Annotated in this window: 48 protein-coding genes and 2 pseudogenes (1 of these 50 running past the window's edge); 20 read left to right on the forward strand and 30 right to left on the reverse strand. The window is 50.9% G+C overall.

The genetic code is table 11. From position 1 onward, the window contains the following. The 3 genes and pseudogenes from B153_RS0124860 to B153_RS0124870 all read left to right on the forward strand — a co-directional run. A pseudogene (locus B153_RS0124860) lies at positions 1-278 on the forward strand (IS5 family transposase); the annotation flags it as partial. Beyond that, positions 275-505, forward strand: a complete 231-nt coding sequence (locus B153_RS0124865) for a DUF4386 family protein (protein WP_020599457.1) — start codon at positions 275-277, stop codon at positions 503-505. The pseudogene B153_RS0124860 and the gene B153_RS0124865, both read left to right, overlap by 4 nt. Before the next feature lie 100 nt (positions 506-605). After that, complete coding sequence (locus B153_RS0124870) at positions 606-902, forward strand: YtxH domain-containing protein (protein WP_020599458.1); 297 nt, start codon at positions 606-608, stop codon at positions 900-902. A 148-nt stretch (positions 903-1,050) separates the two neighbouring features. Here the strand turns inward: B153_RS0124870 and katG are convergent, their stop codons facing one another. Next, positions 1,051-3,345: a catalase/peroxidase HPI gene (gene katG / locus B153_RS0124875; protein WP_020599459.1), complete on the reverse strand. Its 2,295-nt coding sequence runs from the start codon at positions 3,343-3,345 to the stop codon at positions 1,051-1,053. Positions 3,346-3,499: 154 nt separating this feature from the next. Beyond that, the gene (locus B153_RS0124880; protein ID WP_020599460.1) at positions 3,500-4,213 is read right to left on the reverse strand and encodes a lysoplasmalogenase; all 714 of its coding nucleotides are present in this window, start codon (positions 4,211-4,213) and stop codon (positions 3,500-3,502) included. A gap of 146 nt (positions 4,214-4,359) precedes the next feature. On the opposite strand from B153_RS0124880, the gene B153_RS0124885 reads away from it, so the two are divergent. The 3 genes from B153_RS0124885 to B153_RS0124895 all read left to right on the forward strand — a co-directional run bounded on the left by B153_RS0124885 (position 4,360) and on the right by B153_RS0124895 (position 6,518). Further along, the gene (locus B153_RS0124885) at positions 4,360-4,806 is read left to right on the forward strand and encodes a phage tail protein (RefSeq protein WP_020599461.1); all 447 of its coding nucleotides are present in this window, start codon (positions 4,360-4,362) and stop codon (positions 4,804-4,806) included. 110 nt (positions 4,807-4,916) lie between these two features. Next, positions 4,917-5,219 (forward strand): hypothetical protein, encoded by a 303-nt coding sequence (locus tag B153_RS0124890; RefSeq protein ID WP_020599462.1) that lies wholly within the window; start codon positions 4,917-4,919, stop codon positions 5,217-5,219. 174 nt (positions 5,220-5,393) lie between these two features. Beyond that, entirely contained in the window at positions 5,394-6,518 is a 1,125-nt protein-coding gene (locus B153_RS0124895) for an alpha/beta hydrolase-fold protein (RefSeq protein ID WP_020599463.1), read from the forward strand. Between the two features lie 62 nt (positions 6,519-6,580). Here the strand turns inward: B153_RS0124895 and B153_RS0124900 are convergent, their stop codons facing one another. From B153_RS0124900 to B153_RS0124915, 4 genes are all read right to left on the reverse strand, one after another. Further along, positions 6,581-6,895, reverse strand: coding sequence for a DUF3817 domain-containing protein (locus B153_RS0124900; RefSeq protein ID WP_020599464.1), 315 nt, complete (start codon positions 6,893-6,895; stop codon positions 6,581-6,583). Positions 6,896-6,975: 80 nt separating this feature from the next. Further along, positions 6,976-7,443 carry a hypothetical protein gene (locus tag B153_RS0124905; protein WP_020599465.1) on the reverse strand — a complete coding sequence of 156 codons (468 nt, stop codon included), beginning with the start codon at positions 7,441-7,443 and terminating at the stop codon, positions 6,976-6,978. Between the two features lie 104 nt (positions 7,444-7,547). Next, positions 7,548-8,450: a helix-turn-helix domain-containing protein gene (locus B153_RS0124910; protein ID WP_020599466.1), complete on the reverse strand. Its 903-nt coding sequence runs from the start codon at positions 8,448-8,450 to the stop codon at positions 7,548-7,550. Continuing rightward, positions 8,447-11,011 carry a M1 family aminopeptidase gene (locus B153_RS0124915; RefSeq protein ID WP_020599467.1) on the reverse strand — a complete coding sequence of 855 codons (2,565 nt, stop codon included), beginning with the start codon at positions 11,009-11,011 and terminating at the stop codon, positions 8,447-8,449. The genes B153_RS0124910 and B153_RS0124915 overlap by 4 nt, the downstream gene beginning before the upstream one ends. Positions 11,012-11,153: 142 nt before the next feature. On the opposite strand from B153_RS0124915, the gene B153_RS0124920 reads away from it, so the two are divergent. Further along, positions 11,154-12,422, forward strand: a complete 1,269-nt coding sequence (locus B153_RS0124920) for a hypothetical protein (protein WP_020599468.1) — start codon at positions 11,154-11,156, stop codon at positions 12,420-12,422. A gap of 34 nt (positions 12,423-12,456) precedes the next feature. Here B153_RS0124920 and B153_RS0124925 read toward each other — a convergent pair whose 3' ends face one another. The 3 genes from B153_RS0124925 to B153_RS0124935 all read right to left on the reverse strand — a co-directional run bounded on the left by B153_RS0124925 (position 12,457) and on the right by B153_RS0124935 (position 15,693). After that, on the reverse strand, positions 12,457-12,753 hold the full coding sequence (locus B153_RS0124925) for an amidohydrolase family protein (RefSeq protein WP_020599469.1): 297 nt from the start codon (positions 12,751-12,753) through the stop codon (positions 12,457-12,459). A 48-nt stretch (positions 12,754-12,801) separates the two neighbouring features. Continuing rightward, the gene (locus B153_RS36905; RefSeq protein ID WP_020599470.1) at positions 12,802-14,223 is read right to left on the reverse strand and encodes a carboxylesterase family protein; all 1,422 of its coding nucleotides are present in this window, start codon (positions 14,221-14,223) and stop codon (positions 12,802-12,804) included. Between the two features lie 81 nt (positions 14,224-14,304). Next, positions 14,305-15,693, reverse strand: a complete 1,389-nt coding sequence (locus tag B153_RS0124935; RefSeq protein WP_020599471.1) for a glycoside hydrolase family 140 protein — start codon at positions 15,691-15,693, stop codon at positions 14,305-14,307. Positions 15,694-15,804: 111 nt separating this feature from the next. Here B153_RS0124935 and B153_RS0124940 point away from each other — a divergent pair, with 111 nt between their 5' ends. The 4 genes from B153_RS0124940 (at position 15,805) to gnd (ending at position 20,125) form a co-directional block, all read left to right on the forward strand. Then, on the forward strand, positions 15,805-17,349 hold the full coding sequence (locus tag B153_RS0124940; protein WP_026262432.1) for a D-apionate lactonase family protein: 1,545 nt from the start codon (positions 15,805-15,807) through the stop codon (positions 17,347-17,349). Positions 17,350-17,556: 207 nt separating this feature from the next. Further along, positions 17,557-18,036, forward strand: coding sequence for a glutathione peroxidase (locus B153_RS0124945; RefSeq protein WP_020599473.1), 480 nt, complete (start codon positions 17,557-17,559; stop codon positions 18,034-18,036). Next, entirely contained in the window at positions 18,037-18,468 is a 432-nt protein-coding gene (locus tag B153_RS0124950; protein ID WP_020599474.1) for a MarR family winged helix-turn-helix transcriptional regulator, read from the forward strand. It abuts the gene before it with no gap. 202 nt (positions 18,469-18,670) lie between these two features. Then, complete coding sequence (gene gnd, locus B153_RS0124955) at positions 18,671-20,125, forward strand: decarboxylating NADP(+)-dependent phosphogluconate dehydrogenase (RefSeq protein ID WP_020599475.1); 1,455 nt, start codon at positions 18,671-18,673, stop codon at positions 20,123-20,125. A 70-nt stretch (positions 20,126-20,195) separates the two neighbouring features. Here gnd and B153_RS0124960 read toward each other — a convergent pair whose 3' ends face one another. The 3 genes from B153_RS0124960 to B153_RS35855 are packed head-to-tail and all read right to left on the reverse strand — an operon-like array spanning position 20,196 to position 24,643. After that, positions 20,196-21,074, reverse strand: a complete 879-nt coding sequence (locus tag B153_RS0124960; RefSeq protein WP_020599476.1) for a DUF6671 family protein — start codon at positions 21,072-21,074, stop codon at positions 20,196-20,198. Beyond that, positions 21,056-23,290 carry a DUF2309 domain-containing protein gene (locus B153_RS0124965; RefSeq protein WP_020599477.1) on the reverse strand — a complete coding sequence of 745 codons (2,235 nt, stop codon included), beginning with the start codon at positions 23,288-23,290 and terminating at the stop codon, positions 21,056-21,058. The genes B153_RS0124960 and B153_RS0124965 overlap by 19 nt, the downstream gene beginning before the upstream one ends. A gap of 9 nt (positions 23,291-23,299) precedes the next feature. After that, positions 23,300-24,643 (reverse strand): proton-conducting transporter transmembrane domain-containing protein, encoded by a 1,344-nt coding sequence (locus B153_RS35855; RefSeq protein ID WP_020599478.1) that lies wholly within the window; start codon positions 24,641-24,643, stop codon positions 23,300-23,302. Between the two features lie 104 nt (positions 24,644-24,747). Here B153_RS35855 and B153_RS0124975 point away from each other — a divergent pair, with 104 nt between their 5' ends. Continuing rightward, positions 24,748-25,590, forward strand: a complete 843-nt coding sequence (locus B153_RS0124975) for a LysR substrate-binding domain-containing protein (protein ID WP_020599479.1) — start codon at positions 24,748-24,750, stop codon at positions 25,588-25,590. 62 nt (positions 25,591-25,652) lie between these two features. On the opposite strand, the gene B153_RS0124980 is transcribed toward B153_RS0124975, so the two are convergent. From B153_RS0124980 to B153_RS0124990, 3 genes are all read right to left on the reverse strand, one after another. Then, complete coding sequence (locus tag B153_RS0124980) at positions 25,653-26,915, reverse strand: FG-GAP repeat domain-containing protein (protein ID WP_020599480.1); 1,263 nt, start codon at positions 26,913-26,915, stop codon at positions 25,653-25,655. Between the two features lie 259 nt (positions 26,916-27,174). Beyond that, positions 27,175-30,048, reverse strand: a complete 2,874-nt coding sequence (locus B153_RS0124985) for a PVC-type heme-binding CxxCH protein (RefSeq protein ID WP_020599481.1) — start codon at positions 30,046-30,048, stop codon at positions 27,175-27,177. A gap of 19 nt (positions 30,049-30,067) precedes the next feature. Next, positions 30,068-30,757, reverse strand: a complete 690-nt coding sequence (locus B153_RS0124990; protein ID WP_020599482.1) for a 3-keto-disaccharide hydrolase — start codon at positions 30,755-30,757, stop codon at positions 30,068-30,070. 303 nt (positions 30,758-31,060) lie between these two features. On the opposite strand from B153_RS0124990, the pseudogene B153_RS35860 reads away from it, so the two are divergent. Beyond that, positions 31,061-32,724: pseudogene (locus tag B153_RS35860) on the forward strand (arylsulfatase). A gap of 118 nt (positions 32,725-32,842) precedes the next feature. On the opposite strand, the gene B153_RS0125000 reads toward B153_RS35860, so the two are convergent. Then, complete coding sequence (locus B153_RS0125000) at positions 32,843-33,643, reverse strand: ferritin-like domain-containing protein (RefSeq protein WP_020599483.1); 801 nt, start codon at positions 33,641-33,643, stop codon at positions 32,843-32,845. Positions 33,644-33,657: 14 nt separating this feature from the next. Then, positions 33,658-34,374 carry a ferritin-like domain-containing protein gene (locus B153_RS0125005; protein ID WP_342664820.1) on the reverse strand — a complete coding sequence of 239 codons (717 nt, stop codon included), beginning with the start codon at positions 34,372-34,374 and terminating at the stop codon, positions 33,658-33,660. Between the two features lie 318 nt (positions 34,375-34,692). Between B153_RS0125005 and B153_RS0125010 the strand changes: the two genes are divergently transcribed. Together B153_RS0125010 and B153_RS0125015 are read left to right on the forward strand one after the other, a co-directional pair. Next, positions 34,693-35,151, forward strand: a complete 459-nt coding sequence (locus B153_RS0125010) for a response regulator (RefSeq protein ID WP_020599485.1) — start codon at positions 34,693-34,695, stop codon at positions 35,149-35,151. A gap of 167 nt (positions 35,152-35,318) precedes the next feature. After that, positions 35,319-36,830 (forward strand): amidase, encoded by a 1,512-nt coding sequence (locus tag B153_RS0125015; protein ID WP_020599486.1) that lies wholly within the window; start codon positions 35,319-35,321, stop codon positions 36,828-36,830. A gap of 68 nt (positions 36,831-36,898) precedes the next feature. Here the strand turns inward: B153_RS0125015 and B153_RS0125020 are convergent, their stop codons facing one another. From B153_RS0125020 to B153_RS0125035, 4 genes are all read right to left on the reverse strand, one after another. Next, the gene (locus B153_RS0125020) at positions 36,899-37,762 is read right to left on the reverse strand and encodes a hypothetical protein (protein ID WP_157634845.1); all 864 of its coding nucleotides are present in this window, start codon (positions 37,760-37,762) and stop codon (positions 36,899-36,901) included. 197 nt (positions 37,763-37,959) lie between these two features. Next, on the reverse strand, positions 37,960-39,201 hold the full coding sequence (locus B153_RS0125025; protein ID WP_020599488.1) for an MFS transporter: 1,242 nt from the start codon (positions 39,199-39,201) through the stop codon (positions 37,960-37,962). A gap of 115 nt (positions 39,202-39,316) precedes the next feature. Continuing rightward, complete coding sequence (locus tag B153_RS0125030) at positions 39,317-42,094, reverse strand: outer membrane beta-barrel protein (protein ID WP_026262435.1); 2,778 nt, start codon at positions 42,092-42,094, stop codon at positions 39,317-39,319. A gap of 87 nt (positions 42,095-42,181) precedes the next feature. After that, positions 42,182-42,979: a hypothetical protein gene (locus B153_RS0125035; protein ID WP_020599490.1), complete on the reverse strand. Its 798-nt coding sequence runs from the start codon at positions 42,977-42,979 to the stop codon at positions 42,182-42,184. A gap of 118 nt (positions 42,980-43,097) precedes the next feature. Between B153_RS0125035 and B153_RS0125040 the strand changes: the two genes are divergently transcribed. Together B153_RS0125040 and B153_RS0125045 are read left to right on the forward strand one after the other, a co-directional pair. Further along, positions 43,098-44,579 carry a sensor histidine kinase gene (locus tag B153_RS0125040; protein ID WP_020599491.1) on the forward strand — a complete coding sequence of 494 codons (1,482 nt, stop codon included), beginning with the start codon at positions 43,098-43,100 and terminating at the stop codon, positions 44,577-44,579. 12 nt (positions 44,580-44,591) lie between these two features. Further along, positions 44,592-45,275, forward strand: a complete 684-nt coding sequence (locus tag B153_RS0125045) for a response regulator transcription factor (RefSeq protein ID WP_020599492.1) — start codon at positions 44,592-44,594, stop codon at positions 45,273-45,275. A 72-nt stretch (positions 45,276-45,347) separates the two neighbouring features. Here the strand turns inward: B153_RS0125045 and B153_RS0125050 are convergent, their stop codons facing one another. The 6 genes from B153_RS0125050 to B153_RS0125075 all read right to left on the reverse strand — a co-directional run bounded on the left by B153_RS0125050 (position 45,348) and on the right by B153_RS0125075 (position 50,805). After that, complete coding sequence (locus B153_RS0125050; RefSeq protein ID WP_020599493.1) at positions 45,348-45,809, reverse strand: hypothetical protein; 462 nt, start codon at positions 45,807-45,809, stop codon at positions 45,348-45,350. A gap of 154 nt (positions 45,810-45,963) precedes the next feature. Next, on the reverse strand, positions 45,964-46,527 hold the full coding sequence (locus B153_RS0125055; protein ID WP_020599494.1) for a Crp/Fnr family transcriptional regulator: 564 nt from the start codon (positions 46,525-46,527) through the stop codon (positions 45,964-45,966). Positions 46,528-46,717: 190 nt separating this feature from the next. Beyond that, entirely contained in the window at positions 46,718-48,415 is a 1,698-nt protein-coding gene (locus tag B153_RS0125060) for a sodium:solute symporter family transporter (RefSeq protein ID WP_020599495.1), read from the reverse strand. 179 nt (positions 48,416-48,594) lie between these two features. Beyond that, on the reverse strand, positions 48,595-49,560 hold the full coding sequence (locus B153_RS0125065; protein ID WP_020599496.1) for a YihY/virulence factor BrkB family protein: 966 nt from the start codon (positions 49,558-49,560) through the stop codon (positions 48,595-48,597). 191 nt (positions 49,561-49,751) lie between these two features. Further along, positions 49,752-50,252 (reverse strand): hypothetical protein, encoded by a 501-nt coding sequence (locus B153_RS0125070; protein WP_020599497.1) that lies wholly within the window; start codon positions 50,250-50,252, stop codon positions 49,752-49,754. Between the two features lies 1 nt (position 50,253). Then, positions 50,254-50,805, reverse strand: coding sequence for a DUF4468 domain-containing protein (locus B153_RS0125075; RefSeq protein WP_020599498.1), 552 nt, complete (start codon positions 50,803-50,805; stop codon positions 50,254-50,256). Positions 50,806-51,100: 295 nt separating this feature from the next. Here B153_RS0125075 and B153_RS0125080 point away from each other — a divergent pair, with 295 nt between their 5' ends. The 3 genes from B153_RS0125080 (at position 51,101) to B153_RS0125090 (ending at position 53,519) form a co-directional block, all read left to right on the forward strand. Further along, positions 51,101-51,754: a hypothetical protein gene (locus tag B153_RS0125080; RefSeq protein ID WP_020599499.1), complete on the forward strand. Its 654-nt coding sequence runs from the start codon at positions 51,101-51,103 to the stop codon at positions 51,752-51,754. A 119-nt stretch (positions 51,755-51,873) separates the two neighbouring features. Then, positions 51,874-52,764: an alpha/beta hydrolase gene (locus B153_RS0125085; protein WP_020599500.1), complete on the forward strand. Its 891-nt coding sequence runs from the start codon at positions 51,874-51,876 to the stop codon at positions 52,762-52,764. A 167-nt stretch (positions 52,765-52,931) separates the two neighbouring features. Next, positions 52,932-53,519, forward strand: a complete 588-nt coding sequence (locus B153_RS0125090; RefSeq protein WP_020599501.1) for a Crp/Fnr family transcriptional regulator — start codon at positions 52,932-52,934, stop codon at positions 53,517-53,519. A gap of 58 nt (positions 53,520-53,577) precedes the next feature. Here B153_RS0125090 and B153_RS0125095 read toward each other — a convergent pair whose 3' ends face one another. The 3 genes from B153_RS0125095 to B153_RS0125105 form a co-directional block, all read right to left on the reverse strand. Continuing rightward, entirely contained in the window at positions 53,578-55,164 is a 1,587-nt protein-coding gene (locus B153_RS0125095; protein WP_020599502.1) for an FAD-dependent oxidoreductase, read from the reverse strand. A 93-nt stretch (positions 55,165-55,257) separates the two neighbouring features. Continuing rightward, positions 55,258-56,694: a RagB/SusD family nutrient uptake outer membrane protein gene (locus tag B153_RS0125100; RefSeq protein ID WP_026262437.1), complete on the reverse strand. Its 1,437-nt coding sequence runs from the start codon at positions 56,692-56,694 to the stop codon at positions 55,258-55,260. A 46-nt stretch (positions 56,695-56,740) separates the two neighbouring features. Then, positions 56,741-57,671, reverse strand: the final stretch of a protein-coding gene (locus tag B153_RS0125105) for a TonB-dependent receptor (protein WP_020599504.1). Its footprint extends 2,465 nt past the window's final position; the window shows 931 of its 3,396 coding nt (coding positions 2,466-3,396); its start codon lies beyond the right edge, outside the window — the gene reads right to left on this strand; its stop codon occupies positions 56,741-56,743.

Raw genomic sequence — 57,671 nt, forward strand, 5'->3', positions numbered from 1 at the left:
TGGAGAAGATGTTCGGCGATCAAGCCTACAACGGCGTGTTTGCTCAAGAGCTTGACCGTTGGAGTATCGATTTTGAGAAAGCGTCGCGGCCTGAATCAGCCCAAGGTTTTGTACCGGTGGCCAAACGATGGGTAGTGGAACGAAGCATTGCCTGGACGAACTATTTTCGGAGAATCGTCAAAGACTATGAGCATACAGCATCTTCTTCGGTCAGTTGGCTGTATCTGGCCAATAGCCAGATCATGTTACAACGAATCGAGACTTATTGCCAAAGATGATTTCCCAACATACTCTAAACATAACTTCGCGCTGGGTAAGTTACCTGGGTTTGTTAGCTTCAGTTATTTATCTGTTGGCTCAGGGCGATCTGTTTGCCACCGTAATGCCGGGTTTTCCAACCTGGGAACTCGCTGGTTTAGTGGGTAGTACGCTTTGGCTGGTCTGGCTGCTGATTCTTGGGGTTCAGTTTCGTCGGCTAAACGAGATTGCCGTTCAGAAAGCCTAATTTACCTTCCAACGAGGGGAAGCCGCTTGTGATGTAATTTAATGGGGCCGCCTATCAACTTTTGAGTAGGTTTCACAGGTCATTAAACCAGATAGAACCTATGCCAGTTAACGCCAAACATTTAGCCACGTTTATTTTGGGAGCAGCCGCCGGGGTGGCGCTCAATAAATACGCACAAACCGAAGACGGTCAGAAACTGATGGCCGATCTGAAAGAAAAAGGGCTGCAACTCAAATCCGAGGCCGAAGGAGCCATCGATAACGCACCGGAATATTTTGAAAAACTGAAAACGCAATTGGCTGATGTACTGAAAGCCAACTTCCCGGATGCTGAAGCCACCATAAATGATGTACTCGGGAAAAAACCGGATACGCCTGATACGGCAAGCCAAAGCTGAAATGCTCATTTTGGCCACGCTTCCTGCATCAGTATGAAAAAGCGTGTGTATTCAGTTCGTGAGAATTTCTGGGCTAGAACTAAAAAAACAACGCCGGACGATCTTGTCCGGCGTGTTTGATTTAGAGAAAGCTAGAAATTGACGTTGATTAAGCTAGTTCAAAGCGATCGAGGTTCATTACTTTGGCCCAGGCAGCCACAAAATCCTTCACAAATTTTGCCTGTGCATCCGAGCTTGCGTACACTTCGGCCAGGGCGCGAAGTTCGGAGTTCGAACCAAAAATAAGATCGGCCCGAGTGGCGCTCCATTTCAGGTCGCCCGACTTGCGGTCGCGCCCTTCAAATACTTCTTTATGATCCGAAACGGCTTTCCAGGCGGTGCTCATGTCGAGCAGGTTGACGAAGAAGTCGTTGGTAAGTACGCCGGGCTGAGTGGTGAATACACCGTGTTTAGCCCCATCGTAGTTGGTATTCAGTACGCGCAGGCCACCGATCAGAACGGTTAATTCAGGTGCTGTAAGCGTTAATAACTGCGCTTTGTCGATCAATAACTCTTCCGTTGAGATCGTGAATTTAGCTTTGAGGTAGTTGCGGAAGCCATCAGCAATAGGTTCCAGCACCGCAAACGATTCAACATCGGTTTCTTCCTGCGAAGCATCCATGCGGCCGGGCGTAAAGGGAACCGTAACAGAATGGCCCGCATCTTGGGCCGCTTTTTCGACCGCAGCACTACCCGCCAGCACAATCAGGTCGGCCAGCGACACCTTTTTGCCGTTCGTCTGTGTACTGTTGAATTCTTCCTGGATGCTTTCCAGAATACCGAGCACTTTCGCCAGTTGACTTGGGTTGTTGACTGCCCAGTCTTTTTGAGGGGCCAGACGGATGCGGGCTCCATTGGCACCACCTCGTTTGTCGGAACCCCGGAAAGTAGACGCCGAAGCCCAGGCTGTCGATACCAGTTCGGATACGGTCAGGCCCGAAGCGAGTATATTTGCTTTCAGGGCAGCAACGTCGGATTCGTCGATCAGAGCGTGATCAACGGCCGGGATCGGGTCTTGCCAGATTAAGACTTCTTCGGGTACGTCGGGGCCTAAGTACCGGGCGCGTGGACCCATATCGCGGTGCGTCAGTTTGAACCAGGCACGGGCGAACGCATCGGCAAAGGCATCAGGATTTTCGAGGAAACGTCGTGAAATTTTTTCGTAAGCCGGATCGAACCGAAGGGCTAGGTCAGTCGTCAGCATCCGTGGTTCATGGCTTTTCGACGGATCGTGCGCGTCGGGAATGGTACCAGCGCCAGCGCCATTTTTGGGTTTCCACTGATGCGCCCCGGCTGGGCTTTTGGTCAGTTCCCAATCGAATCCGAACAGGTTTTCGAAGAAGCCATTCCCCCATTTTGTAGGTGTGCTGGTCCAGGTTACTTCCAGGCCGCTGGTGATGGTATCGCCCCCTTTGCCCGTACCGAAGCTGTTGCTCCAGCCAAAACCCTGCTGCTCAATATCGGCGGCTTCGGGCTCAGGTCCTACATGCGAAGCCGGAGCGGCCCCGTGGGTTTTACCAAAGGTATGTCCACCCGCAATCAGGGCAACGGTTTCTTCATCGTTCATGGCCATCCGGCCGAAGGTATCCCGAATGTCTTTGGCGGCTTTCACGGGGTCAGGATTCCCGTCTGGTCCTTCGGGGTTTACATAGATCAGGCCCATTTGCACGGCCGCCAGCGGATTTTCCAGATTCCGCGAGTGGATATCGCCATCAGCATCGTCGTCCGATACCAGTACACCATGATCTTCGACTACCCCATCGGAACCATGTGCATACCGGATGTCGCCACCCAGCCAGGTTTTTTCCGCACCCCAGTACACATCCTGTTCAGGTTCCCAGACATCAGGACGACCACCGGCAAAACCGAACGTTTTAAAGCCCATCGATTCCAGAGCTACGTTGCCCGTCAGAACCATTAGATCGGCCCAGGAGATTTTGCGGCCATATTTCTGTTTGATTGGCCACAACAATCGGCGGGCTTTGTCAAGGCTTACGTTGTCGGGCCAACTGTTCAGGGGAGCAAACCGCTGTTGACCAGCGCCGGCACCACCCCGTCCGTCGCCCGTCCGGTAGGTTCCTGCACTGTGCCAGGCCATACGGATAAACAGTGGGCCGTAATGCCCAAAATCGGCTGGCCACCAATCCTGTGAATCGGTCATCAGAGCATGAAGGTCCTGCTTCACAGCCTCCAGATCCAGACTCTTAAACTCTTCGGCATAGTTAAACGTATCACCCATCGGATTTGACAGGGACGAATGCTGACGAAGAATAGTCAACTGTAACTGGTTGGGCCACCAGTCGCGGTTTTGGGTTCCGTTACCGGCTACACTGATTTTTTCAGCCGTGTGCATGGTCCCGTTATGAAATGGGCACTTGCTGATATCACCTGACATAGTATCCATCTTATGCTAAAGATTTGGTTTAAGCGTGAACGTGGTCTGTCCGTTGTTGTCAATTTGTTTTACAAGGCAATACTAACAGGAAGTTACTTATCAATCAAATTGATTTAATTTATTATAGTATCGACAATATTTATAATGACGAGCTGGCCGCTTATCACGTTTCAGGTACTTGACTGGCTACCTGCTGCATCATTCCGATCATAATCAGGTATTGGGCCATTGCATAGGTGGTCATAACCACCCAGGTCGAACCGGCAAATGGATGGAGAAATTTATTGACAGCAATGGCGGAGTCGGACAGGATAAATAACAACGCTCCCAGTACCACCTGATTATAGCCCGGCAATCCCAGCCGCTGGGTGGCTAAGATCCCCATCGTGTTCAGGCAGATGGCGTAGAGGACGACCGGCCACCAGAGTATTTCTAAAGTTGGTTTGCCCGCGAAAGCGGGGCGAAGTAAAACGAGGAAAATGACCAGATACAAGCCAAAGAAAATAGCGCTTTTAGCGAACCAGCGGCCCATAATTTTTTGTCCAGCAGTCTGGATCGATTTCAGAAAGGCAACGCTGTAGCAAAGCTGCATGAGCAGAAAGGCCCCCAACCCAGGTGTAAATAAGTCGACCTCCCGGATCATCAGAAGTACGTCGCCAAGCAGGGCAAACGCCATGCCCATGAAAAGCCATCGTGTATACGAAACAAAGCCGATTGCGCGGCAAAATTGCCAGACATAGAGCATTAACAGAGCCATAATAAGCGGTTTGCATCCGTAATGCAATACGCGGATATGAAACGAATCGCCAAGCATTTCGAGCAGCGTAATGGCTATAAACGTAAGGGTGAACGGCCGGGTGGGTTTGATGGTCATCATAAAGTTAATACATTGACCAGAAGGAGAATAGATTTAAAATCTGGTATATTTCGACTCGTACTGCGCAAGCCGCAACGGGTTGCGAATTTGTCGTTGCCATTAATAAAATCTAAACCCGATCATTCTACTTATTAACCGATACCGATATGGCTGGAGACAATCAGGCCGCCGAAGGGCCTTCATCTACTTATTCGTATAAAGTAAAGTTTGGACAGAGTTTGGAAGGGTCTTTTCAGGAACTGACGGGAATGGATACCCCAACTCCGACGGCCTATCGCTCAGGCGACAGCCAGGGACGTTTGTTAACCAAAATGCCGGGTCAGCCCAAAGCCACATTGACTTTAAAAAAGGGTGTATGTAGCAACGATACCAGATTCTGGGACTGGTACAACCAAGTCAGGATGAATACGGCCCCACGCGATAGGGTCGAGATCTATTTACAGGATCAAACGGGGCGTACCCAAATGAACTGGCTGGTAAAAAATGGACTGGTAACCAACCTACAGGTTCCTGATTTGAACGCCAAGGGAAACAACATAGCGATTGAATCGCTCGAACTGACGTATGAAGGGCTGGAAATCAAATCGGTCTGAGTATACGGGTCGGGCCGAGCTTACCAAAAGGTTGGAAAATAAACGGACTGTAGCAAACCATTTTCGGTTTACTGAGTTCTATAACCAATACTCAACAAAATAGAAACATTATGGATAAGGCACAGAAGTTTGAACTGATGAACAAAGTGGTTCGTGAACTGGAAGATTTGCAAAACAGCCAGACGGCCCTCATTACCAAAATCAGTCAGATCGAAGTGGACAATATGAATGGTCTGAACGATTCGACGCTGGAAAAAAATCTTAGCGACATGCATTCGAAAATTGCCGAGAATGTCGACTCGATCAATGATATTTTTTCGTATTTCGAAAGCAAACGAGACGATTACGGCGAGAAAAATAGCGCGGCCATCGCTGCTGCTGAAGCTGCTGCGGCTGCCGAAGCGGTTAAATAGATTAAAAAATACGATCATTCGAAAAGTCGGGCACTATGTCCGACTTTTCGCGTTTCTGATCCATTTGATAGGAGTAAAGCAGCCCCGTTAAAAGTCTTATTGTAAAAAGTACGTAATGATGAAAAAGTGCAGTAGATTCGTAGCGATTTGTTGAACCCTTGCCTTACAAAATCTATGACTCTACGAAATTGGCTACTGCTTTTTTATTGTATACTGTTCCCGGCCGCAGTGCTCCTGGCTCAGGTTCCCCGAATGCCCCCCGTTAAATCGCCGGAAGTGACTGAGGGTGGCTTGATCTTCCGGTTGCGGGCGCCCAATGCCAAAGAGGTAATTCTCGACATCGAAGGTATTTCGCGGGAAACGATGACCAAAGACGAACAGGGCGTCTGGAGTTTTACCAAAAAGCTTGAACCGGATGTATACGACTACGCGTTTGTGGTCGATGGACTGCGCATTCCTGATCCGGCTAATCCGGTCGCCAAGCCGTGCTACCAATGCAACGGGCAGAGCCTGGCACACATGCCGGGACCTGCTTCGCTGAGTTGGGAGATCAAGGACGTACCCCGTGGCCTTATCAACCACCATGTCTATCGGTCGGCGGTGATGGGCGAAGATCGGGACTATTATGTCTATCTACCACCGAATTACGATCCCAAACGCAAGGAGCCTTATCCGGTGTTTTTCCTGCTGCACGGTGCTACGGGTACAGCTCTCTCCTGGATTGTCAATGCGCAGGCCAATATCATTCTGGATAACCTGATTGCCGAAGGCAAAGCCAAACCCATGATTATGGTCAATACACTGGGCTATGGTGGCAATGAGAAATACACGGCCGAAGTGCTTCAGGAAATCATACCCCAACTGGAGAAAACATACAATGCCGCCAAAGACCGAACCCAGCGAGCTATTGTCGGCTTATCGATGGGGGGCGGTACAGCGTTTTATACGGGTCTGAACAACCTCGATCATTTTGCTTATGTAGGTGGATTCAGTAGTGCAGTAGGCTTTGGTGGAGGACCTCGCCCTGCAACAACGGCTTCTCCTGAGGAGCAGACCAAAGCGATGATGGAAAGCTTTGCCAAAAGCTACCCGAAGCTGGACGAGAGCGCCAATAAACAGCTAAAGCTATTATGGATTTCCTGCGGGGCTGACGACTTTCTACTTCAGAATAACAAGAACTTTAAAGACTATCTGACGTCAAAAAATGTAAAATTCAAAGAGGTGAATACACCGGGTGGACACACATTCATGGTCTGGCGCAGAAACCTGACCGATATTGCTCCTTTGCTGTTTCGGTAAAGAATGTAGTTGTCAAGGAGTCGATCGGGCTTTGTTACCACTAGTAACAAAGCCCGAATCATTTAGACATCTTCTGCCGCTGGTAAAAGCCGAAATACCTTATGATCGGCATAGAACGTTCCGCCTGGTAGGATCGATGCCAGTAATGCCAGCCCCGTTTTACCAACTGACCAGCCATATTCGGTCTTTGCCTGAATAACCACCAGTACGTACCAGACAAACAGCAGACCATGAATCGGACCCAGTATCTGAACCGCTTCAGGATGGCCACCAATTCGTTTTAACGGCACGGCAATGAACAAAAGCAGCAAGTACGAAATCCCTTCGGCAAAGCTCACTACGCGAAGCCGGATTTTGAGTGAATTGAAAAAGTGCATATAGGTGTACTAGTCAAGTATGGTCAGGAATGGTCAGGAGCTGTCTTATGTGACTTTATAAGTCAATAAGTGAAATTCTATTAAAAACTACGAATCCAGGGCCGGGTTGCTAATGGCGAAAAGGGCCAGGGAATCGCGATCAGGATTAGCAGCAGGGTAATGGTAAAATAAATAGCTGTTGTCCTGAACGTCTGCTGGGCCGTGGGCTGGCGCTTTGCTTTGCTCGAACCAATGGTCATAACCACCACTGCCGTAACCATCAATCCCATATGAATCAGGCTGAAAAATCGGAATTCGGATGATTGGCTGGTATCGGGCGAAAACTTCCAGTAATAGCTTACAATTGGACTTTGGGTATATAAATAAAACCCGACCAGCAACTGCGTATGGGCAATCGATGTGGCGATTATGCGTAGCAGCTGGTCTAAAGAGCGATACGGTCGCGCTAGAAACCAGCCTGAATAACTCGTGCCCAGTGCGATCAGTAAACTCCCCAGCACCAGCCACCGCAGGGCATTGTGAGCGGCCAGAAGAATAGGATAAACCATGGCATTGACGAAACGTGAATACAACGGCAAAGGTCCTATAGCTTTCTGAAACGCATTTAGACCGGAACCGGGTAATCTTGGTCAAAATCAATCCTTTTGGATGCCTATACAAACTGACTTCTGAACTGAGTGGGCGTTAGATCGGTGTATTTTCGAAAGAGTTTTCCAAAGCTCGATTGATCGGGGAAGCCCATTTCATACGCGATTTGCGCTACAGTCAACTCTGTCTGGACAAGCAGGACTTTCGCTTCCAGCACCACCCGTTCATCAATCCAGACAGAAGGCGATTTATCGGTTCGATTTTTCACGACCTTGTTTAGATGGTTCGGACTGACGGCCAGCCAGTCGGCATACTGACTGGTGAGTCGGGTTTCTCGAATACGCGTCGTCAGTAAGTCCATAAAGCGTTGGACCAGCCGTTCGCCCACATCTGTATGAATCGCCATGGGGCCCACATACGCCCGGTCGATCTCTGCAAACAGTGCCAGCAAATACGGCCGGATCAATTCAGGTTTTGTTGCTCCGTTTTCCTGGTATTCAACAGCGAGTCGGTTCAGAAGGGCATTGACAAACTGCACTTGCCGATCCGATAAAGGTATATACGGATTGCCCGTCAATTTCAGAAAATCGAAATCGCTATTGTTACCTGCGCCCAACAATAGCTCCTGACTGATAAACGATATGAATCCTACCGAATCGGGCCAGATGCTGTGTAAGGTAAATATTTGGAGCGCAGGCACAATCACCAGATCGTTCGGGCGGAGCGTATAGGCCTGATGCCCAATGGTAATGTCGACCTGCCCACGTTCAACCATAAACAGTGCATGATTGCTGGTGCGGGAGGGGGGCAGCGGCAGCTTGATAATCGGCCAGCTATATTCCAGGGGCGCAATGATGAACTGGTTGAAATTTTCCTTAAATCGGTCGCCCCACGAAGCATCCCTGATCAGAAAAAGCTCGCGGGCCATGGCCGGACTAATAGCTGGAAAGAGAGCACTGGGCGTCATAGATGATACAGCAACTTACTCGCCCGGAACGGCCCATCGGCAGCCTGTAAGAGTTTGGCCCGCAAGCGTGGGTTGTAGGTCGGACGGTCGGCCAGAAATTTGCGGACCAGTTGTACGGTTTCGGGTGTCTGATAACTCGACAAGGTCGATCGGAGCCACGATTCGGGGAAGAAAATGTCGCCCGTTCGCTGAATTTCTTCGAGTAGTTCCAGGCTCTTGGGTAAATATTTAGCGGAGGTCTCAGCCCGCAACGGATGATGCAGATACCCCAGCGCAGCCGTTACCCAGGCTTCGTGTTCGCGGTTGGCTTCACTGGTCAGCGAGGCAAAAAACTGATCCCGCTCAGCCACGTTCGACGATAGGGCTGGCATCATGAATTCGAGCCGTTTCTTCCGGTCCGGGTTTTTGATACGAGCCAGTTGCTTCGTCAGAATTCCTTCGGCCGGGTAGTCGCGAACAGCCAGCGCCAGCGCCAGACTGGTGTAATCGTCTTCAGTGAGGGTTACGCCCGCTGGTGCTTTCTGATCGCGCCAGATGGCATACAGGCGGTCACGGGCTTCGGTACTCAGGGCAATGTTCTGGTACAGGCGAAACAGAAGCTTTTTTTTGCCGGAACTAGTTTCCTGTTCCATAGCCTGCCACGCGGCCTGTTCGACTGAAGCCGCCAGAGCGGGGCGTTGTTCGGGTCGGGTAAAGTTCCAGACAATATCCGAAAGCTGGTTCGTAATCAGGCGCAGATTCAGCTCTTCCGACTCTCTGCTTAACCTATTCTGGTAGCCAAAGGCCAGTTGAGCCGGGGAAATTCCCTGACCCGATACCATGTTTTCGTACAAATTAATGTAGGTAGCGGCTCGTGTCACTGGATTTTTGGTGTTATCCAGATAAACGGTGGTGGCTGTATCGACTGGAAAGATGCCATAGCCCTGCCCCGACGAATTGAAGGTGACAAATAGGGGCGTCCGTTTGCCAATGGCTTCGTGCAGTACAACCTGCGGCTTGTCCATATGTACGGTCAACTCTTCCTGATGGTCGTTATACACAAACGTTATTTCAAAACTCTGGGGCCAGAATCGGCTGGAGCCGTCTTCACCCTGCTGCGAAATCACAAACTGTTTGATGGTGCCTCCTTTGCCATCCCATTGGTACGAAAATTTTGGACGCCCGGTTTCATTCACCCATACCTTGTTCCAGGCTTGCAGATCGGCAGGAGTGTGGGTATCCAGAATCGAAATCAGGTCGTTCCAGGTGGCATTACCAAACGAGTACTTTTTCAGGTATTCGCGGAGCCCGTCGCGTAGGGCGGTTTTGCCCATCAGCCGTTCCAACTGACGCATCATGATCGGTGCTTTGTGGTAAATAATGCCTCCGTAAAGCGTTCCGGCTTCCTGTAGGTTGGTTAGTGGCTGCCCAATCGGATTGGCGCCTTCGGTTCGGTCGACGGCGTAGGCAGCGGGAAAATGATCGACCACAAACTGAAGGTCGTAATTAGCCTCCGGCGATGATACTTCCGTGATCTTATCGGCCATAAAGTTGGCAAATACCTCTTTCAGCCACACATCGTTGAACCAGCGCATGGTCACCAGATCGCCAAACCACATGTGTGCCGTTTCGTGCGAAATCAGCGTAGCCCGTGAGAGCTTCTGGTCGCGGGTGGCACCGTTGTCGAGAAACAGGCTGGATAGTCGGTAATCGATGGCCCCAACGTGTTCCATGCCGCCATACTGGAAATCGGGTACGGCCACAAAATCGAACTTTTGAAATGGATACGGAATCTGCGTGTAGTCTTCCAGAAACCTGAGCGCATCGGCATGAAGCGAAAAGATCGGGTCGAGGCTCAGCCGGATTTTGGTGGTATCGGTTTCGCGGTGCAGGAGGGTCATCGAACGCCCGGCGAGGGTTCGGCTAACGGGGGTGAACGTCCCCGCCACAAACGAAAACAGATAGGTCGGGATTACCTCCGACTGACGGAAATGGATGGTTTTGCGATCACCAGCCGTAGTTGAGTCGTTGACGGCTGCGTTGGTCATGGCCTGCCAGTGGCTTGGAATCGTGAGCGATAGCTGAAATTTCGCCTTCAGGTCGGGCTGATCGAAGCAGGGAAATACCGTTCGGGCGCGGTCGGGAACGAGCAGGGTGTATATATACTCATCGTTTCGGTTGAGGGATAAATTACCCGCCGTAAACTGAATCGAAATGATGTTCTTTCCAGGCTTCAGAAAAGCAGTAGAAATCAGCAAATGTTCGCTCTCAAAGACAATGGGGATGGCCTTTTCATTGACAGAAATCGTCTGTACCTGAGTACGTTTCTCTTTAAAATCGAGTTGGAGAGGAGCCGCGTTTCTGGCCCAGTAAAACGATATTGATTCAGTGGCTGGAATAGGCTGGTTTTTTTGCGAAGGAATGTCGAACTTTAAAGCATAAGCCACATCGCGGATGGTTTTTTTTCGGGCTTTAGCCAGCATCTGCGACACACCCGTTTCGACAGTTGGCGATTGACTGAGGGCAGATTGTTGACTCCCGAGCATAATGAGTAGAAGAAGTGCAGTAATACCGTAACGCATCATAGAAGTTGTTGGTAGTCAGAAAGGGTTATTCATCGTCAGTAGGTAGTCATTTATTGTACAGAAAATGACCACGAATGACAAACAATGACTAGCTAATGACCATACATGACGATGAATTAGGTCAAAAATAATGCACGCTATGAAACAGCGCTTAACTTTTCTACTGCTATTACTGGCTCTTGTCGGTTGGGCAGTTCCTGCCTGGGCTAATTATGTCCTGATTCCGATGGATGACCGGCAGACCAATCACCTGAAAGCGTATGGGATCGCTTACAAAGTGCTGAAAGATGATCAGGATGTAGAATGGCTGCTGAACTACCGGGGTGGCAGTTTTATGATGAAATACACCAAGTCGGTCGAAACGGAATGCCGGGTTCGGGGGGTGTCGTTCGAAGCCATTTCCGATTCGCAGGCGGAGTCGATTCGGCAGCAGTTGTCCAATCCTGATGTGAACATGGATGTGGTCAAGCTACAGAAAGCGGCTAAGATCATCGTGTATTCACCCGCTAAGGTTGGCCCTGCCGAATTTGAAAATACCGATGCCGTGTTGATGGTACTCACCTATGCCGAAATTCCGTACGAACTGGTGTACGACGAAGAGGTGCTGAAAGGTGATTTGCCTAAATACGACTGGTTACACCTGCACCATGAAGATTTTACGGGGCAATATGGGCGTAATATGCATCGGCAGTCGCTGGCCGACATCAAAGCCCAGGAAGACATTGCCCGTAAATATGGCTATTCGAAAGTATCGCAGATGAAACTGGCTGTGGCCAAAGGAATCAAGCAGTTCTGCGCGGGGGGGGGGTACCTGTTTGCCATGTGCTCGGCCGCCGAAACGCTCGATATTGCGCTGGCGGCTGAGGGTGTCGATATTGTCAGCAGTAGCTACGATGGCGACGGTATGGACCCCAATGCACAGGAGAAACTCGACTTCAGCAAAACGTTTGCGTTTGGCAACTTTACGCTTGAATCCGACAATGGGTATCGCGGATTTTCGACGTTTTCGGATATCAATTCAGCCGCCAATCGGGGGTTCGACGAGCCTAGTGGTTTCTTTGAGCTGTTCAATTTTTCGGCCAAATGGGATGCCATTCCTTCTATGCTCACCCAGAATCACGAAAATATTATCAAGGAGTTTTTCGGCCAGACGACAGCCTTCCGTAAGGGAGCGGTGAAGCCCAGTAGCCTGGTAATGGGTGAGGGCAAAACGTCGGACCGCTATCTCTATGGCGAAATGGGCAAAGGCCAATGGACATTTTACGGTGGGCATGACCCCGAAGGCACCCGGGGGGGCGGTTTTCGTAACCCAACCGATCTGAACCTGCACCCCCATTCGGCGGGGTATCGGCTTATTCTCAATAATGTCCTGTTTCCATCGGCCCGGAAGAAGAAGCGCAAAACGTAGCCAACCAGATACCGTCTTTGCCCTGTTAGGAGCCCTAATGAGGATAGGCCTTTTTGACTTCGGCCAGCATCTGATTTAATTCGGCAGCGCTAAACCAGCGGCCTCTCAACATAACGCCACTTCGTTTTTGGGTGTTGGCTATGTTTTGCAATGGGTTGCCCTCCAGCAGGACCAAATCAGCTTGCTTACCAGCCTCAATGGTGCCCACCTCCGACTGCCTTTTTAAGAAAAGGGCTGCATTGGCGGTGCAGGCTTTTAAGGCTTCGTATTCAGGGATTCCTGCACTGACCCATTCCTGGAGCTCTTCGTGGATACTGAAACCGGCCAGCACATAGGCGTTCAGATGAGCGAGAAAGGTTAGCAGGATATGTGAATAGCTTTACTGGGATCGTTGCCGTTTTTGGGCAAATAGCCAGTCGAACAACCCAGGTGTAGTTGCCAGACCGGGCCGCAGATCGTGCCCTATGTCCTCAAATTCGGTATATCGAGGATGCCCACCCGCTTTTTGTATCGCTCTGACAACGTTTCGAGAGCTTTCTACCGGCACATTTCTGTCTTTTTCTCCATGAAAGGCCCAGATGGCTACATCCACCATATTCTTGGCTAAAGTAGGGTCTCCTCCCCCACAGAAGGGGAGCGCAGCCGCAAATACGCCTGGATGAGTACCAATGAAATGCCAGGTTCCATACCCGCCCAACGACCCTCCGGCCACATAACGCCGATTGGTATCGATAGCAAATTCGTGTTCCAGAGCATGCATTAATTCAAAAAAGACCGTATCCCGAGCTACCACATTCGGTAAGCCGCCCCAGCTACTGCCAAGCGGGCATTGAGGTACTACCACGAAGGCGGGGTATTTATTTCGAGCACCCGGCTCGGCTAGTTGCTGGACTTCCCAGTTGGCCAGTTGGCGGATATTGTCTGAGCCACAACCTGCCCCTCCATGCAGACTGATTACCAGCGGATAGGTTTGGGTAGAATCGTAGTCTAATGGCTTGAGTAATCGATACGACAGGGTATCGCCACGCGGGCTCGTAAAGGTTCGGGCTTCGAAAATCTGAGCCAGTTGAAGAGCCTCTTTGGGTGGATAATTAGCCCTAATGCCCTCGCTGGACAGCGCTACGCCCAGAAACAGGAACGCGGCTACGCTCACAAAACGAGCAGCATCGAGCAGCAATTCGGGCCAGGTAGGGGTCTCCGACTGAGTAGGCTGCGCATGGATATGGGAGTGTTTCTGCCAAAAAAGCCCAATCACGAGCAGGGGAGGTATACTCCCGGCAAAAGAAAGCCATTGCTCTGCACGGATTAAGTTGGAACTACTGGGCCCCATATGAGCCTTCAATGACCAGATCAATAAGGCTAACGTACTAGCCGACAAGACAACGTAGGCCAGACCAGCGCTTTTTAACCAGTAATTTTTTCCGGTCCGGGAAACTGCCAGGCTAGCTCCATAAAGAAGGCTGGCACCCATATCTAGAAAGAGTAAGGGTAGGTAATACGGTTCGAACGCACGGGTTAACGGAACCAGTGTGCAATAGAGTACTACTGCCCGAAGCAGGGCAGTAGAAAAAGCGAATATCCCTGTCCAGAATACCACCCGGTAGGGCTGCTCATAAAAATAGCGGAGCAGGAAACCTGTGCTAAGAAACGAAATCAGGTTCGCTACCAGAAAGAAATTAGCAAATGAAGGAAGGGTTGGCAGGTTGGGGCCTACTGTTACAAAAAGCCAGCTTTGCAGGAGACCGACCAGTAGGGTAAGTCCCAGAAAGAAAATGCCATTCTGATAGAATTTTTGAGTCATCGCAGGGCCGGCCCTAACCGCGTCTGGAGAAAAGTAAGCCTGTCTGTTGTTGTAAATCGGGTCATTTCGTTCTGGGCAGATTTATAATCCTGCGTAGTTTTTAGCGGAATCGTCCAGCACCAGTACCCAGTCGTGGCCGTAGCCTTTGGAGGGCGGAGAAAATTGTTTAGCCTGCTGATTGTCGAAGGTGCCCGCCGATTGGGTTTTGCCCGTACGCGGATCGAACCAGGTTGCCGTGATGGTTTTGCCGGAAATTTTCCCCGGATTGACCGTAAACGGCTTGCCAACGGCCGAATACACAAAGGCATAGTCTTTGCCCCGTGTGGCCTGAATCCGCTCGGCCGGGCTGAGGTTGTTTTCCACAATAATCGACTGGTCGGGTACGCGGTCGAGTAGGGGGCGGGCAGTCATCAGTTTCCGAACAAATGCCATCTGATTCGCACCGGGCAAATCGAGGGCCTGCTGCCAGAATAGATGCGGGCCATTTACGGCGGGGCGCTGGCTACTGTACATCTGCCAGATGTCGTGACAGCCGTAAGTGTGCCCGTGTGCACCCGCAAACAGATCCAGATAGGCATACACCCGCACATCGTAGGCATTGGAGGTTCCCAGATCCTTGACGTTGAAACAAACCGGATGGTCTTCATAAATAGGTTCGGCATCCATCGTCGGTTTGGTCGGCTGCCGGTTGTAGGAGACGCTGATCTGATCGTATACAGGCGTATATCGGCAGTGCCCGTTCTGGTGCATGTTGAAGTCGAACCAGTCGTCGTTTTGAAACCATTTTGAGGCCCCACCTTCCAGGCCATTGGGCTGTGGGTGGTACGACATCAGGGCTTTATCGGCACCGCCAACCCCTTCCTGGATGCCTTCGGCCATAGCCCGCCAGACCGCCACATCCTGCGAGCCATCGCGCGGCATCCGGTCGCCCCCCAGCACCCACACGATATTTTCACGGTTTTTATACCGGTTGCCTACATAACGACCATAAACGCGGGCATTGGTTGGATTGAAAATTTCGGGCCCCTGCCCCCAGGTACTTTTGAAAAGCTTGTCGCCCCAGGTGGGCAGAAACGCAATCACGAGGCCATACTGAGCCGCTTTGTCAACGATGTAATCGATATGCTTAAAATACGCTTCGTTGGGTTTGGTTGGGTCGTTGTCCAGAAGCGGAGTGTCGCCGTAAGGATTCGGTTCTTTTAGCCCATCAAATTCGGCCAGGGCCACGGCTTGTATGACGGTAAACCCCTGTTCGGCCCGGTGTTTCAGGTATTGGTCAGCCTCTTCGCGGTTGAGTCTATGAAACAGCTCCCAGGCCGTATCGCCCAGCCAGAAAAAAGGAGTGCCGTTCTGATGAACCAGGTACCGTTTATTATCCGACACCTTTAGCCGACCATTCGTGAACGGTTGCTGGGCCTGAAGCAGGTGGTGACCAAGAAGAAATCCGGCCCAGATGATGAGTTTTTTCATGAATACGGGTTTAGACTAGGAAACCATTACAAACTGACTCGAAAAGACAGTGGAGCCGTTAGCCTACCGTAGTGGCTGACCAACTAAATCCGATAACGATACATTCTAATTATGTCTCAAATGCTTCATGCCGGCCCTGTGCACGTGCGTTACGAACAGGGATTCCTGCGCTACTTTACCCATGCGAATACCGAAATCCTTCGGCTGATCTATTTCGCCATTCGCGATCATAACTGGACAACCGCCCCCTTTACCATACAGAACGAATCGATAACCCAACATGCAGAAACGTTTCAAATTCACTACGACTGGCAGATTGATGACCTGGGTATTCAGATGACGGGTAGCGTGGTGATGATGGGTGATGAAAAGGGGACGATCTCGGTCGATTTTTCTGGGAAGGCACTCAATTCGTTCCGAAAAAACCGCATCGGTCTCTGTATTCTGCACCCGATCGATGGGGTGTTGGGGCACCCTGCCCAGGTTGTGGCCCCCGACGGAACCCAGACCGATGCCCATTTCCCAACATTTATAAAGCCCCATCAGCCGTTTCTGAACATACAGACGCTGCGCTGGAAACCGGCTTCGGGACTTACCTGGCAGCTTGATGTCGAGGGGGATGTGTTCGAAACCGAAGATCAGCGGAACTGGTCCGATGCATCGTTTAAAACCTATTCGACCCCGCAGGTTCGACCTAAACCCGTTACCGTGTCGGCAGGCGATGAATTTCGGCAGCGCGTGGTGTTCAGCCTGGCTGACGAAAAACTGATGGCGCCAGCCGATGAGGAGAAAATCCGCGAATTGACGCAGTTTGCGGCCAAAACGAAGCCCTGCCAGCCTCGTGTTGGTGTCGGATACCATATGGGTGGCCCTGCTCTGACCGATGCGGAGGTCATTTTATTGCGCAAACTGAATTTGTCGCACCTGCGTGTCGATGTCTTTTTTAGCCTTGCCAACTGGCAGGAATTGTTCGGGCAGGCCCTTGCCGATGCGAAACGTCTGGCCATTCCGCTCGAACTCGCTTTGTTTTTTGGCACCGAGCCTACTCGTGAACTGAAAAGTATTCAACAATTTATAGAAACACAGGCAGGGGTTATACAGACAATCCTACTTTTCGATGCGTCTACTCTACGAACGTCGGATGAATTATTGGCCGCTGTTGTGCCCGCCGTACGGAACGCCTGGCCGGAAGCTGCTATTGGCGGAGGAACCGACGATAATTTTGCGGAACTGAACCGAAATCCATTCAATTTCGAACAGGTCGATTTTGTGACCTATTCGGTAAGTCCGCTGGTCCATGCGCTCGATGATCTTACGCTGTTCGAGAACCTGGCCGGACAAGCCGAAACCGTACTGTCGGCCCGGAAGCTCAGTGGTGGCAAACCCATTCATATTTCGCCGATCACCCTTCGATTACGGTTTAAAACCCTGGAAGGCACTGCTACCGAGCGGCTGGACGCCCCTGCCGATCCTCGCCAGATCACCGACTTCGGAGCCGACTGGACGCGCCAAAGTCTGGATACCTTAGCCAGAGCGGGCGTTGAATCGGTAACCTATTTCCAGACACACGGACCCGGTGGACTGGTCAGTGGTGACACGGGTTATCCGGTATTTCATGTTTTGGCGAGCAATCAACTCGTTCCTGAGAGGAAATAAGGTCAAGGTAGGACGGGTATGATTACCCGGCTTGCCGCTGGCATAATCGGCCTGTTGTGTGGCTAGCCACAAGCAACAGGCCGATGCGAGAGTTTTTACTATATTTGTATCGTGAGCGATATAATCGTTTGCGATAATTTGTGTAAGTCATCCATTGAACGTCGGTTACCGAATGACGTAACGGACGAGTAAAGCCAGTAGTGAGTTATGGAAAGTACGTTTTATCAGTTATCGGCCCGAACACCCAAGGGAGCCCCTATCCCGATGGCCGATTTTAAAGACAAGGTTGTTTTGATTGTCAATACCGCCACCAAATGCGGTCTGGCTCCCCAATTTGATGGGCTGGAGGCTCTACATCAGCAGTATAAAGACAAAGGGCTGGTGGTGCTGGGATTCCCCTGCGATCAGTTTGCCGGACAGGAACCCGAAAGTAATGATACCGTGGAGCAGGCATGCCGTCTGAATCACGGGGTTACGTTTCAGCTTACCGAAAAATGCGACGTAAATGGCCCGCATACCCAGCCCGTTTTTCAGTACCTGAAAAAAGAGCTGGGCGGTTTTCTGGGCAATCGAATTAAGTGGAATTTCACGAAATTTCTGATCGATAAAAAGGGGCGGCCCTATAAACGTTATGCCCCGGTGGCCAAGCCCGAAGCAATCGAAAAAGATATTCAGAAGTTGCTATAAATGGAAACTGAACGCACATCCTTAAAGCTGCAGGATCAGCTCTGCTTTCCGCTTTATACGGCCTCCCGGCTGGTAACGCAGTGCTATGCACCCATACTGAATACGCTGGGAATCACGTATCCTCAGTATCTGGTGCTTCTGGTTCTGTGGGAAAACGATGCCGTCAATCTGAGCTTTATTGCTGATCGTTTACAACTTCAGTCCAATACGCTTACGCCCTTGCTCAAACGAATGCAGGAGTTGGGACTAATAACCCGAACGCGTTCGGAAACCGATGAGCGGAACATAATCATCGCCCTGACCACCAACGGAAAAACACTCCGGCAGGAAGCCGCAAACATCCCTCAGTATCTGGCCGATAAATTGCCGTTGTCGGCGGAAGAAGCCCGGCAGCTCTACCATATTTTGTATAAACTGATCGGAAATGTATAGGGCATAGGGTGTGTGATGCAGGGGCTGGTGGCAGATAGCCTCGTATTTAAAAAAGCAGAAAAATGTCCAGAAGTCTGATGGAGTAACAGTTTATGCGTAAACTTGCCGCGCTTAAGAAAAGAGAATAAGTAGGAACGCGTGTCTGAGGTTCTTACCAGAGCAAAACGTAGCAGTATCGTATCATTCACCAAATAATAGCATAATGTCAGAATCTGCAGATATTGGCCTGATTGGTCTTGCCGTAATGGGCGAAAATCTGGTGCTCAACATGGAGAGCAAAGGATATACCGTGGCCGTTTTCAATCGGACGGTCGAGAAAGTCGACCACTTTATCAATGGACGAGGGGCCGGGAAAAACTTTATCGGTGCTCATTCTATTGAAGAACTGGTTGCTTCGCTGAAACGCCCCCGTAAGGTGATGATGCTGGTAAAAGCCGGGCAGCCGGTGGATGATTTTATCGAACAGATCATTCCGCATCTGGAACCCGGCGATATTATCATTGATGGCGGTAACTCTTATTTCCCCGACACCATTCGCCGAACCCAGTACGTTGAAAGCAAAGGGTTTTTGTACATCGGAACGGGTGTTTCGGGCGGTGAAATCGGTGCGTTGACCGGCCCGTCGATGATGCCTGGGGGTAGTGTGGCAGCCTGGCCGTTCGTGAAAGAAATTTTTCAGTCGATTGCCGCCAAAGTGGACGATGGCACCCCCTGCTGCGACTGGGTCGGTAGTGACGGGGCGGGCCACTTCGTCAAAATGGTCCACAACGGCATCGAGTATGGCGATATGCAGATTATCGGTGAAGCCTATCAGGTGATGAAAGACCTGCTGGGCATGAGCGCCGATGAAATGCATGAAGTGTTCAAAAAGTGGAATACGGAAGAACTGGACTCCTACCTGATCGAAATTACGGCCGACATTATGGCTTATAAAGATGAGGACGGTACGCCCATGGTCGATAAAATTCTGGATACGGCCGGACAGAAAGGTACGGGTAAATGGACCGGAACGGCTGCGCTGGACGAGGGTATTCCGCTCACGCTGATTGGCGAATCGGTATTTGCCCGGTTCCTGTCGGCACAGAAAGATCTGCGCGTGGCGGCTTCGAAAGTCATTAGCGGGCCCAAACCTGAGTTTACGGGCGATAAGGCGCAACTGCTGGATGATTTGAAAATGGCCTTGTACGGTGCTAAAATCATCTCCTATGCCCAAGGCTACAACCTGTTTATGGCTGCCGCAAAGCAATACAAGTGGCAATTGAACTACGGTGACATAGCCCTGATGTGGCGCGGAGGGTGCATCATCCGGTCGGCTTTCCTGGGCGACATCAAAAAAGCATTTGATAAAAATCCGGCACTCCCACACCTGCTGCTCGACGATTTCTTCAAGGAGAAGATCGAAGCGGCCCAGGCTGGCTGGCGCCGGGTGTGTGCGGCTGCGTTGAGCAATGGTATTCCGGCTCCGGCACTGACATCAGCCCTTTGCTATCTGGATGGATTCCGTAGCGAATGGCTACCGGCTAACCTGCTGCAAGCCCAACGCGATTACTTTGGGGCGCACACCTACGAACGGATCGACAAACCACGCGGCCAGTTCTTCCATACGAACTGGACAGGCGAAGGCGGTGATACGGTATCGACGGCGTACAATAACTAATTAGCGATACTTTTTAAAAGATAGAACGCAGATGATTATGATCATCTGCGTTCTAGTTGGTAAGCTGTTTTTAAGGATTACAAACCGGGCAATAGCCTGGATCAGCCTGCGTAAGTCCATCCGGACGACCTCGTATCGTTCGATAGGTGCATAGCACACAGCCGTCGATTTCGTATTTGGTTAGTTCCGTCTCATACCCACACCGACGGCAGGGTAACCCTTTTTCGGAACCTACCTTTCCCCAGCCGGGTGTATGGCAGGAGGGGCACAAACAGGAAAGCCGGTCGGCAAGTCGGTCGGCTAGCTGGCCAATTACCTGCATACGTGTCGGGTTGAATTTCGCCCGCATATCGGTCTCTACCCAGATTGTGCCCTGCTCCGAATACAGTCTGGACACTTCGTAAGCCGCTTCCAGTTCATTCTTCGATTGAATCCCTTTAAAGACAGGCTCTTGGGTTGCCCGGTCGTTTGGACGTACAATAAGCCCATGCGAGGGAAACTGAGCAGTCCTGGCAAAGGCCAGCAGCGCTTCCCAGGATTGCACCTGGGTCATGTTGTAATTGGTTTGCTCACTCAGCTGCGAAAGATGCAGATGAAAACCCCGTTTTCGGTCGATAAAATAAAGGATTTCTTCGTCGCAGGGTAGGTAAGGCAGAAAAGGGTGGGGACCAAAACTACCCTCACTGGCCAAAGCGTAGTCCACTTTGTCGCCCAGTTTCTCCAGCGCCCATTCACATTTACGCCGGGCGCAATCGAGGGCGCTGCCGCTCCGCTCTACCTCCCCCGAAAAAGTCCCTAATTGATCGGTATCAGCAACATATTCCAGGATACTGGCTTCCAGCCTAGACCAAAACGGTGGTGCTATCGCAATGGATTTAGCGTGTTTGGTGGTCAGGATCATACAGCTTCCGGAATAGGCCGACAGGCGTTTTAGTGTACGTTCTGCCATTGGAAGTCACGCGTTAGGAGGTAAGTCTGCCCATCCTCAGGATCCAGGCAAGCCAGTTGTACCCAGCCGTTACCGAAAAGTTTTTGCAGGACTGGTTGAGCCTGAACAATGGCTGTTAGCCGGGTACGAGGGGCATAGACGACCGTCATCAATCGCTGAGGTTCATGGTAGGCCTGTTCGTCGGTGGCATAAACCGACTGTAACGGCAACCCTGTCATCAGATCGCTTCCATTTCCCTGCATGATGCCGATTTTGCCGACAACAGTTTGGGTTAGTTTACTGCCACCCCCATAGGCTACATTATCCAGGGTAGAAAACAGGTACTGGGTATTGATCCATTGGGCTACTACCATCGGCGCGGTCAGAATCGTGGTCAGCGTTGTGCCCTGCGGGTCCTGGGTAGGCTCGTACGAATGCAGAAAGCAGCGCCCTTCCAGATTCAGTGAGGCCGTCAGCGCACGGGGACCAACGATAAAGGCGGCATTGCGGGCAAGCCCCCATTCGGGACGAACCTGAGCCCAATCCGTTGAACGCAACCAGGTTTGCTGCACCTCATCTAACTTGCGAAGCGGGGAGGAGAACTGTTGGAGCCGCTCAAGGCTGTTGATCTGTCGGGCTTTTGCCAGATCAGAGCGGAGTTGCTGGACCTGTTCGGCATTGTCGTCGCCAAAGAGCGTGACGTCATCGGTCGTCGTATTATGCTCGGCTGCCATGAACTGAGTCGTGTCAGGAATGCTGATGCCTCTTTGCTGCAACGCCTGTCGGACTTGTTTATCGTTCAGGATACCCGCCAATACGCGAGCGTTACCTCCACCATGCCGTCCACCACAAGCTCCGCAATCGAGCGCGGTGGCATACGCATTGTTTTGGGTCGAACTACCGTGTCCACAGAAGACGACCAGGGGCGCAAACTGCTCAGTAAGGCCCATGGTCCGTAGGGCACCTTCGGCATACCGACATTGGTCCTCCCAGGGAAGAGTTTCCCAGGAGGAGCTTATCGGCATGGGCTTTCGAAGGGAACGGACAAACTGACCCTGGAGCCGGGCAGCCAGCCCTGGGGCCAGACTACGGACTCCCATCCAGGCACCACTGGCAACCCCTAACCCCTCGACCAGGGCAAAGGGGGTGGTAAATGTATATTTCAGGGATTGATAAAGCCGCTTTAGTGCCGTCAGTCGTGCATACCCCCGCTGAGCCTGTTTCTGTTCGGTAGGGGTACCACAGGGTGATTCGTGTACCGTATGGCTGGGAGTGAGCAGTACCGGGCAGGATGCATACGATTCACCCGTTACTGTATCGTTAATTTGAATGGGCAGGCCAAAGAATCCGGCAAATCCCAGTGTCTGATAATTCCCCGTCGCTTCCAGCGCCCGACGAAAAGGTTCGGAGCGAACATCGATGCAGAAGACAAGCTGCGCATCGGGTAGGCCTTTTTCTGATAGGGACTGAGCCGCCAACTGCATTAGTAACGGTAAGCGGAATTGGCGTTCGGCCTGTTGCAACGGCGTTAGGTAATTGGTACTGGATTTCGCTTTTTCCAGCGCCTGCTGGTGCCAGCTTAGCAACGTTCTGGCTTCTGGCCACAGCAAACGGGTGATGACTACCCGTAAGGCCATATACTCCGTCTGGGTTATCGGATGCGGATGGTGGGTGTCCAGTCCAGCCCAATCGGTACGGTATCGGATATAGGACGCCCATCCCGGTAAAGTCGTGAGCATCAGGGTTAAAAATAGCTCCTCTTCGCCGGAGGCTATGTCCAGCTCAGGCAGACACACGCACAGGGCCTGGGCTGGGTGTTCCGGTAAGTTGGTTAAGAATCGCTTTTTTTGTGGATCATGGCCGTGTAAATCAGCATCATGAATCGCAAGCTGTCGCCAGGCTGCGTATAATCCCAGATGGCGTAGCGGCATGGGTAACGTAGCCTGCCCATCGTCAACATAGGCCGATAGCCATTTCAGGGTTTGCCGATTAACGGCTTCCATAGGTTTCGGTAAAGTAGGCTGCTGAAAATAAGCTCGTCCCAGGGGGAGAGCGTCTTCAATCGGCAACTCTTCAAATCCCTGAAGCGGGTTGACGGCAATCAGGTTTTTTAACGGCCAGAAAGGTGCTATTTTTTTGAAGCTACTGGCTACCAGATTAGCTACCTGAATCGTAGACAGGCTTTCGGCAGCATCGATCCATTGATCGGTAGAGGGGGGCAACAGAACAGTTTCCATAGGTTGTATTTAGTGATAGTGGTAATGGTTGCGATGAGTCGTAATGGTCGTTGGAGCAGGCTGGCTGGCATTGAGTGCTAGTACATACCCTTTCATTGCCCAGACCGGGATTGACCAGGTTTTTACGGATTGTCGGAAAAAGAGCATGCTCAACCAGGACACGGTGAGGATGAGTATCCCAGCGATAGGAAGGCTAGTCAGGGGCTGGGGATGCATCAAGCCCATAGGGGCCATGAATCCGGTAATGAGCCGTACACTGCCGCCGTAGGCCAGACCCGCCAGGGCTGTGCACAGGATGGCCCCCGGCAAGGCGCGAAGCGGTCGGACCTGAAGCAGGGGGAGTGCCAACTGAGTACCTGATAGCAAAGCCACGACGTTCAGCACAAGGGTGGTGTCGCCCGGTAGCCAGGCTTTGCCACTGGCCAGGGCAAAACCGGCACTACCGATTAAACCACAGAGCAGCGCCCCCGAAAAGGCAGGAAACCCCGGTGGATAGCCCTGATCGATGCGCTTTTCCTGGGCCGCACTCCCACTCGAAAGAAACAGATACGCTTTAAACAGACCATGACCGACCAGATGCGCTACCGCAGCCGGAAACAAGCCTAATCCGCACTGCACCACCATAAACCCCATCTGGCCCATGGTTGAGCAGGCCAGCATCCGTTTGACATCGGGTTGCATGAGTTTCCAGAAGGTACCCAGCCAGGCCGTCAGGAATCCCAGTACGGTTAGCAACGCAAGCAGGAACGAACTTTGCATATAAAGGGGCGCAAAGCGGACCAATAAGAAGCCCCCTCCGTTGATCAGACCTGCGTGCATGATGGCCGAAACGGGCGTCGGTGAATTGAGGGAACTGATTAACCAGCGATGGAAGGGCCAGATAGCCGATTGGGTAATGGCTCCCAGCGCCAGTAGCCCCAGCGCCAGTTCCATTGACGGTGAAAGGGAAGACCGACGAAGCAGAGCCTGGATACTCGTTTCGGCTGTGGTCAGATAAATCAGCCCGAAAGCGGCAGCGATGCAGGCAGCTCCCCAGGCAAAATTTTTGGTAGCAAGCCACCCCGATGCTCTGGCGGCTTTCCAGCCCGGTTTGTGGACCATCAACCGAACCAGCAGTCCGTTACTTATGCACCAGCTTACCAGCAGTAGCGCCAGATGATCGGCACTGACCAGCATCATGACTGAGCCGATCAGTAGGATGAGCCGGACAAAAAACGCTCGGTATTGGCCGTCTCCTTTCATATACCGAAAAGCAAAACTACCCACGCATAGACCAATAAAGGATACCAGAGCCATCATAATGATGGAAAGTCGGTCAAGATGAAAGAGACTGCCTAGGACAAAAAGAACCATTCGAATGTCTATTTATAAGTTATATTTGTTTTAGCGCTCAAATGTATTAGCTATTCTAATATTAGAAAAACTCGAAATTCTAATACTTTATATAAGAAAATCTTATGAATATTGATACCATTGCCCTACAGTGTTTTATTGCCGTGGCAGAAACGGGAAGTTTTACCAAAGCAGCCGACCGGGTAGGTCGTACCCAATCGGCTATTAGCCAGCAAATGACCAAGCTGGAAGGTCTGCTGGGAAAACTGTTGCTGGTTCGGGGTAAAGCGTTTACGCTCACCCCGGAAGGAGAGATTTTTCTGGGGTATGCCCGCCAGATTTTTGCGTTGCACCGGGAAGCGCTGGATCGCTTCAAAGAACCCGAACTGGAAGGGGAAGTTCGGTTTGGGCTACCAGAGAATTTTGCTACGGTCTATCTGTCGGATGTGCTGGCCGATTTCTCCCGGATTCATCCCCGCATCCTGCTAAAGATCGAGTGTGATCTGACGCTGAACTTATTCGAGCGGTTCAAGCAGAAAGAGTTCGATCTGGTGCTGGTAAAAATGAATCGCCCCGAAGATTTTCCGAATGGGCTGGATGTATGGTCGGAACCGCTCAAGTGGGTGGGAGATGCGAATCTGATTGATCCCGGAAAGCCTGTGCCGCTGGTCCTGGCCCCCCAGCCGTGTGTGTATCGGGCTTCGGCGATAAAGTCCCTTGAGCAATCGAGTCGGGCCTGGCGGCTGGTATTTTCGAGTCCGAGTTATGCCGGAGCGGTGGCGGCTGTTCGGGCGGGCATGGGCATTTCGGTGATGCCTCAAACTATGATTCCGGCTGACTTGCAGGCGGTTGATGCGGCTTTGCTGCCGAAGCTGGCCGACACGCATGTGTCGTTAATTAAGCATACGGCTACGAATGTGGCTATCAATACGCTGGAAGAGTTCGTGCTTCGACGGCTTAAGCACTGAATTGTTAAAATTCATTTCGACCGGATGAACAGGGTTGAGATCTTGTTCATCCGGTCGAAAAATTACTTCTTTATCTTATTCTCAAGCAGGAAAACCCCGTTTTTATTGGCTACGATAATGTCCGGTTTCCGGTCGCCGTTCATATCGTGAACCATGACGTTCAGACCCGAGCCCGAATCCGTATCGATGATGTGCTCTTTGTAGTACGGCTCTTTACCGGGCGTAAACTCAAACCACATCAGAATGGCCGGGTCGCTGTCGCCGGGGTCGCGACCGTGGTGCGCCAGAAACCGTTTGCCCGTAATATAATCCTTGCGGCCATCGCCGTTCAGATCGGCCATGATCGACGAGTGGGTTTGGGCCGTGGTGTTGCTCATCAGATGCGTTTTGAAGTTGATCTGGCCCTGTTCGTCGGTGATCTGTTCGTGCCACCACACGCCCAGCGCATGAGCCGATGCACTTACGACGTCGTTCTTGCCGTCACCATTCACGTCCAGCACCTGCATGTGTGAACAGGGTTCGCCCAGATTGGCCGGATGGAACACCCAGTTACCCGATTTTTTGTCGGCCGTTCCTTCAAACCAGCCTTCTCGAATCACCACATCGTTGAACCCGTCTTTATTAATGTCGCCGAAGCCAATGCCGTGCGAGAAAATTTCGGTGCCCGGTACGTTCTCTTTGCTGAGCGGGTAACGTATCCATTCGGTTTCACCGGGTTTCGATGGCGCTTTCAGCCACACGATCTGTTTTTTGTCTTTGTCGCCACAAAGAATATCGAGCCGTCCGTCGCCATCAATGTCGATAAAACCGGGCGACTCGTTAGCGATCCCCATCGAATTGGCCAGCATGTGCTTTTTCCATTCTCTTGGCGAGTCCACGCCGGGCGCATTGTTCTTCGGATTCTCGAACCAGAAGCCGGGTTTACCAGGGAAGTCGATAATGACCACATCGTCCCAGCCATCCTGATTGACATCCATGCCCATATTCAGAAACGAATCGCTGTACTCTTTGCGCGGATCGTATGTACGGGAGGGGGCCATTTCGTGGCGGGTCCAGTTGGGTGCTTCGAACCAATAGTATCCGGCCACAATGTCCATTTTGCCGTCTTTGTTCAGATCGGCTACAGCGGCTCCTTCCGAGATAAAATCGCGGGTAAGCGTCGTCTTTTTGAAATTGCCTTCGGGAACAACTGGCTTGGTCGCTCGTTCGGTGCTGGCGGCTGCGGCCTGTTGCTCCCGGACCTTCATCAGGGTCTTATCCTGGCTGTAAGCAGCAGTGAACCAGCAGGCGAGTACCGTTCCACTCAGTATGATTTTTGTTTTCATAAAATCATCGATTATATAACCGCAGTGGGCGGCCCCAACAGATTTTTATGGTTGATTGATACCAAATCATCAACCTGTTTAAACTTTTGTTTCAATAATTTTTTGTCATCCCGACGCAGGAGGGATCTCTGGGCAATGTGATCAAATATTCCTCGCCCGGAGATCCCTCCTGCGTCGGGATGACAAAAAAGAACTCATTCTTGATCGATTAAAGAAAATATAAACAGACTCTAGAATAATCTGCGTTCTATTTTCGAAACTATTCTCCCAATACTTTAGCAATCAATGCCTGGATTTCGTGGTTCTCGTGCGAGTGTTCGAGCTTGCCCACGCGGTCGTTGAACTCTTTCAGCAGCTTTTTCGAGTCGTCAGTATTGATGGCCCCGATTCGCTGGATCATGTAGTTCAGATGCTTCGGCATTTTCGACTTCTGCGCCAGATTCAGCGCCCGTTTCATGTCGACAGCGGCCAGAGGCTCGGTGGCATACCACAGCATAAGCGGCTGGTTATGGTCATCTTTGTCCTGCTCTTTCTGGACGAGCGCATCCAGTACGTCCCACCGCTGGCCCGGATCGATTCGGCCCATGGCCGAGGTCAGGTACAGTCGAACCAGGGCCGAATTGTCATTCTGCGCCATAGTCGCAAACTGCTTCAACGTCTCTGGCGAAACGGTTTTATCTTCGGCCAGTAGTTGAATCGCCCAGCTCCGGACATATTCGTTTTCGTTCGAGAGCAGATCGTTCAGGTCTTTGTCGGTAAGGCCTTTCGTCACGTGCAAGGCCCAGAGTGCCCGCAGCTTACGGGTTGCATCGGGGTTTTGCGCCAGAATCTCTTTCAGCGCCTTATGGACTTTCTTGTTTTGGCCGCGCTCCTGCAAAATGGTCCGGGCCTGCCGTACATACCAGTCGTTGGGGTTCAGTTGCGCCTTCACCAGATCCATATCCGATGCCTTTCGCAAATCGACCTGCACCCACTTGTCGTTTTCGTGGCTCAGTTTGAAAATCCGGCCCATCGTTTTGTCGTGTACATCCGGGTTAGGGCTATGGCACTGGTTTTTGTCGTACCAGTCGATTACCCAGACCGAGCCGCTGGCATCGTATTTAAAGTTGAGCCACTGCGACCACGAATCGTTCATGACAATAAAATCGGGCTTGTGCGATACCGCATAGCCGGTTCCCGAACGGGCCGGATGATCTCGGTTGAACCGCGCCCCGTTGATGTTGTTCATGAAAATATCGTTGCGGTACTCCTGTGGCCAACTGTTGCCGAGGTAGATCATCGCTCCCGAATGGGCGTGACCACCACCCGCCGAGGCCGACCGGAAATTGCCCGCGTGAGGTCCCCGCTCACCTACCCAGTGTACATGGTCGGCATGGGTTTTTATGTCGTCGTAAGTGTATGGGTTGAAGTGCTTTCCGGCCTGCCGCTGGTAACGTCCGCCCTGAATCATGTGGTACATATGCGGAATTACGCAGGCCGTAATGAACGCATGGCCGTAGTCGTTGAAATCGAGGCCCCAGGGGTTGCTGGTTCCTTCAGCGAAGAGTTCAAATTGGTGCGTAGTGGGGTGATACCGCCAGACGCCTGCGTTCAATTTGGTCCGCTCCGAATCGGGGGTGCCGGGCTTGCCCACGTTCGAGTGAGTAAACACCCCGTGCGTACCATACAACCAGCCATCGGGCCCAAAGCGTAGGCTGTTGAGGGTTTCGTGGGTGTCTTCAAGGCCCCAGCCATCAAGCATTTTCTGGGGTGGTCCCAGCGGTTTGTCGGTTTTGAAATCAGCCGGGATAAACAGTAGGTACGGAGCGGCTCCAACCCAAACGCCCCCCATACCCACTTCCATACCACTCACCAGATTCAGGCCTTCGATAAATACCTTCTTGCTGTCGAGGGTGCCGTCGCCGTTGGTGTCTTCAAAGATGAAAATCTTATCGCGGCCCTGGCCTTCGGGAGCCGGAACTGGGTAGGTGTGCGATTCGACCACCCAAAGCCGACCCCGCCAGTCGACGGTAAAACAGATTGGCTTGACAATGTCAGGTTCCGAAGCCGCCAGCGTCATCTTGAAGCCGTTGGGCAGGGTCATGGCCTGAGCCGCTTTCGTGCCCGAAAGCCCCGCATTCAGGACCGGGTCGAGCGGGGGTAGAATGATAATGTCTTTCTGTTTCAGTTCATTAGGGAACGTCGGACGGGTGGCGTAAAACTGAAAATCATCGAAATTGATGTGTGCCCATTTGTCGTGCGGGATGTACGGAATCTGCGAAATCCCCGTTTCATTGTCGATGATGCGGATGTAAATCTCCTGATTCAGATACGGTTGCAGATCGACTACAACGGGCTGAAGCGTTGCGCGGCCCTGTCCGGTGCTGTGGAAAATCACCTTGTCGGTGCTGGCCTGTACGATCTCGACGCGGGTATCCTGCAACGCTCCTCCCGACACTTTAAAGGCCGCGTAGGGCTGCGTAACGGTAAACGGTACTGAGGTTAAGGTACCCGTTTGTTTGGCGTTGGCTGTGCCGCCACTACTCAGAAAATACTTGCCATCGAAACCGATATGCATGTCTTTTTCATGCACGGGCGACGGGTCATCCTGCCCAAAAACTGCATTGGTGAAGGCATCGCCGGTAGCTTTCCAGTCTTTCAGCGTACCGGTTTCGAAATTGAGGTTGAGCGGCTGGCCGTTTTTCATGGGTGTCTGTCCGGCAACGGTGGCATCGGTGACAGACCCTTCAACTACCTCAAAGTTACCGACCATACCAGCCGCCCGGTGGCCCGGAACGGTACAATAGTAGGTGTCGCTTTTGTCGGCTTTGAAGGTGATACTGGCTTTGGTCCCTTTTTCCTGGAGTGTTTTGCTTTTAATACCCAGTTTTTCGAGGGCAATGTCATGGGTCATCAACTCGCCATTAGTGATCGTGATGCGGACCCGGTCGCCTTTGTTGGCTTTTAAGGTAGGGTTGCGAGCCCCGTCTTTTGCAAAAAAGCCCAGCATTGTGGCTTCAAGCGCATACTCCCGGTCGACTTTGGCGGTGTCTGGAGCCGCAGATTTGGTTTTGGACGATTGGGCGGCACAGTCAGGACCAGCCAGCAGGGTCAGGAGTGGCAGTAAAAGCGTTAGAAAACGGAGATTACGCATAAGAATAGGGGGGGCGGGTTTACAACTCGTTTATCGTCAAGTCTCTAAATTCAACCTGGGCAACGCCACCGCTGTGAATCTGGACGGCAATCACGCCCTTGTTGGGAATTTTACTGTCCTGCTCTGTATAGTCGCAGGTTTTGACACCGTTGATGTATAATTCATGGTGGTTGCCTTTGCAGCGGATGATATAGCTATTCCAGCCATCTTCTTTCAGCAGGTGTTTGAGCGTTCGCAGATCACCGCCAACCAACTTTTCCCGGCGATGTTCGTCGTACAGATCACCCCAGTAGCCATTGCCAATGTCGGCCTGGTACCCGATAATCTTTTTGCCTTCAATAATGGACCGATACTGAATGCCGCTGTTGATCATCCCCGTTTTAGGGTCGCCATAGAGCCGGAACAAACAGCGAAATTCGAAATCACCATACTCTTTCAACGTATGCAGATAGGTATTTTCGGGTATCTTGTTGACACCGTCGCCACTATGAATCACGCTGTCTTTCACCGACCACCAACCAGCCTGTGCCGGGTCGACGGTTTTCCAGCCGTTCAGTGTCTTTCCATCAAACAGCGACACCGCTTTTACGCTCGACTGAGCAAAGAGCGAAAATGGGCTAATAGCCAGCAGTAGGGCAATCGAATAGCTAATTGGTGACTGCCTGAATATGTCTTTCCCAAAAAAACGATGCGGCCCGTTTGGTTTCATGCTGCCAGGATTTAGGTAATGTATGACCTACTAAAGCAACCGATATGGGTAAAACTCCCTATTTGTAGAAAAGAAAATAACCGAATGGATGAATCGATTAAGCAGAGTGGAACCTAGTTAAACATGGTTTGGGGTAAGGTTATTGCCATCAGCGCTTTGTAGATTATTGCTATTGTGCCGAACGGTTTGCAATTGACCAACTGAAATATGGGCTGTCGTTGGCTACTAGCGTAATTAAGTAATTCCAAAATCTGAATGAAAAAGGGTCTGATTCTGGTATCAGTTTTAGTAGCAGGGATGGCTATGCTTGTCCTGCTGGGGGGATTCGAGATAAACTACTCTGTGCAAAAATCACGGGCTGTCCGTAAGCCAAACATCATTGTCATCATGGCCGACGATATGGGATTTTCGGATCTGGGTTGTTATGGGGGAGAAATCCGGACGCCCAATCTCGATTACCTGGCCAGCAATGGCATTCGCTATACGCAATTTTACAACACGTCGCGCTGCTGCCCGACACGGGCGTCGTTGCTGACGGGGTTATACAACCAGCAGGCAGGCATTGGAAAAATGACCGATCTGGAAGACGAGCCCGGCTACCGTGGGCATCTGACTGAGAATACGGTTACGCTGGCCGAAGTCTTGAAGATGGCTGGCTATCAAACCGCCATGACGGGTAAGTGGCACGTTTCCAATACCACCGTGCAGAAGGACCCAAAAGAGCAACTGGCCTGGCTGAACCACCAGAAAGAATTTGGGAACTTTGCGCCCCTCGACCAGTATCCAACCAGTCGTGGGTTCGATAAATATTTTGGCAACATCTGGGGCGTTGTCGATTTTTTGACCCGTTTAGTCTGGTCAGTGGCACGACTCCCGTTCGGCAGGTGCCGAAAAACTACTATCATACCGATGCTATCAACGACACAACGGTGGCCTATATCAACGAATTCAGTAAAGCCTCAGCCCCGTTTTTTATTTATGTGGCCGAAACGGCTCCTCACTGGCCGCTGATGGCGTTGCCGGAAGATATTGCCAAATACAAAGACACCTACAAAGTTGGGTGGGAGGCCATACGAAAAGCCCGGTATCAGAAAATGAGCCAATTGGGTCTGATCGATCCGGCCCGAACGCCCTTATCGAAACGCTTTCAGGATGATTTAACCTGGGAGGCTAACCCTGATAAAGAATGGGATGCACAGGCAATGGCCGTTCATGCGGCTATGATCGATCGGATGGACCAGGGAATTGGGCGGATGATCAGCGCATTGCGGAAGAACGGTCAACTCGATAACACCTTGATCCTGTTTTTGTCGGACAATGGGGCCAGTCCTGAAAATTGTGCTGCCTATGGTCCCGGTTTCGACCGCCCAAGCGAAACGCGGGATGGCCGTAAGATCGTGTATGACCTGAAAAAGCAGATCCTGCCCGGACCTCAAACTTCGTATGCATCAATTGGGCAGCGTTGGGCCAATGTGGCCAATACACCTTACCAATACTGGAAAGCAGAGTCGTATGAAGGGGGCGTCCATACGCCATTGGTGGCCTTCTGGCCCGCTGGTATTACGGCTCCCAAAGGCAGCTACAGCGCACAGGTGGGGCATGTGATGGATTTTATGCGCACGTTTGTCGAATTGACCGGTGCCAAATACCCAGCCACCTACAAAGGCCACCCCATTACTCCAACAACTGGCATTAGCCTGGTGCCCTCGTTTCAGGGGAAGGCGTCAGCGGGTCATGTGTCGCTGTTCAATGAGCATTTTGGTGCCCGTTATGCTCGTTCTGGCCATTGGAAACTCGTATCGGCCAGTCGCGATACCACCTGGCATCTGTTCAATCTGGCCACTGACCGAACCGAAACACAGGACGTAGCCGTTCATCACCCCGATAAAGTACGCCAACTAGCATTCGAATGGCACCAGTGGGCCCGTAGGCATCAGGTGTTTCCTAAACCGGGTAAGAAGAACTGACACCTATATTTTCATAAACCGCGAAGACGCGATAGACGCAAAGAGCTATACCTAAACGTTTAGTCTTTTTGTCTATCGCGTCTTCGCGGTTCAACCGAGTTGCGCTATAGCAAAACCATCAGGCCAGGAAAGGCTTCACAATCTCCAGCACTTCTTCTTTCGTAAGGGGTTCGTCGAAGGCCTCGGTAATGCCTTCTAGGGGTACCAGGCTTCCCAGAATTCCCGCCAGATTGATGTTTTTCTGGACTACATTGTCTTCGCCTTTGTACACCATAGCCCCAACGGCTGGTGGTAAACCCGACGGACTTGCCAGCGGAATCCATCCTTTCTGACCACGCAGGAACCGAACCCGGGCCGCATGCGTCGCTTCGGTTGAGTGAATTTGCAGTGCTGTTTCCAGAATGGGTTTGGCGTTCATCAGGTTAGGAGCCTGACCTTTGTAGGCTCGTACACCCGTATCTTCAAACCCCTGCGACACAGCCGCGAAGGTCTGGAAATTGCTAAACACATCCGGGAACATCCCTTTGGCTGTAAAGTCAAACTTCGGCTCAGGGATGGCTTTAGAACCCAGCACTTTTTTGAGGAGTTTGACGTGAAGTTCTTCGTGTTGGCGAATGAGTTCAAACGCAGGTTTATACTGCGAAGGGATCATGGTCAGGTTGTTGCCAATGTCGTAAAAACGGTACTCCAGATACTCCAGCGTAAGGGCAAAGTTGAGCACATCCACCACATTGTCGGGTAAGGTCATACCCTGTCCGTAGGCTTTATTGAGTGCCGAGGCCAGGATCGTTGGTGCGGCAACAGCCACTGTTTTTTTGGTCAATGCGCTAAACAGTCCGCGACGGGATACGTGTTCCATCCGTCCGATAAAGTCACCATCAACCTGTTCGAGTTCGTTGAATAAATTTTGTAAGTTCATGCGCTTAACTGGGTTTAGGCGACGGCTGTCGGGAGGTTACGACCATCGATTTTTTCAAGGATATATTTCTGCGCTTTGGGCAGCACTTCCGAAGGCTCCATTTTAATGAATAGCCCGTCCATTACGATGTTTTCGCCCGAGAAGGCCGTTTGATTCATGTACTCCATCTCACGGATGATGGCTACGTGCCGGGCTTCGAGCGAAACAATTTTACCCGCTACTTTCAGGTTTTCGGGATCGGTCAGGTATTTACCACCGCCTGTATACGCTGCCGTGCCTACTTCGGCAAACATCCGGGCAGCTTCCAGTACGTCGGTGCGCTGGCGGAAATTGATGCTGCTAAAATCGAAGGTCAGGTCAGGGATTCCAGCGCCCCCCAGGGCCGTTCGGTAGAAAGCCCGGTGCGTAACCTCATGGTTGCGTAAATCCTGGAACAACTGCATTTCCATAGCTGTCATGCCCGAATAGGGATTAGCAAGCACCATTTCGTAAAAACGAGCTTCAAGCTGTTCGAGAACAAAGGCATAATTTAGAATACCCAGATCACCACCGGGTAGGAGTATTGCCTCGCCCGCTGCTGCTGCCCGCGCCCCGTTTGGACTTACGTGTAGATCTGCTGTGGAGCAGGCGGTTAGAATGCCTCCGGTGACCGCTGCGGCTCCGACAGTTCGCAAAAACGATCGCCGTTGGACGGAAGTCATTCCGGGCGTAGTTTGCGTAGAATTGGTCATGTTTTTCATTGAGTAAATAAATAATTGTTAGTACTGCTGGACTTACACCAATTCAGGCTAACAGGTTATTCATAGTTAGGAAATGGGGCATTACAGAAATAGAAATTAAGAGCGGAATCAAGGCTCGCTTATTGATCTGAATGCTGCCCCGTTGCCTCACTATTTTTGGGTAAAACTGGGGGGATGGGGTTGTCTATATATAAATCGCCAATCATAATATGATTTGTATGTAATAATTGGCTAAAAGACTAGCTGGTTGGTAGGTTTTGATTAATTTTACAGAGTAGCTTTAGGCCAACATTAACTCAGGAATAGCGTATGCGGCAAAACTTTAAACGAGCCAAAGTGCTGGTGATCGATGATAGCTCGGATCATTGGATGTTAATAAAAAAGGCCATGCAGCACTGCCTTCCAGACGTTACGCTTGTTTATGTAAGCAGTGTACAGCAGACAATTGAGTTGCTTCAGGAGTGGGATACTCAGGAATGGGAACTGCCTCAACTGATTCTGCAGGATTTGTACCTCCCAACGCGGGAAGCAGGGTGGCAGTTGTTGACTCACATTAAGGGTATGTCTACCTCCATCAGTCGGATTCCGTTAATTATGTTTAGCTCATCCGACGATCATCTGGATATTGAAGAGGCCTACCACGCAGGGGTTTCGTCGTATTTGATCAAACCGATTGATTACACAGACTGGGTTGCTTATTTCAACGAATTACGAGCCTATTGGTGGGAAACCGTTACGTTGCCTCCCGTTCAGTTTTCGATCTATTAAACGGATGATAGATCGCAACGTCATAAAAAAATGATTTACGCTGTAGGGGGGCGTCATTGAATGGGGAAAGAAGTTTTGGGATGGGTTGGTTGGGCGTGGGTAGAATTTAGCCGTATTCTGTATTTTCGTTATCAGCAGACTTCGCCATTCCCCTACGCCTTATTTTCATGCCACCATCACCCAAATCCCTGCCGTTCGACGAGTATGTTATCCATGATGCCACAGCCCTGGCCGAACTTGTCAGAACGGGAGAGGTAACTCCGGCCGAGTTGCTGGAAACGGCTATTGTCCGTGCCGAGGCCGTGAATCCACAACTGAATGCGATTGTTACGCCCCTGTACGACAAAGGCCGGGCCATGACAAAGGAATTACCAGAGACTGGTCCCTTTCGGGGTGTACCTTTTTTGCTGAAAGATCTGGAACTAGAGTGGGCTGGCACACCGATGAAATCAGGTTGCCGGGGCTATCAGAACTATGTGTCGACGGCGGATAGTGAAGTGATTAAACGATTGAAAGCCGCCGGATTAGTTTTCTTCGGAAAAACCAATACACCCGAATTTGGGCTGACACCGTATACCGAATCGAAGCTGTACGGCCCTGCCCGCAACCCCTGGAAACAAACGCATTCGCCGGGTGGTTCGAGTGGCGGGTCGGCCGTGGCCGTTGCCGCTGGTATCGTTCCAGCGGCAACGGCATCAGATGGGGGTGGTTCCATTCGGATTCCGGCGTCGTGCTGTGGCTTGTTCGGACTGAAACCATCGAAGGGGCGGGTTACGCTTGGTCCCCGTTTTGGCGAATTATGGAATGGAGCGGTGACCGGGCTTGCCGTTACGCGCAGTGTACGGGATAGTGCCGCTCTGCTCGACGCTATTGCAGGGCCTATGCCGGGTGATCCGTATTTTCTACCTGCCCCTGAGCGACCTTTTCGGGAAGAAGTGGGTCGTGAGCCCGATAAGTTGCGGATTGCGTTCTCTACCCAGCCCCTGATGCCAGGCCAAATGGTTGATCCAGAATGCATTCGGGCGGTTCAGGAAACGGCCAGACTGCTGGAAAAGCTAGGGCATTCGGTTGACGAAATCCCGTTGCCCTACGAGAAAACCATCGTTACAGAAGCTTTTTTCGTGAATGTATTGAGCGAAACAGCCGCTACCCTTCGCGAACTGGGCGAGTATCTGGGGCGTCCGGTTCGGCGTGATGATGTCGAGCTAAATACCTGGGCGCAGGCCCGGCTAGCTGAAGGATTCTCTGCCGCTGATCTGGCCTATCAGAAACGACGCTGGAATACACTCAACCGCAGTATGGGTAAGCTCCACGAAACTTACGACCTGTTCCTTTCCCCGACATTACCCCGACCCCCCATTGCGATCGGAACGTTTCAGAATAAATCCTCGGAAGAACGGCTTCTCAAACTGGTTGACTCACTAGGCGGTTTAAAATACCTGAAAGGCAGCAAAACGGTCGATGATCTGGCCGAACGCTCGCTGGGCTATATTTCCTTTACGGTCATTACCAACATGACGGGGCAGCCCTCCATGTCGGTACCGCTACACTGGTCGGCTGATGGTTTGCCAATCGGCGTTATGTTTGCCGCCAAACTCGGTGACGAAGCCACCTTATTCCGACTGGCCAGCCAGTTAGAGCAGGAACGCCCCTGGTTTATGAAACGCCCAAGTTTATAAGAAACGGCTCGTCCGCTATTGTATCGCAGACGAGCCGGGAGCCAAGGGGCTTTTGTGTAGTGTGCAGTTTACTGACAAGCGTAGGAGTAATCTGTCGTGCTGATGGAAGGGGGGCCGGCAGCGTTCGGATTGATACCACCTACACCACTTTTGTAAATGAGTACTTCCAGCTTGCGCTGCACCTTTCCCTGCTTATCGTAGGTGTAGCTATACGTGGCCGTGAAGTTTGTGTAAAGATTAATGTCGAACTGATGGTAATCCTGTGATGATTTAATCAATAGGTTTCGGCTTGGACGACCTTCAAATAGTTTTTTAGGCGGTATATTTTCTTTGGTAAGATCGTATGTGTACACAATCGTCAATACGAAATTTGGATTGGTCATTTCCATTTTGATCACATTGCCATTGTCAATAGTATAGGTCGTTTTTTGGATGACTGTTGGGCTGAGCATTTCTGTTGTTTCGATGAGATACCCATTGGCATCGTATTTATACGTTGTATTGCCATTGATAATCGACCCAATCAGGCTTTGGCTATTCAATGAATAGCTGGTTACTTTAGTAAGATTGCCTCCCGTAAATTCCGATTGCTTAATCGTGGATGAAGTATACTCATAGTTGATAGTACTATTAGAATTGGTATAGAGTCTGCTCTCCTGAGTGAGAAGTTTCTGTGCGTTATAGGAATAGGTGTGCGTTTCGGTAGGCACTAAAATAAATGTTTGTTTGCCTGCTGGCAATCCGTAGAGTGCACCTTCAATTGTAAGGGTTTCACTATTGGGGGGCGTCTCGGTACTTGTGTAGCCTCTCTTAATTGATTCCTGAACGATCGGGCAGGAGGGCATTAATTCGGGTATGCGGTGGTCCGTGCAGGAAAAAGCAATGGCAACAACAGTTAGGCAGCTAACTAATGGGTAAAGTGTGAATTTCATGCGTAAAAATTTATATGTGTAAAATTAGTCTATGGGTTCTTCCACGTATAGGCATATACCAGGAGAACGCAAAGGAGAATTTATGTAGTTGTAAATCTACAAAATGTATATTTTGTAATATAGTAAAACCTATGTTACGGTTTTATGATGTTTTCTACGCTAACTAAACTGAAGAAATTTACTAGCAGGTTTGCTGGCTACTCACTATAATCCAGCTCTTTACCGAATGTTTCTTCCATCGTAAAGAGCGACCAGAAGCCGAGTGCAAAACAAACCAGAGCAACGATAGCAGCCGATTCGATAACGCCCAGCGAGGGTTTCATAGCCTGATAGGCTGGAATACTTAACAAGGTAGTAGCCCGGACATTGTTGGCCACCGAGGTCGTAGCGGTAGCCCGAAGGTTGGTGCCGAAACTCTCTGCCGTAATGGTCAGGAACATGGCAATGTAGCCGATGCTGAACCCCATTAGTAAGTAGCTGTTGTAAAACAAGCTGGTCGATTGCAGTCCACCGAACAGGTAAATGCTCACCAGAATCAGGGCCAGCCCCATCATCAGCCCGATGGCACTCCGGCGAGCCCGTAACCATTGGCTCAGGAAACCACTGAATAGATCGCCCGCTACCGTACCCACGTACATCAGCATCAGGCAACGGCCCGGTTGAATGGCTTCGGTAATGCCCAGTGCCTTTCCAAACTCGTTGCCGAACGTGGCCAGAATACCAATCACAAAGTAGGTTGGAACGGCAATGCCCATACAGCGAAGGTAGCGGAGAACGGACGTTTTATTTCGGAACAACGCCCAGAAATTTCCCCGCGAAACACCTGCCTGCTGCGTCCGTTTGAACATGCCCGACTCCAATACGCTCACCCGCATCAGCAGCAGCCCTAGTCCCAGTCCACCGCCAACAAAATAGGTTGTGCGCCAGTTGAACAAGGCAACGGTAAAATAGGCAACAACAGCCCCCAATAGCCCGACACTGGCTACCAGCGACGAGCCATACCCACGCAGATGCGGTGGTAGAATCTCACTGACGAGCGTTATGCCTGCGCCCAGTTCGCCTGCCAGCCCCAGGCCCGCCACAAACCGAAGGATGGCATACAGTTGTGGGTCGTGCACAAAGCCACAGGCGATATTGGCCAGCGAATAGGTAATGATACTGCCAAACAGGACGGAGAGCCGCCCCCGTTTATCGCCCAGAATCCCCCAGACAATGCCCCCGATCAATAGACCAGCCTGCTGATAATTAAGGATTTTTCCGCCAATGATGGATATGTCGGCCTCCGACAGGCCAATGTCTTTCAGGCTGGGAACGCGTACGATGTTGAACAGCAGCAAATCATACACATCGACAAAGTAACCCAGAGCGGCTACGATGACGGGTAACGTAAAGAGGGGACGTAACGAATTCGACGGTGATAGGGTAGTGGTAGGCGACATAAGAGGTAGGAATAACAAGGCCGAATGTACACTAGAACGAATTAACCGCAAAGATGCGACGACGCAAAGAATAAACTTACCCGTTGCGTCGTCGCGTCTTTGCGGTTAAAGAGGGTCAAATTCCAAACTTCCGAAGGTTGTAGACGAAGCTCACCAGTAAATACCGACGGAGTATCCGGCTCTGAACATCCTCAAGGTAGGTATCGGTTGTGTTGCGGGTCAGACTCCGATTCTGATTCAGCAGATCGAACACTTGCAGCCGTAATTCGCCCGTATTGCCTTTGAAAAACTGCCGGGCCAGGGCCACATTCCAGAGCATAAACTGCTGATTATATCCAGTTGCCCGTCCGGTGGTAGCCGTGTAGGTCAGGTCGCTGCTAAGGACGAACCGAAAGGGTAGCTTCCAGTACAAATCGGCCGTGGCATACTGGAGCCAGAAAGTGGTGTTTTGTTTGGGCAGTAACGAATACGAAGCCGTTTGGTAGGTGATGTTGCCACTTACCCCATATTCCAGACTGTTGTTGAAATTGGATTGTAGCCGAACGCCCTGACCGATACTACTGGTCTTCGACTGGTTCGTTTGGTCATTGATCAAACTGAGGCCACGGCTAAAACGGGCATTGGTCGTTAAGGTAATCCCGATTTTCGACGGGTTCAGCGTCCGACTTAGGGAAAACACACCATTGGCCGACCAAAATCCGCCAACATTAACGGGTTGCGTGGTTTGTATGCCAGCAGTATTGATGGTCGTAGCTGTAGCGATTCGATTGTTGCTCTGGTTCAGGCTACCGAATATAAACAGACTCTTCGTGCCCTGGCTGCTGGATCCGTTGTAGCTCAGCGTCAGGTTGTTGTAAAATTCCGGGGCTAACGCTGGGTTGCCAGTTGTGATGTTCAGCGGATTACTGTTGTCGATCGTCGGCTGTAACTGGCTAACGGAGGGCGGATTCAGGCGAGTCAGGTATTGGATGCGCAGATTTCGATTTCCGGAAAACGTGTAGCTAAACAACGCATTGGGGAGCAGGTTCAGATAGGGCCGACGCTGGCTGGTGTCCACGGAACGGTTATCGACCTGTAGGCTGGATTGCTGTACCTCCAGACCCAGCGAATACGAGTACCGCAATCGCCGGGTTTGCCAGGTAGCCCCCGCCCGATGCGTAGCGAAGACACGGTTAAATTGATTGGAGAGTAGCGGATTGGTACGGTCGTAAAGGCCCGTCGATTCGTCCAGGTCATTAACTCGTCGGTCGGCGCGGTTACGGCTGAGCGAATAGGTATACTTAAACTCCAGTTTTTGAATGAGCGATAGGGGTTCGGTATAAGACAGGGTTAATGTATTTTGTAAACCATTACTCATTTGGCGATTCTGCTGGTTCAGCCGGTTGGTGATCGGGTTCGTACCTGTTGAATCGTAAAAGGTGTTGTTCGACTGATTAATGGCCTGCGTTGTGCCATCGCCCAGCGTCGTGTTGAGATTAAGCGACAGGGTGCGGCCTTCCCTCCGAAATTTTCGCATGAGCAACAGATTGTTGTATAGATTCAGGCTGTTGCCGCTGGAGTTATAGTGGGTTTCGCCCGTATTGACCTGTTTGGCTACTGAAGTAAGCCGTCCGGGTAGAGTCGACTGGCTGTTGGTCTGACTAGTATAGTCGCTAGTTTGCCAGGGTAGGTTGCTCGTGAGCCGGAGGCTGGTCAGGGAGTCGAGCTGCCAGTCCAGACGGGCATTGAATCGGTGGGTCAACTGGCGGTTCTGCGAATACCTGTTTTGGGCGGTGATGAGCGAATTTTCGGGTAGCACACTCGTTCGCTGGCTCTGCTGGTCGGTGGTTGTGATCGCCTGATTCAGAAAATAACTGGTCGCTATTTCGATCCGTTTTCCCCATTTGTCCCGGTAGTTAAGCCCACCTCCCTTTATGTCAACGACATTGGTTGGCATTTGCGGATTGTCCGAAGGCCCGCCACCGAGCCCACCAACAAACACAGGTGCCGAGGCCGATGGGTCGGCCAGGGTAAAGTTTTGCTGGTTAAGGTTATTGGCCTGACCAATCAGCGAAAGTTGCCGACCTGGTCCGTTGTCGCGGCTGCTAAAGCGGTTCAGATTTAACCGGGCCTGATAGCGGTTGTCCTGCCCGTCGCGGGCGGTACCCAGGCCGAGCGAATTTTGCCCGAAATACCCATTGCGTTTATCGCGCTTTAAACTCAGGTTGATGGTGCGCTCACGGTTACCATCGTCGATGCCCGAAAACAATGACTGATCGGACGATTGATCGTACAACTGAACTTTATCGACAATATCGGCGGGCAGATTTCGGGTAGCCATTTTGGGATCGTTGCCAAAAAATGGTTTGCCATCGACTAGTACCCGACTGACGGTCTGCCCCTGGGCTTTGATGGTGCCATCGCGGCTTACTTCTACACCGGGCAGTTTACGGAGCAATTCTTCCACCTGCGCGTTGGGCTGAGTTTTAAACGATCCTGCATTGAACTCCAGCGTATCACCTTTTACAGCAATGGGAGCGCTTTCCTGCCGAACCACTACTTCCTGAAGCTGGTTGCTCTGTTCGGTCATGCGCAATAGCCCCAGGTTCAGAATTGGTTTTTCGGTAGAGAGAGTAACAGGCAGGGATAGATTTCGGTAACCCAGAAACGTAATCAAAATGCGGTATGCCCCTTTACCTGTATTTCGCAGACTGAACTGCCCATCGCCGTCCGTAAGGGTGCCCGTGACATAACTCGAATCGTGGGTTGTCAGCAGCGAAACAGAAGCCTGCCGAAGTGGTTTGCCACTCGTCGAATCGAGGACGAAACCCCGAATTTCGCGTCTAGTGACCCTTGTTTGGGCCATCAAGTGAGTAGAAAGGCTGATGAGGAGAATAAGGAGAGCGAATTTCATACTGTAGCATGGGGAGAGGTACAGGCTGAGAAAAAGAGGGTGGGTGTTTTTGAACGGTCCTTTTCTCTTCCCCAAGCCCTATTCGATCTAATTCCGCTCGTTGATCATCAATTTTTGCTGGAAGTCGGCCATGGCTTTCTGGCGAAGGTCGGCCAATTGTTCGGGGGTAACCGTCTGCGCTTTGACTGTTGGCATTACCGAACTGGCATCGGGTCCAGAGGCATCTACTTTGGTGGCTTTGAACTGTTCGCGGCTACCTTCAATCAGTAACACCACGCCACTGTCGGGCGTTAGTTCGTGGATGGGCGAGTAGGTAAATGGCAGCTCGTTGGTAATCCAGACCGTGTAGGTTTCTTTTTTGTAAGGGATTTTTGCTTTTCGGCAGGTATAGCCCGCAATTTTTTTGGTCTGGTTCGAGAACTCCCAGCCGCTCGCTCGTTGAAGGGGCGCTTCGGCCTGATACGTTTTAGCTTCTGCGTCTTTCCCTACGGTAAGCACAGTAACCTTTTTCAGACCATTCAGGTCCACATACACCTGTTCGGTAAACGGGCGGAGTACCGTATGGGTCTGGACTGGGCCGTTGTCGCCCCGAATGTGAATAACGGTATTTTTTTCATCCCGAATTTCTTTGGCATAGTGGTTGGCAATCTGCGTTTTGAGGCCAAACATCCGGGCATCGGGAATACCAGTCGGAAAGCGTGGGTCGCCTGGTTTGATGTCTTCACCGTTGATGTTGATGCGCATGCTGCTGGGGTCAATGGAACGGACACCTTCATACGAAATCTGCCCGGCCCAATCGGAACCTGATGGGTTCTGAGCGAGTAGTGGGCCAGCCACATACAATACGGTCAATAGACTGAAAATACGACGAATAAGCGGTTTCATAAAGAATCAGTTGATTTGGTGAGCCAAAGGTCAGGCGGAGTTTTGTAACGTACTGCTATATAATGTTAAGTAGTGTTAAGGGCTATACAAACACCAGCCAGACCATGTAGCTTTGAGTATGAACTGGCGTATTCGTTCCATTTTCTGGCTGATGACGTGCTGTGTCATCGGTATCAATGCCTTTCAGGGGTACTGGCTCTGGACTACCTATCAGCTTAACCGACAGCAGTTTAGTCAGACGGTGCAGGATCTATTGCTTCAGGTTCTGGAACGCCAGCAGGTGGCTCAGGCCAGCCGTTTGCTGAATACGAAATCGTTGGGAGAAGATCCAAAAGGGCCGCGTGTTGTTGTCCGTCGATACAACTCATCGGGTGAAGCAGGTGTAGGGGCGGAACATACGCAGGTGATTATTAACTCAGGTTCTGGGGCTTTACGTGCAAACGGTGAAAACACGCCCTCTGGCCGGGTCGTGACTTATCGCGTCAATGTCCAGGCTGGTGATAAGCCATCGATGATCACTGCCGATACACTCGCCCGTCGGATTTCGAGTCTGGTTTTGCTGGATTGGTCGAAGGGGGGTATGCTGGATTTGACCAGGCTGGAAACGGCCTACCGTACTGAGCTTGAGCGTCGTGGAATATCATCACCTTTCCAGCTCGATACCCTGACCATCCGACCTCGTGCCGATGGAGAAGATATCTTGATTGTTCCGCGAAATGATGAAGAAAAAGCATACGGTGGAATACGTACTTTACCTGCCCCAGTTAACCCTGCAAAGCATCTTTTTGCCCGGGCTTCGTTCCCGTCGCCCGCGTCGTATCTACTGGGTCGAATGGGTTGGTTGCTGGGTAGTTCGGTATTTCTGTTGTTGCTGACGACGGGGTGCTTTTTGTTCATGCTGAGTACCATTCTGCGGCAAAAGAAGCTGGCGGAGGTGAAAAATGACTTCATCAACAACATGACGCATGAACTCAAAACACCTATTGCTACGGTTACTGCTGCCGTAGAAGCCATGCAGCATTTTGGTGCGTTGGCTGATCCGAATAAAACAGAGAAGTACCTTTCCATTTCAGAGACAAACCTGCACCGATTGTCGGATCTGGTCGAGAAAGTGCTGAATCTGGCCGTTGAAGAAAAGCGTGAACTGGTACTACACCCCGAAGCCATAAACCTGTACGGGCTTACTGCCGAACTTATCGCTAGCCATCAGGTAAAAGCGATTAAATCGGTCACATTTGAGGTCGACATTCCGGCTGATGCTGTAATTACTGTAGACCGTATTCACTTCGGGAATGCCCTTAATAACCTGATCGATAATGCCATTAAATACTCGCATGAGCGCGTGCATATTCGGTTGGCTTATAGGCCGAATGAACCTGGTTGGCAACTATCGGTGACGGACAATGGCATCGGAATTGCCAGGACGTATCAGTCGGTCATTTTTGATCGTTTCTTCCGGGTGCCCACCGGCGACCTGCATCCCGTGAAGGGTTTTGGGCTAGGGCTGGCCTACGTTCGGCAGGTAGTGGAGCGGCATGGGGGGCGGATTCAGGTGCAGAGTGAGCCCGGAAAGGGAAGCGAGTTTTCAATTATCCTGTAGTTTACATTGTATATGCCTACCGTTTTGCTGATCGAAGACGAACCCGCCCTGGGAATGATTGTTAAAGACAGTCTGGAAGTTCGTGGGTTTACGGTTCGTTATGCGGCTGATGGTGTCGAAGGGTTAACGTTGTTTCGGGAAGAGCCCCCCGACATTATCGTGGCCGATGTCATGATGCCTCATATGGACGGTTTCTCACTCACGCAGCAGATTCGCCAGACCGACCCCGATGTCCCGATTCTATTTCTGACGGCCCGCTCGCAAACGGCTGATGTGGTGCGTGGTTTCGAATTAGGGGGTAATGATTACCTCAAAAAACCGTTCAGTTTAGATGAACTCATTGTTCGGATCAATGCCTTGCTCCGACGCAATCGCACCCCCAGGCCAGAGCGTGCCGAGCCGGATGGAGTGCGCATTGGCCGTTATCAGTTCGACCCACCTAAACAAAAACTGTCGCTCGATGGCTCTGAGTTACTTTTGTCGCATCGGGAAGCGGAGTTGCTTCGGCGGTTGTACGAACAGCGCAATCAGGTGCTGGAACGAGCGGTCGTATTGCTCGAACTCTGGGGCGACGATAGCTTTTTCAATGGCCGGAGTCTGGATGTATTCATCACGCGGCTCCGTCGTCATCTGCGCGACGATCCAAGGGTACAAATCGTAAATGTTCGGGGAATTGGTTATAAACTGATTGTGTAAGCATCCGCCCGTGAGGTATCCCACCCGGTTCATCAATTCGAGCCGTTATGTTGTAGAACAGGAGCGACAGTGTTAATGGATGACAAACGAATAGCTGATACCAGGTGTCGGATTTATTTTCACATCATGGTCTTTTGCCAGCAGAGCCATACCGCCAATTCGGAGGTTTAATCCTTTCCAGACCATCCAGCGAAAACCAGCTTCAAGTCCCATTGCATTTTGCTCGTTGTAGTCAAGGTTCGTGCCTCGTACATACGAAATACCTGCATAAAAGGAAGACGGATTTTCCTGTTTGCCAACGGGCAGAAACCAGGTTGTTAGGCCGATTTTGATGAATTTTGTGGTAATGCCTGGTTCCAGCGCGGTGATATAATAACCTGCATGTACCGATACTTGCTGATGGCGATATTCCAGTCCGATGGAAGGATTCCGAAAACCATTAAGGCTAATTTCATGCTTAGGAAAGCGACTTTGTGAAAAAACCGTAGTTGATAAAAGAGACAGAAAAGCAACGATTGCCAGCTTGAATTTCATAAGAATGTTCGTTTTTGATTGACGATGCAAAGGTCAGTCGCTTAAAAATGAGGCTACTAGACAAATGTCCAAAACGAAAACGCAGTAACTTCCTGATCGGAATTACCGCTTCTTAAGGCTAGAAAAAGTTGAGTGTAGGCGTGCAAAAGTGCTGTTATCGAATGGCACTGCGGATACGGCTGAGGTGTCGAGGAGTTACCCCCAGAATGGACGCCAGATACTGGAGGGGGATTTGCTGCAAAAGAAAGGGCTCGTCCCGGAGCATTTTCTCGTAGCGTTGTTCGGCGGTCAATACAATCAGATCGATTCGACTGGCGTCGATACCGCAGATGGTGCTTTCCAGAAGGGTAATATAAAAATCTTTGAACTGCGGAATTTCGTTGATCAACGCCTGAAGGTTGGGTTTGCTGATGAGGCTGATGCTCCCGTCGGTCAACGCCCTGATATTTTCGAGGGCTGGCGTTTCGCTGACAAAACTTAAAACCGAAGCCAGAAAGGTGTTTTCAATGGATATGTAAGTTGTCTTTTCTTCGCCATCCTTAAGCACATAGTACTGAAACAGGCCACTTTCAACAAAGCCAATGTGTCGGCTTGTCTTCCCAAACTGGACAACAAAGTCGTTCTTTTTGAATACCCTGCATTGAAACGAAGCTAGAATTTTCTCCAGATCAGAACCCTCAAAGCCGATGCTGGTGAAATATCGTTTTAGTTTTTCCATGAGGGAGGGCCGGAGGAATTATCTGAAATCAGCGATTAAGGCAAAGGTAGGAAGAAGTTTAAGCTGTTGATTGATAATCGGTTTGGCCTTTGTGTGTGATGGCATCAAGTCAAAAAGGCCAAAAACAAAAACCAGATGTCTTTTCTACTTGAAAAAAGACATCTGGTTTTTGTTTGTTATGTTGGGTTAATTACCAGAAGCGAACGTATAGTACCGTTAGAATCAGCATGATAACCGTAATCATAGCCGTAACGGTAGGTGGCAGACGGAACATGCTGGTATCGATCTTGAACGCTTTCGGATTCACAGCCGGGCCTGTCAGGCTAATCAATACCATCGCCAGAACGGTGAAGAAAAATGCCCAGCCCATAGCCACCAGGAACGGAATTTCGTATACCCCATCGGCATTTTTGAAGGCCGTGTAGAGGATCGTTTCAGGACCGAACCACTCAGGAGCAAAGTTGTTGAAGAGCGTGGTCAGGGCGAAGCCGAGCAGGATACCCGCCACCGCAGCCGCGCCCGTGGTGCGCTTCCAGAAGAAGCCCAGCAGGAACACCGCAAAAATACCGGGACTGAGGTAGCCCGTATACTTCTGAATGAACGTAAACCCACCTTCGCGGCCAATGCCCAGCGCATCTTTCCAGGTCAGCGCGATGGACAGCAGCATAGCGATCAGGATCGTCACCCGTCCGGCCCAGACCAACTGCTTTTCGGAGGCATCCTTCTTAATGTATTTGTGGTAAATGTCGAGCGTGAAAATTGTTGAAATCGAGTTGGCTTTACCTGCCAGCGATGCCACAATAGCGGCTGTAAGAGCCGCCATCGACAAGCCTTTCAAGCCATTGGGCAGGAACGACAGGATAGCCGAGTAGGCATTGTCGGCCAGAAGTTTTCCGCCGGGGGCCATTTCGTTCTGAAGACCCCCATTTTTATACAGCACATAGGCCGCAATACCAGGCAGCATAACGATCAGTGGCATAAACAGCTTAATCATAGCCGCAAACAGGATACCCGTACGCGCGGTTTTCAGATCGGCACCCAGCGCACGCTGCGTGATGTACTGATTACAGCCCCAGTAGTTCAGGTTTACGATCCACTGCCCGGCAAAGTACATCGTAATCCCCGGTACGGTCAGGTATTTGTTTACTTCAACCTGTGGCGTATTGGGTCCCGGCTTTTCGAAGATCAGGTGGAAATGGTCGTCGGCATCTTTCATCATGGCTGAGAAACCTGCCAGTACATCGTTGCCCAGACCGAACTTCTGGCTCACCAGCGTTAGGGCAATGTAGCTGGTTACCAGACCCCCGATCACCAGCACAACGACCTGAAACACGTCTGTATACCCAATCACTTTCATGCCGCCCAGTGTAATGATCAGCGCGAAGATACTCAGACCGATAACGATGGGGTGAAACGAAGCTGGCCCTACCAGACTACTGATGGCCAGCGCACCCAGAAACAAAATGGAGGTCAGGTTGACGAACACATACAGAAACAGCCAGAAGATAGCCATGATCAGGCTGACCGTTTCGTTATACCGCGTTTTCAGAAACTGCGGCATGGTATAAATGTGGTTTTTGAGGTAAATAGGCATAAACCACACCGCCACAATGATCAGGGCCACAGCCGCCAGCCATTCATAAGCCGCAACAGCTACCCCAAACGTAAAGCCGTTGCCCGACATACCGATAAACTGTTCGGCCGAGATGTTGGAAGCGATCAGCGAAGCCCCAATGGCCCACCAGGTCAGCGACCCTTCGGCCAGAAAAAAGTCTTTGGTATCGAGTTTAGTTTTCTGTTTTTGTTTGTAAATCCAGTATCCGTAGGAGGAAACGCCAATAAAATACAGGAAGAAAATTATGTAATCTGTCTGGTTAAGCTGGTTCATTGTAACAGCGCGATAAGTTGGTTTTGGGAATTAGCGTGTAAAAAAAAGATTATTTCTCTAAATAGGACTACTTTATGTTAAAATCATTTAGAGATTGGCTAATCCAATACCATATTTTCAGGTTTTCGTTTGAGATTTAGTAGGGCCTGGAACCAGACAGACTACTCTCAACCGAAGAACTACTGCTTCGCCTGTTCCACTTTTTTTTCAATTGGAATCTCGGATACATCCCGTTCCCGTTCGGTTTGTTCAACATACACGGCATAATCGGCCGGTTCGATGCGGACACCGAAATGATTCGCATACGCCTGGGTGAACTCTGCCCCAAAATAGAGAATGGCGGCTGTGTAGTAAATCCAGGTCAGAATCACGATCAATGAGCCAGCCGCTCCGTAGGTCGAGCTGGTGCTGGTGGTTTCGATGTAGAGACCGATCAGATAGCGCCCCAGCATAAAGAGTAAAGCCGTGAAAACAGCCCCCAATCGAACATCCTTCCAGGCGATCTTTGCATCGGGTAGCACCTTGAAAATGATACCAAACAAAATCGTAATGATGCTTGTGCTCAGCAGAAAATTAAAGGCCATAACGATATACACGCCCAAACCCGGCAGGAAGCGGGTAAGCTGATTACTCAACGCCAGCACCAGCCCGTTAATAACCAGTGAGACCAGTAGCAGAAAACCCAGGCTAACCACCAGCGACGACGATAGTAGCCGGTCTTTGATGAGTTTTAACCAGCCTCGTTTCGGTTTGGCCTTAACCCGCCAGATCAGGTTGACCGAATCCTGAATTTCGATAAAGATACTAGTGGCCCCAATCACCAGCGTCACAATGCCAAAAGCTAGTGCCGTGTTGGTTTTGCCCGACAGGCCCACACTTTTGATCATGTCCTGAATCTGCTTGGCGGCCTCATTGCCCACCAGACCGTTGATCTGGGAGAAAATCTGCCCACGAATGGCTTCTTCGCCCAGAAAAATACTGGTCAGCGACATGATCAGTACCAGAAGAGGGGCCAGCGAAAAAACAGTATAGTATGCCAGGGCTGCACTCAGTTTCAAACAACGGTCGTTCTGAAAACCATTGAACGAATCACGGAGTACAATCCAGGCATCTGAGAAGAATCCTTTCACCCGTTTCGTTGCCATAGGATTGCTGTTTCGTAAAATCGGTTCTGGCCATATACTGACCAATGGTATAATCTTGATATGTACCAAAATAACCGGAATACAGCCTGGTTGTTGGCAAACAGACGGGTTTTCTAGGAAAAGCTAAGCCTGATGGGAGGAAGAGCTGACGAGGAAATGAAGAACGGATGGCATACACCTGAGTCGATGAACTAGGTTTTGTTGCCGCCGAGTGAAGCCAGCCAGCCAATGAGACTACCTAAGCCAATCAGAACAGCCAGTACGATCAGCATCCATTTGAAGATGTTCAGAAAAGGCCATTTGACCATGAAACAAATGGCAGCAATAATACCGATAATAATCAGTACGCTAATACCCAGCCCGATGAACAGCATATAGGCAGAACCAATCCCTGAGTCCCGGCTGTCGTTGTAGATGGCGGCTTCGCACAGAAAATTGACTACCAGAAAAATCCCGATCAGGCTGGCGAGTCCAACCCGAAGGAGCCACCACCATTGCCCCCCTGGCACCCAATACAGCGTAGCGAACGCAAGCAGGACACCTAAACCCGGTAAAAACCAGCCTGCATTGAGTAGTTTGTCATGATCGTTGGGCGGAAGCGGCTGGCTGAACGAAATAAATAACCCGGTAAGGGCCAGCAGTCCGACCCAAACGAGTTCGGGGCCTAGCAAAAAGGGAAGCAAACGGTTCATCTTAAAACGTTTTGTAATTTTTGACGTTTTCCTGGAAGCGAGCGAGCGTGTTTTTAAGCTGTTTATCAAGCTCTGCGTAAATAGCCTGAAGGTCTTTGTCGCCTTTCAGGCAATACCATTCAATCGGTGTCGACCGGGCGTTTCCGGGTTCTTCAAGTGTGATTTGCGTAAGGGTGGCCCGGTATTTTCGATTGGCACATTCCACAATAAAGCTATACCGGAACGTATACAAACCGCCTGCCGAATGCTCGGTACGGGGCAGGGTTACGGTTTGTGTCATTCGACCGACCAGGTCGCCGGTTTCCTTGTCACTGAGCGAAACTACATCGTTTGTGGAATGGCTCGATTGTATGAGCCATAAACGCGCCCGCCGAAACAAATCGGCCTGGGATGCGCTACCGCAGTCCACGACATCAGTATAGGTAACGGCCTGATTCGTTACGGGTAGTATACCGTGCAATTTTTCGTTCGTCAGGGTGGGTGGACACTGCGCCTGCACTGATCCAACGATCAATAGTCCGGCTGCGAAAAAGGTAAGAAAGCGCGAGTTCATACAATTTGTTGTTCAAAACGGTTGATTGACTGTTCAGCAGGGGCCCTCTGGTTGTCGGAGAGGTTAAAAAAGAGGAAGGGTTGTAAACCGATGTAAAGGTAGTCTGCCGGGCAGCCGTTAGGCCAGTTGGAGTTGGTAACAGGTGGCCAGCAGCCAATAAGTAGCGTGAAAAGAACGGTAGTCTGTTGGCCTATTCATGCAGTTCATCGCACGTATTCGACAGTTCACCCAAAAGAGCGTTTCAGGCGCCTAGGCCACTCATTAGATTTGTATACCCGCTAATCAGTATCAATCCATGAAACCGTTTGTCTCTTTGCTCTTTCTGTTGATCGGCAGCCCTTGTTTGGGTCAATATATCCCACTGGGGGCCATTACCCAGTGGACGGATGGCTACGTAGTGACGCATCAGAACGATACCCTGCGTGGTCAGGTGCGGATAGGCGCATTGGTCAACGACTCGCCCGCCAGCATTGTGATTCGTACCAGCGACACGGATAAAATCAAACTGAAAGGAGACGAGCTTCGGCTGGTGGCCCAGCGGATTCCCGATTTTGCCTACTCAACTGGATATATTCCTCGTGGCCGTGAGCTGGTTATCTTTGAACGGGTCCCCAATCCACGTCGAAACGGAAAACCGATGCTGCTGGAACGATTGACCCCTTTGGGGGGTAGCGTGGCGCTGTATTTCGATGCCGCCGGCTGGAAGAAAACTACCGAGTATACCTTTGGTAACTTCACCATTGAAACCGACCATCAGGATTTCAGCTATATCGTTCTGAAGCATGGACAGGCGAGTTGGGTGGCTAAACGAGGTGATATGGAAGCCGTCCACGACAGACTCTTCGGCGACTGTCCGGCGTTTATCCGAAATTATCCATCGGCTACACGTCGTAACTGGCGTGAATTTGGCGAAATGGTCGCTTCCTACAATCAGCTTTGTTCGAAGTAGTGAGGCTGGAATTAAAAAATATTAATCCAGAACCTGGCTTTTGGGGTATATATTGGCGTATCGTCCATCAGGCTGCCACGACGTATAGCGGCTGATTCTTCAGGATGAGGTTGTCTATTATGTCTCTTTTGCGATTGCTCTGGCAAATTCCCCTTGTACTGATTGCGCTTGTTGCCGTACTGATTCTGGTGAACGAATACGCCATTGCCCGGTCCAGCCGGCGTACGAAAGACATTACATACCGCCCGGCCAATGCCCCGGGCTTTGATGCTGAGCGCAATAGCCTGGATGTGTATGCGCCTACCGACAACCCTTCCGGCCCAAAGCCTGTAGTCGTTTTTATTCATGGTGGAAGCTGGAACAGCGGTAACAAGAATATCTACGCGTTTATAGGGCGCCGTTTGGCCAAACAGGGTGTAGTGGCTGTACTGATCAATTACCGCCTGGCCCCGGCCGTTGAGGTACCCGATATGGCGGCCGATTGTGCACAGGCTGTTCATTGGGTGATGGAGCATATTGCCGAATACGGGGGCGATTCGTCGCGGATCTTTCTGATGGGGCATTCGGCAGGTGGCGGATTAGCGGCTCTGCTGGCTTCCGACGATCAGATTCTGGCGAAGGTGGGTATGACGCACAATCCGATCAAAGGGGTTATTCTGGATGATCCGGCTGGGCTGGATATGTTCGACTACCTTAGCCGGATGGACTACCCCGACGACGAACACTACCTGATTCCGTTCGGAAAAAAACCAGACATTTGGCGGAGTGTATCGGCCCTGTATTCACTAACAGCCCATACGCCCCCTATGCTGGTATATGTAGGCGATCAAACGTATCCGAGCATTATCAAAAGTACCCGGCGATTTCTTCAGCGACTTCAGGAACTGGGCGTTACCCATGAATTTACCAGGATGCCCAACAAAAAACATGTTGGCATGGTCACACAATTGTTCTGGAAAAACAACGTCATCTATCGCGACCTATTGGCGTTTGTTAACGCTCGACGTTAAAGTAGAAGCCTACCTATAGTTATGCGGGAATTAGCTGTTTTAGTGCCAGACCATACGTCGATTGCTTTTTGCTGTAATTGAACTATTTGAGATTTCTTCTAATGCGCTTGCCCAGTACGTTCAGTTTATCGTTATATTTATAATAAGGTGTTCATAGCGAACGGATTATGGGCGATATCGACTTGCTGAAATACGCGTTACACGAATTTGCGGGGATTGATGATGCCGAATTTGACCGCTCGCGGCCTTACTGGGAAAAGAAGCACTACCGAAAAGGGGAATTCTACAACGAGTACAAAAACGTGTGCAAGCACCTTGGTTTTGTGCTGGATGGCTTTTTTCGGGCGTATTGCGTACATGATGAAACGGGCGAAGAGAAGAACGTATTTTTCTTTTCGAAACATCAGGTCGTGGTGTCGTATAAAAGCTTCGTTAATCAGACGCCCTGCAGCTATCACACAGAGTCGATGGTCGATTCGACGATTCTGTACATTCACATTAACCACCTGACGCAGTTATATCAACAGTCGCACCAGTGGGAGCGGTTTGGTCGGCTGGTGGCCGAAAAGGCATTCAACATTGCCATGACCCGTACCGAAGATTTTCTCTTTCAAACCCCCGAGCAACGCTATCTCGATCTGATCACCCAGCATCCTGAGATTTATAATACCATTCCGCTGTACCATATTTCGTCTTATCTGGGTATTCAGGGACCTTCATTAAGTCGCATCCGAAAACGAATGGCTGGGCGTTGAGACATAGAGACGATTTTTCGGGGTCGGTTCTAAGAAACCGACCCCGAAAAATCGGGCTTCATTTTATGTCTTTAGTTCCGTTCCAGACCTGGTGGTCGATGCTGATGATAACACCTTTCTCACGCAGATGGGTTTGTAATTCGCTCGTGGACAGTTGCTGAACGGCTTTTTTCTGATGAACCGCCATTGCTGCTGCGATACCGGCACTATTACCCAGTTGCATCCAGGTCGATTCGACGCGTAAGGAACAGAACCCTACATGCGAAGCGGATACGCATACTGGAACCAGTAGGTTGGTGCATTCAGTAGGCTTAGGTGTAATGGCCCGGTACGATACTTCATATGGCTTGGTAATCGATTCCCAGATTCGCCCTTCATTGACAAATTGGGTTTTCGAAACGGCTACCCGCTGAACATGGTGGCTATCGATCCAATGAGAGCCCAGGCAAATGGCGTCGGGTTTTGTTCGTTCGTCCAGAATATCTTTCTGCGTCTGGATGTACGCTCCCACCATGCGCCGGGCTTCGCGAATGTACAGGTAATACGGGAAGTTTTCATTGTCGGTAAACTCGTCGGCACTAAATCCATACGAAGCCGTTTCCTGACGTAAAGCATCCGGGACCGACGGGTCGTTGGCGAGGTAGTACATCAGCCCCAGTGTCCAGGCTTTATGGTCGTCGTAAATGGCTTTCCGACGGGTATAACTGGCCTCAGGGTAATCGACATTACCGCCGAAGTGCCCCAGCGAAATCACCGCCTTCTGCTTGTTGTTGGTTTCAAACTTGCCCTTCGGATAATTCCAGGCATACATATCGATGATGTCGCGTAGTTTCGTTTCGGGATGATTTTTCAGCAACCGGGTGAGCAGCAAATAACGCTTAGGGTTATACGCGGCTGGTTTGGGAAACGGACGGCGATCCGCATGAGTCGACATCATGAGCCGGAAATTGTAATTCATAACCCGATCACTGGCCTGCCCTTCCGTCAGGGTAGATCGTTCGACAAAACCGGGAAGCAACTTCCCCTTGTCATCATAGGGTGAGGCATCAATAGGCGTATCGATAAAACGTATCCCCGCCAGCGACTCGCCGTATTGCTCTCGATTTTCGCGCCCATGCGTATGTGAAACCCCTACTTTAGCCATCAGGTCGCCTTCGTAGGTAGCGTCGATAAATACGGAACCTGTGTAGCGATTGCCGTTAGTTAGGGTGATGGACTGGACGGTGGTTCCTTGCTTGGTGGCCGATTGCACGAACGCATCGTACACGACTGTTACATGAGCTTCCTTCAGTAGATCCAGAAACGTTTTTTCAGCAACGTGGGATTCAAAATAAAAGGTAGGACCGTTGATGCCGTAGAACTTGCCTAGTCGCTGATAAAATTCCAGTGGTAGCCCCGAAATGGTTTCTTCGATCATGTGTTCGGACTCGGCTGTACCGATGCCACTGGTATTGAGTCCACCCACGTGTCGGGTTTGTTCTAACAATAGAACACGGGTACCTTCGCGGGCGGCTGCTACGGCAGCAATGACCCCACTGGGTGTGCCTCCATAAACGACAACATCATAGGAAGTGGCCTGATGCGGAATAAATGCCTGAAAGGCCCAGCCAACCAGTGCCAGACAGACTGATAAAATAGATTTCATACGAACTGATTTCGTTAAATGCATGATGAAATAGAACCGAGAAAAATCAGCTAGCCATCAACGGACGGCTAGCTGAATAACCAACCTATCGAATTAGAAGCCAGGGTTTTGAGTTAAGGCCGGGTTTGCATCTCGCTCGAAAGTCGGAATCGGGAAAAGTAGGTATTTCTCCGAAATCGTATAACCTTGTTTCTGAGCGGCTGCCAGCAATTTTCCTGTGCGGAGCAGATCCCACCGGCGGTGCCCTTCGCCCGCCAGCTCCCAGCTTCGTTCCTGCAATACCGCGTCACGGAACTGCGCTTGTGTCAGTCCGACCAGATCCTGTGGACCCGTATTGGCTGCCCCTTTTCGTGCCCGTGCCCGAACCAGGTTAATGGCGTTGTAGGCTTCGGTACCTGGGCCATTTAGTTCGTTTAGTGCTTCGGCATACATTAGCAGCACATCAGCATACCGGATGACCAGGAAGTTGTTGCGGGCCGATGAAGACCCACAGGCATTGTAGTCCCAGTATTTGTCGAGGTGTGGACCTGTACGCGACTGCACAACTGTACCGTCGGCCAGAGTTTTCTGGGTGATCACAGCCACCTGCTTGCGATAGTCGCCCACTACAAACGAGTTGGCATAGGCGTCGGTTACCTGAAAGGAGCCGCCTGTCAGGTTAATAGGATAGCTGAAATAAATAGCGAAATTGGCGGCCATCGAGCTACCATACTTAGGCTGGATGCAGCTAAACTGAATGGAGAAAATATGCTCGGGCCCGTTTTCTTTTTCCGGGGTGAATACGTCCTTGAAATCCGGCACCAGACTGTATGTTTTGGCGTCGATCACCTCTTTCGCTTTGGCAGCCGCATTGGCCCAGTCTTTACGGGTCAGGTATACTTTGGCCAGGATCGATTTGGCAGCGCCAACCGTGGCCCGCCCAATTTCGCCAGCGGCTGTATAACTGACTGGCAACACTTTTTCGGCATCCTGCAAATCCTGAATGATCTGTTGGTAAACCTTGTCGGTTGGGTCGCGGGGAATCTTGACATTGACAACGTCGGTTGTCGTTTTCACGACCAGTGGTACATCGCCAAACGCCTGAACCAGATTGAAGTAATGTAAGGCTCGAAGAAACTTGGCTTCGCCCACAATCTGATCCCGGAGTTTGGTGTCCATCGCAATCTTAGGTACGTTTTCGATCACCCGATTGGCCCGGTCGATGGTGACATAGGAACTGGTATAAAAACTATCGAAATAGCTGGTAGAAGCCGTGTATTTGAACTGGTCGATTTCATTGGCAACTGGATCGCCATCGCTGCGGACCCATAGGTCTTCTCCACTCAGATCGCCCAGAATGATCATGGGCATCTGATAAATGGCCTTAGCCCGGTCGTAAACGGCATTGACAGCCGTTGTGGCATCGGCCGCATTGTTGAATGAATTAGATTCACTCAGGAAACTAAGCGGAACTTCTTCCAGATTGCTTTGGCAGCCGCCCGCGGTCAGCAGACCGCTCAGGAGGATCAGTATAGAGATGATTCGATTCATGACATTCATAAAGTTTATATCGTGTCGTTTGACAATTAATCGGAGATCAGAAAGTGAGGGTGCCACCAATTGTGTAGGTGCGGGAAATCGGGTAAGCGAAATTGTCGATCCCGTAGGTGGTGTTACTGTTGAAGTTCGAGTTCACCTCCGGGTCGTAGCCCGAATACTGCGTGAACGTGAGCAGGTTTTGCCCGCTGACATATACCCGTGCGGCTTTAATGGCTTTGGTTTTGAGCGGAAGTCGATAGCCCAGCGATACGTTTTTTAGCCGCAGGAACGAGCCGCTTTCGATCAGATAGGAGCTATTTGAAATGTTCCACTGCCGGGCCGACGGACGGCTATTCGACGGTTTTTCTGTTTGCCAATGGTCGTCGATGAAGCTTTTCAAAGGCGTAGCACCGGGATCGGTTTCGGTTACGCTACGGGTGTAGTTGAAAATCTGATTGCCCTGCACCCCCTGAATAAATACCGACAGGTCCATCCCCTTGAACGAAACGGTATTGGTTAGCCCATAAATAAACTTGGGTAAGCCATTGCCAATGATAGTCCGGTCGGTTGTATTGTTGAAAACTCCATCGCCGTTTACATCTTTAAAGCGAGGGGCTCCACCCAGGTCGCCCGTTTGCGCCAGCGTTCCGGCTGCTTTGACGGCATCGGTCGATTGCCACACACCATCGAAAACCCGGCCGTAGAACGAGCCAATCGGCTCACCTACTTTGACAATCGTTTGCATGCCCGTATTCGGGTCGGTAACCAGATACTGATCGGCATCGGCCAGTTTTAGCACCTTATTGCGGTTGAAGGATAGGTTACCGGAGGTTGTCCACTTGACTTTGCCAGTCGTATTGACCGACGAAATGCCCAGTTCAAAGCCGTAGTTCTGAAGACTGCCGATGTTGCGGGTTACGGTGGTGAAGCCCGTTGTGGCGGGGAGGTCAATCGCTAGAAGCAGATCGGTGGTCGTTTTGATGTAATAG

Origin of the sequence: Spirosoma panaciterrae DSM 21099 (genome assembly GCF_000374025.1) — a bacterium.
Lineage (GTDB): Bacteria > Bacteroidota > Bacteroidia > Cytophagales > Spirosomataceae > Spirosoma > Spirosoma panaciterrae.

Bases quoted from the DNA above. Each gene is read 5' to 3' on its own strand.
- B153_RS0124915 (WP_020599467.1), bottom strand. From the start codon at position 11,011: ATGCGTTACGGTATTACTGCACTTCTTCTACTCATTATGCTCGGGAGT.
- B153_RS0125045 (WP_020599492.1), top strand. From the start codon at position 44,592: ATGCCTACCGTTTTGCTGATCGAAGACGAACCCGCCCTGGGAATGATT.
- B153_RS0124890 (WP_020599462.1), top strand. From the start codon at position 4,917: ATGGATAAGGCACAGAAGTTTGAACTGATGAACAAAGTGGTTCGTGAA.
- B153_RS0125095 (WP_020599502.1), bottom strand. From the start codon at position 55,164: ATGAAATCTATTTTATCAGTCTGTCTGGCACTGGTTGGCTGGGCCTTT.
- B153_RS0124990 (WP_020599482.1), bottom strand. From the start codon at position 30,757: ATGAAACCAAACGGGCCGCATCGTTTTTTTGGGAAAGACATATTCAGG.
- B153_RS0125075 (WP_020599498.1), bottom strand. From the start codon at position 50,805: ATGAACTCGCGCTTTCTTACCTTTTTCGCAGCCGGACTATTGATCGTT.
- katG (WP_020599459.1), bottom strand. From the start codon at position 3,345: ATGGATACTATGTCAGGTGATATCAGCAAGTGCCCATTTCATAACGGG.
- B153_RS0124980 (WP_020599480.1), bottom strand. From the start codon at position 26,915: ATGAAAACAAAAATCATACTGAGTGGAACGGTACTCGCCTGCTGGTTC.
- B153_RS0124945 (WP_020599473.1), top strand. From the start codon at position 17,557: ATGGAAAGTACGTTTTATCAGTTATCGGCCCGAACACCCAAGGGAGCC.
- B153_RS0125025 (WP_020599488.1), bottom strand. From the start codon at position 39,201: ATGTCGCCTACCACTACCCTATCACCGTCGAATTCGTTACGTCCCCTC.
- B153_RS0125000 (WP_020599483.1), bottom strand. From the start codon at position 33,643: ATGAACTTACAAAATTTATTCAACGAACTCGAACAGGTTGATGGTGAC.
- gnd (WP_020599475.1), top strand. From the start codon at position 18,671: ATGTCAGAATCTGCAGATATTGGCCTGATTGGTCTTGCCGTAATGGGC.
- B153_RS0125040 (WP_020599491.1), top strand. From the start codon at position 43,098: ATGAACTGGCGTATTCGTTCCATTTTCTGGCTGATGACGTGCTGTGTC.
- B153_RS0124910 (WP_020599466.1), bottom strand. From the start codon at position 8,450: ATGACGCCCAGTGCTCTCTTTCCAGCTATTAGTCCGGCCATGGCCCGC.
- B153_RS0124960 (WP_020599476.1), bottom strand. From the start codon at position 21,074: ATGGCAGAACGTACACTAAAACGCCTGTCGGCCTATTCCGGAAGCTGT.
- B153_RS0124900 (WP_020599464.1), bottom strand. From the start codon at position 6,895: ATGCACTTTTTCAATTCACTCAAAATCCGGCTTCGCGTAGTGAGCTTT.
- B153_RS0125010 (WP_020599485.1), top strand. From the start codon at position 34,693: ATGCGGCAAAACTTTAAACGAGCCAAAGTGCTGGTGATCGATGATAGC.
- B153_RS0125030 (WP_026262435.1), bottom strand. From the start codon at position 42,094: ATGAAATTCGCTCTCCTTATTCTCCTCATCAGCCTTTCTACTCACTTG.
- B153_RS0125060 (WP_020599495.1), bottom strand. From the start codon at position 48,415: ATGAACCAGCTTAACCAGACAGATTACATAATTTTCTTCCTGTATTTT.
- B153_RS0124870 (WP_020599458.1), top strand. From the start codon at position 606: ATGCCAGTTAACGCCAAACATTTAGCCACGTTTATTTTGGGAGCAGCC.
- B153_RS0125065 (WP_020599496.1), bottom strand. From the start codon at position 49,560: ATGGCAACGAAACGGGTGAAAGGATTCTTCTCAGATGCCTGGATTGTA.
- B153_RS0124950 (WP_020599474.1), top strand. From the start codon at position 18,037: ATGGAAACTGAACGCACATCCTTAAAGCTGCAGGATCAGCTCTGCTTT.
- B153_RS0124940 (WP_026262432.1), top strand. From the start codon at position 15,805: ATGTCTCAAATGCTTCATGCCGGCCCTGTGCACGTGCGTTACGAACAG.
- B153_RS35855 (WP_020599478.1), bottom strand. From the start codon at position 24,643: ATGGTTCTTTTTGTCCTAGGCAGTCTCTTTCATCTTGACCGACTTTCC.
- B153_RS0124975 (WP_020599479.1), top strand. From the start codon at position 24,748: ATGAATATTGATACCATTGCCCTACAGTGTTTTATTGCCGTGGCAGAA.
- B153_RS0124865 (WP_020599457.1), top strand. From the start codon at position 275: ATGATTTCCCAACATACTCTAAACATAACTTCGCGCTGGGTAAGTTAC.
- B153_RS0125005 (WP_342664820.1), bottom strand. From the start codon at position 34,374: ATGACCAATTCTACGCAAACTACGCCCGGAATGACTTCCGTCCAACGG.
- B153_RS0124905 (WP_020599465.1), bottom strand. From the start codon at position 7,443: ATGGTTTATCCTATTCTTCTGGCCGCTCACAATGCCCTGCGGTGGCTG.
- B153_RS0124965 (WP_020599477.1), bottom strand. From the start codon at position 23,290: ATGGAAACTGTTCTGTTGCCCCCCTCTACCGATCAATGGATCGATGCT.
- B153_RS0125090 (WP_020599501.1), top strand. From the start codon at position 52,932: ATGGGCGATATCGACTTGCTGAAATACGCGTTACACGAATTTGCGGGG.
- B153_RS0125080 (WP_020599499.1), top strand. From the start codon at position 51,101: ATGAAACCGTTTGTCTCTTTGCTCTTTCTGTTGATCGGCAGCCCTTGT.
- B153_RS0124920 (WP_020599468.1), top strand. From the start codon at position 11,154: ATGAAACAGCGCTTAACTTTTCTACTGCTATTACTGGCTCTTGTCGGT.
- B153_RS0125035 (WP_020599490.1), bottom strand. From the start codon at position 42,979: ATGAAACCGCTTATTCGTCGTATTTTCAGTCTATTGACCGTATTGTAT.
- B153_RS0125070 (WP_020599497.1), bottom strand. From the start codon at position 50,252: ATGAACCGTTTGCTTCCCTTTTTGCTAGGCCCCGAACTCGTTTGGGTC.
- B153_RS36905 (WP_020599470.1), bottom strand. From the start codon at position 14,223: ATGACTCAAAAATTCTATCAGAATGGCATTTTCTTTCTGGGACTTACC.
- B153_RS0125015 (WP_020599486.1), top strand. From the start codon at position 35,319: ATGCCACCATCACCCAAATCCCTGCCGTTCGACGAGTATGTTATCCAT.
- B153_RS0125020 (WP_157634845.1), bottom strand. From the start codon at position 37,762: ATGAAATTCACACTTTACCCATTAGTTAGCTGCCTAACTGTTGTTGCC.
- B153_RS0124885 (WP_020599461.1), top strand. From the start codon at position 4,360: ATGGCTGGAGACAATCAGGCCGCCGAAGGGCCTTCATCTACTTATTCG.
- B153_RS0125100 (WP_026262437.1), bottom strand. From the start codon at position 56,694: ATGAATCGAATCATCTCTATACTGATCCTCCTGAGCGGTCTGCTGACC.
- B153_RS0124880 (WP_020599460.1), bottom strand. From the start codon at position 4,213: ATGATGACCATCAAACCCACCCGGCCGTTCACCCTTACGTTTATAGCC.
- B153_RS0124985 (WP_020599481.1), bottom strand. From the start codon at position 30,048: ATGCGTAATCTCCGTTTTCTAACGCTTTTACTGCCACTCCTGACCCTG.
- B153_RS0124895 (WP_020599463.1), top strand. From the start codon at position 5,394: ATGACTCTACGAAATTGGCTACTGCTTTTTTATTGTATACTGTTCCCG.
- B153_RS0125085 (WP_020599500.1), top strand. From the start codon at position 51,874: ATGTCTCTTTTGCGATTGCTCTGGCAAATTCCCCTTGTACTGATTGCG.
- B153_RS0124935 (WP_020599471.1), bottom strand. From the start codon at position 15,693: ATGAAAAAACTCATCATCTGGGCCGGATTTCTTCTTGGTCACCACCTG.
- B153_RS0125055 (WP_020599494.1), bottom strand. From the start codon at position 46,527: ATGGAAAAACTAAAACGATATTTCACCAGCATCGGCTTTGAGGGTTCT.
- B153_RS0125050 (WP_020599493.1), bottom strand. From the start codon at position 45,809: ATGAAATTCAAGCTGGCAATCGTTGCTTTTCTGTCTCTTTTATCAACT.